This window comes from Shewanella denitrificans OS217 (assembly GCF_000013765.1).
In the GTDB taxonomy this organism is placed as follows: domain Bacteria; phylum Pseudomonadota; class Gammaproteobacteria; order Enterobacterales; family Shewanellaceae; genus Shewanella; species Shewanella denitrificans.
This window is the reverse complement of sequence record NC_007954.1, coordinates 1,440,856-1,498,526: the sequence shown is the minus strand read 5'-3', so window position 1 is coordinate 1,498,526 and position 57,671 is coordinate 1,440,856. Positions and strand designations below refer to the sequence as shown.

The window sequence follows — 57,671 nt, the reverse complement described above, 5'->3', positions numbered from 1 at the left end:
AAACGCATCTGGTTATTGTGCACGCAGTGCCGATATTTTATAGGAAACCTACATCATGGACACCCTTAGATTTAATCTAACAATGGTTTTTGGCTTAGCGACGATGGGATTATTGAGCGCCTGCGGCTCTGAAGTTAAACAGCATAGCGATACCGTAAGCTACCAAACAGTGATCACAGATACCCTGAAGCAGACCGACAGCTATCAGCACAATCAAACCTACAGTGGCACCATACGCTCGGCCAATACCACAGGCATAGGGTTTGAATTAGCAGGTAAACTTAATCAGATTAATGTCGACAGTGGCGACACTGTGACTCAAGGCCAACAACTTGCCAGCCTAGATACTGTCCTACTCCAAGCCGAACAGGCACAACTTAGCGCCAGTTTGAAACAGGTTGAGGCTGACATCACACTGGCCCAAAGTAACCTTAAGCGCACCATTAAACTCAAACAAAAAAATTATGTTTCAGAGCAGCAGCTCGATGAAACTGAGCAACAGGTGGCGAGCCTTCTCGCTAATCAGCAGCGCTTGCAAGCCTCACTGCATGCCACTAATTTAAAACTTGATAAGTCAGTACTGCTAGCACCTTTTTCAGGAGAGATAAGCCAAAGACATCACAATCTCGGTGAAGTTATTGCGCTCGGCAGCCCAGTTTTCACCTTAATAGGCCATGAACAAAAATTAGCTTATATCGGCGTGCCTGTTGATGTAGCCCAAAAACTTGTCAATGGTCAACAAGTTGATATCACAGTCGCCCAGCAGCACTACCAAGGGGTAATCGCTGGCATCAGCGCCGAGGTGAATCCCGTTAGCCGCACAGTACAGCTAAGGATAAGTTTGCCAAAGGGGGCTTATGCCATCAATGGTGAAATCGCCTACCTAACATTAGAACAACAGATCATGGCTCAAGGTTATTGGATCCCCATCGATGCACTAACCGATGGCATCCGTGGGCTTTGGAATGTCTATACCTTAGTCAGTGATACTCAAGATCACAGCGAAGTCCAGCGCCGTGATGTAGAAATAATCTACACCAACGAACAGCAAGCCTATATCAAGGGCGCGATAAAAGAGGGGGATATCATCATCACTCAAGGCCTGCATAAACTGGTTGTTGGTCAGCGGGTTATCCCAGCCAACACTGAGATTGCGAGGTCATTATGATTAAAGCTTTTGTGGAAAATGGCCGTTTAGCCAGCCTTTTCATCGCCTTATTGATCGTCGCAGGCCTTGGGGCCATTTCTAGCTTACCTAGAACTGAAGATCCTCACCTTACCAATCGATTCTCATCTGTGGTGACCTTGTACCCTGGCGCATCCTCTGAACGTGTGGAGGCCTTGGTCACTGAAGTATTAGAAAACCAACTGCGCCGACTGGAAGAAGTGAAGCTAGTACAGTCGACCTCAAGAGCGGGCATTTCAGTTATCCAGCTTGAGTTAAAAGATGCCGTCACTGAAACCGCGCCTGTCTGGTCAAGGGCCAGAGATCTCATCAATGATGCTAAAAACGCCCTGCCAGCCCAAGCGCAAAACAGCATATTGGACGACCAATCGGGTTTTGCCAACACAGCTATTCTAGGGCTGGTGTGGAAAGATGACAGCGAAATACGCCCAGATATACTCAACCGTTACGCTAAAGAGTTACAAAGCCGGTTACGTGTGCTCGATGGCACGGATTTCGTCAAGCTCTATGGCGCGCCAGAAGAAGAAATCTTAGTCGAGCTTGATGGCAATAAAGTTAGCCAGCTTAAGTTAACCCCCGCTGGTATCGCGCAAATTCTGACCCAAGCCGACAGTAAAATTTCAGCCGGCGAGCTGCATAACAGCCAATTTAAAGCCTTCGTGGAAGTGTCAGGCGAGCTTGACTCACAGACCCGCATTCGCCAAGTGCCATTAAAAGTGGATGAACTCGGGCAAATCATCCGCCTTGGGGATGTGGCCAGCATCAGCCGTCAGAGTAAAACCCCAGCCAACACCATTGCCCTTATCGACAGCCAGCAAGGCGTGCTGTTGGCTGCACGTATGCTCAATAACAACCGCGTCGATAAATGGCAACTTGAAGTGAGCCACAGTATCGAGGAATTTGAAGTTAACTTGCCTGCCAACATTGAAATTAAATGGCTATTCGATCAACAAAGCTACACCAGCCAACGCCTGGGCGATTTAGTCATTAACTTGTTGCAGGGCTTTGTGATCATTCTCTTGGTGTTAATGCTCACCCTAGGGATGCGAAATGCACTGATAGTGGCACTTTCTTTGCCCTTAACGGCACTGTTTACTTTAGCCTGCATGAAATACACTGGTTTGCCTATTCATCAAATGTCGGTTACCGGTCTGGTGGTGGCCCTTGGGATCATGGTGGATAATGCCATCGTCATCGTCGATGCTATCGCTCAACGCCGCCAAGAAGGCATGAGTAAATTAGAGGCGGTAACGAAAACCTTAAAACACCTGTGGCTGCCTTTGGGTGGCTCGACCATTACCACTATGCTGGCCTTCGCCCCCATAGTATTGATGCCGGGCGCTGCCGGTGAGTTTGTTGGCGGCATCGCGATATCGGTAATGTTTGCCCTATTAGGCTCTTACATTATTTCTCATACCTTGATAGCGGGCCTTGCCGGTCGCTTTAGTCCTGAAGGTAAATCCTCAGTCTGGTATCAGCAAGGCATGGCATTCCCAAAACTTAGCCAAGCCTTTAAGGCTAGCCTTGCCATTGCACTTAAGCGACCTATCATGGCCGCTGTGGTGATTGGCATTATGCCTGTGCTTGGCTTTATGGCCGCCGGCAAAATGACCGAGCAGTTCTTCCCGCCCTCGGACAGGGATATGTTTCAAATAGAAATGTACCTTGCTTCCCAAGCAAGCCTAGAGAACACCTTAAATCAAGTGAAGCTTGTGGATGCACAGCTGCAAGCCATTGAAGATATTACAGCTGTGACTTGGGTTGTCGGCGGTAACACCCCCTCTTTTTATTACAATTTGATCCAGCGCCAACAAGGGGCCAGCAACTATGCTCAGGCCATGGTGAAAGTCAGCGATTTTCATGCCGCGAACCGGTTAATTTTATCGTTGCAGCAAACCTTAGATAAGGACTATCCGCAAGCGCAAATATTGGTCAGAAAACTCGAGCAAGGACCACCGTTCAATGCCCCTGTCGAGTTAAGGGTTTACGGTCCATCCCTAGATACCTTAAAAGAAATTGGCGATGAAATACGTGGCCTACTCAATGTCACCCCGGACGTATTGCATACCCGCGCGACTTTGAGTACTGGGGTGCCCAAAGTCTTACTGCAAGTCAATGAGGATGCGAGCCTTATCAGTGGCTTAAGTCTGACTGATATCGCCAATCAAGTGCAAATGGCCACCACAGGCATTATTGGCGGTAGCATACTGGAACAGACAGAATCTCTGCCTATTCGGGTGCGGTTAGGGGATAGCAGTCGCGAGCAAGCCGCGCGTTTAAGTGAGATAAACCTAGTGTCGCCTTCGGGCTCTGGCATCCCGCTCTCAGCCCTGTCTTATAATGAAATCAATGTCAGTCGCGGTGATATCCCCAGACGAAACGGCCAGCGGGTTAACACCATAGAAGCCTATATCACTAGTGGCGTACTGCCAGCCCAAGTGCTGAGTGACGTTAAAGACCAGATAGATAAAATTGCGATCCCGGCGGGCTATCATATTGAAGTGGGCGGTGAGAGTGCCAAACGCAACGAAGCCGTAGGCAGTTTGCTGTCAAATGTGGTGGTGGTCATCACCTTATTACTGGCGACAGTGGTGCTATCATTCAACTCATTTAGACTTACGGCCATTATATTATTGAGTGCCTTACAGTCGGCAGGACTTGGATTGCTGGCCGTCTATGTGTTTGGTTATCCGTTTGGCTTTACCGTGATTATTGGTTTGCTCGGCCTTATGGGGCTTGCTATCAATGCCGCCATTGTTATCTTGGCAGAACTTGAAGACTTGCCTGCAGCAAGGGGGGGAAACCTCGAACTCATTATCGACACAGTCAACAGCTGTGGCCGTCATATAGGCTCAACCACTATCACCACCATTGGTGGTTTCCTGCCGTTAATTATTGCTGGCGGCGGCTTCTGGCCTCCGTTTGCGATAGCCATTGCAGGCGGCACCTTGTTAACCACCTTGTTGTCACTTATTTGGGTGCCCACCATGTATTTATTAATCATGAAAAATAAACAAGCCCCCCAACCGCTGCAACAAAAACTTGCCTAAGTTAGCTGTGTAAAGCCCAATAAAAAGCCCCGCTCAATGAGCGGGGCTTTTCGTTAAGCTTCAGGCTATTGCCAACTTAATCTTCACTGTCGTCAGACAGTCTGTCTAGATTCTCAGTATTCTCAAGCCAGAGGGCATTAATGATCCCAAATGAGCAGGCGAGCAAGACCCCTAAGATCCACGCAAAATACCACATAGTCTCTCCTTATTTAATCGCTTAACTCAATAGAGTGAAGTGCTGTTGTTCTCAATAAAATCACGGCTTAAACGGCCACGCATCTTAAAATAGGTCCATAAGGTGTAGCTCAATATCAAGGGGATAAATATCATAGCAACCACAGTCATCACGGTTAATGACATCTCACTAGCGGTGGCATCCCACATAGTTAAGCTCATATTTGGCGCAAGTGATGAGGGCATAATAAAGGGAAACAATGCCGCGCCAAAGGTTAATATCACCCCGGCTTGTGTCAGAGAGCTTGCAAAAAATACCCAGCCACAACGGCTAAAGTGACTGGCTAACATCACCACCAAGGGCATAGTGAGTCCAATGACTGGCAAGGCTATGGTCCATGGATATAACTGATAATTCCCAAGCCAAGCACCGGTTACCAACACCACTTCTTTAGTGGTGGGGTTTGAAGGCCCAGAATGGGACAAGGTGCTCACCACTTGATAGCCTTCTAAACCAAAAGCAACCCACAAACCTGCAGCGCCAAACAAGATGAGTAACGTCGATGCGCTCCACATTGCTGTGCGACTCGCTCTCACTCTTAGCTCACCTTGGGTTTTCATTTGTAACCAAGCACTGCCCTGCATCACGACCATGGACACAGCTAATAAGCCTGACAATATGCCTAAAGGATTAAGCAAACCGAAAAAGCCGCCATGATAGGTGGCACGCAGGTACTGATCGAAATCAAAGGGGACCCCTTGCAGCAAATTACCAAAGGCGACACCTATGACAAACGGCGGCACTGTGCTACCAACAAAAATGGCTCTATCCCAACTCTTACGCCATCTTGGTTCTGCGATTTTAGAGCGATAATCAAAACCCACTGGACGCAGGAACAAGGCAAACAGCACTAGCATCATGGCCACATAAAAACCGGAAAACGCCACCGCATAAACCATGGGCCAAGCGGCAAATAATGCCCCCGCCGCCGTCACTAACCACACCTGATTACCATCCCAATGGGGCGCGATGGAATTGATCATGATACGGCGCTCTGTGTCATCCTTACCGATAATCGGCAATAAAGCGCCAACCCCCATGTCGAACCCATCAGTGATGGCAAAGCCAATCAGCAATACCCCAATCAAGGCCCACCAGATAAACCTTACGGTTTCATAATCAAACATTAGCTAACTCCTTTTGTTCAAAATGATAACGTCCCGTCTTTAGGCTACTGGGCCCTTGGCGGACAAATTTGAACATTAAAAACAGCTCAATCACCAGTAAGATAGCGTAGAAAATAGTAATTGAGATGATGCTAAACCAGAGATCCGCCGCCGTTAGGCTCGATGCCGACATATAAGTAGGCAAGACCTCAGAAATGGTCCAAGGTTGGCGGCCAAATTCTGACACGAACCAGCCACATTCAATGGCAACCCAAGGCAGAGGCAAGCTATAGAGTGCGGCTCGTAATACCCATTTTTTCTCAGCAATTTTATGGCGAGTGCTCTGCCAAAACGCAGCGGCAAACACCAATAACATAATCATTCCTGAGCCCACCATGAATCTAAAGCTCCAGAACATAGGCGCTACGCTTGGAATTGAATCTAACGCCGCGGCATGAATTTGCGCTTCACTGGCATCCACTACTTTGTCGGTATAAGGCTTAAGCAATAAACCATAGCCAAGATCCACTTTTAACGCATCAAACTCAGCGTCAAGCTCGGGACTCTTGTCACCGGATTTTAGCCGCTCTAATAAAGCATAAGCATGAATGCCTTGGCGAATACGCACTTTATGCTCCGCGATCAACTCGTTTATGCCCGTCACTTGTCCATCTAATGAGCGGGTGGCGATAATGCCCATCATATAAGGAATTTTAATGGCGTAATCTGTTTCCATAGTGTCTTGATTGGGCAGGCCCACTAAGGTGAAAGAGGCAGGCGCAGGCTCTGTGTGCCACTCAGCTTCGATGGCAGCAAGCTTAACCCTCTGCACTTCGCCCACTTCATAACCTGACTCATCCCCAAGCACGATAACCGACAAGATGGATGCCATACCAAAACTTGCAGCTATGGCAAAGGAGCGTCTGGCGAACGCCAAATCACGTTTTTTGAGTATGTAATAGGCACTGATGGACAAGACAAACATGGCCCCAGCCACATAGCCTGATGCCACAGTGTGGACAAACTTCACCTGTGCCACAGGGTTAAACACCACCTCGGCAAAGCTGGTCATTTCCATGCGCATGGTTTCATAGTTAAACACGGCGCCAACCGGGTTTTGCATCCAACCATTGGCGATTAAAATCCACAGCGCCGACATGTTTGAGCCTAAGGCCACCAGCCAAGTAATGGCCAAATGCTGGCCCTTACTGAATCTGTCCCAGCCGAAGAAGAACATACCCACCAAGGTGGACTCTAAGAAGAAGGCCATCAAGGCTTCGATGGCCAGCGGCGCGCCAAAAATATCGCCGACGTAATGAGAATAATATGACCAGTTGGTGCCAAATTGAAACTCCATCGCAAGGCCTGTGGCTATTCCCATGGCGAAGTTAATGCCAAATAACTTGCCCCAAAACTTAGTCATGTCCTTATAAATTTGATTACTGGTCATCACATAGAGTGATTCCATGATGGCGAGGATAAACGCCAAGCCTAAGGTGAGTGGCACAAATAGAAAGTGGTACATGGCGGTGAGTGCGAACTGTAGTCGTGACAGTTCTACCACCTCTTGGATAATCATAACTTGCTCCTAACGCAATACAACCAGATGCCATGAAACTATGAGCATAGCAAATGCGAATGGGGTGACGAGTAAAAGCCATGATCCTCAATGGAAATGAAAAATCAGGCTATTTCAGCGGCTTCATTATCCTCTTAAATTGATTTAGATCAATTTAAGTCTAATTAATTGCTCATTTTTATAGACTTAGATCACCTTTTCCCTTGCATATAAACACGCAAAAAAAAGAGGAGACCTAAGTCTCCTCTCTAATCATGCTCTTTACCACTGATTAGCCTAACTTGACCCGCGCATTGCGGAACATGCGCATCCAAGGGCTGTCTTCGCCCCAGTTATCTGGATGCCAAGAGTTGGCGACTGTGCGGAACACTCGCTCAGGATGCGGCATCATAATAGTCACTTTGCCATCTGTGCTGCAGATGCCGGACAAACCGTTCGGTGAACCGTTAGGGTTTTGTGGGTATTGAGTCGCAATTTCGCCAGTGCCCGTCACGTAGCGCAGTGCCACAGTGCCTGTGCTTTCAGCAGCTGTCATCGCCTGCATTGAGGCGAACTCGGCTAAGCCTTCACCATGAGACACGGCGATGGGCATTCTTGACCCCGCCATTCCCTCAAAAAACAGCGATGGGCTTTGCTGCACTTCCACTAAGCTCACCCTAGCTTCGAAGCGCTCAGAGCGGTTACGCACGAATCGCGGCCAATGCTCACTGCCTGGAATAATTTCCTTAAGGTTAGATAACATCTGACAACCATTACAGACCCCTAAGGCGAAGCTTAAATCTCGCTCAAAGAAGCGTGAAAACTCATCCCTGGCTCTTTGGTTAAACAAAATGGATTTCGCCCAACCTTCCCCTGCGCCCAATACGTCACCGTAGGAGAAGCCGCCACAGGCAACCAATCCTTGGAATTCATCGAGACTGATGCGGCCCGATAAAATATCTGACATGTGCACATCGCGACTTTCAAAGCCAGCTCTGTCAAAGGCCGCTGCCATTTCAACGTGAGAGTTAACCCCTTGTTCACGTAGAATGGCCATCTTAGGCGCTATGCCTTTAAGAATATAAGGCGCTGCCACATCTTGGCTTGGGTCAAAATTCAGTTTAACGGTTAAGCCCGGGTCAGTTTCACTTTGCTTAAGGCTAAATTCTTCCAAGGCGCAATCTGGGTTATCCCTTAATGCCTGCATCTTATAGCTGGTTTGCGACCAAAGGCGGCGAAGCTCGCTTCGCTGCTGCTGGAACACCACCCGTGAGCCATCTTTAACAACCAGTTTATTGTGCTCAGTTAAGCCGCCAATAGCATGACAAGCAACGCCTGCGGCAATAAATTGCGCCGTGATAGCTTCAGCTTGCGCTTGACTCACTTGGATAACGGCGCCGAGTTCCTCATTAAAGAGTCTGGCAAGATCTGAGCCTTGAAGCGCGCTCAAATCAATTTCAGCCCCAGTGTTACCGGCAAACGCCATCTCAGTCACAGTAGTGAATAAGCCGCCATCACTTCTGTCGTGATAAGCCAATATCGACTGATCAGCCACTAAGGTCTGCATCACCTCGAAGAAGCCTTTAAGGGTCGTACTGTCATCAAGATCTGGCGCCACATCCCCTAAGCTTGAAAACACTTGGGCGAGGCAAGAGCCACCTAAACGGGTTTTGCCATGGCTTAAATCAAGCAACAAGAGGGCGGTGTCGCCTTTATCACTACGAAGCTCAGGGGTAACAGTATTGCGAATGTCTTGCACCACACCAAAGGCAGTGATAACCAACGACATAGGCGAAGTCACAGACTTATGCACCCCATTGTCTTCCCAGGCCGTTTTCATCGACATTGAGTCTTTACCCACCGGGATGGTGATTTCAAGCTGTGGGCATAATTCTTCACCCACGGCTTTTACTGCTTCATAGAGGCCCGCATCTTCACCAGGGTGCCCTGCTGCTGACATCCAGTTCGCAGAAAGTTTAATGCGCTTAAATGAGCCAATATCCGTGCCGGCAATATTCATGATGGATTCGGCCACCGCCATACGGGCCGAAGCGCCAAAGTCCAGTAACGCCAGCGGCGTACGCTCACCAATAGACATGGCTTCACCGGCATAGGTATCAAAACTTGCAGCTGTAACGGCGCAATCTGCCACAGGTACCTGCCAAGGGCCGACCATTTGGTCGCGATTCACAAGGCCTGTGACGCTGCGATCGCCAATGGTGATAAGAAACGACTTATCGGCAACCGTCGGCAAACTTAATATGCGAGTGACCGCTTCATCCACAGTGATTTGTGATTCATCAAGCGCAGGAGACAGCGCTTTTTTCGACACCACATCACGGCTCATCTTAGGGGCTTTACCCAATAAGACTTCAAGAGGTAAATCGATAGGCTTGTTGTTAAAGTGACTGTCCGCCAAGGTTAAATGCTGCTCACTGGTGGCTTCACCCACCACCGCAAATGGCGCCCGTTCACGCAGACAAATTTGCTCGAATCGGGCCAGGTTCTCTGGGGCAACCGAAAGCACGTAACGCTCTTGAGATTCGTTACACCAAATTTCAAGTGGGCTCATGCCAGGCTCATCTGAAGGGACATTGCGCAAATTAAAACGCCCGCCCCTGTCTGCATCATTAACCAGTTCAGGGAAGGCGTTGGATAACCCGCCAGCGCCCACGTCATGAATAAACTGAATGGGGTTGTCGTCACCGAGCTGCCAACATCTGTCGATAACTTCCTGACAGCGACGCTCCATCTCTGGGTTTTCACGCTGCACTGAAGCAAAATCTAAATCTTCACTGGATTGACCCGACGCCATCGAAGATGCCGCGCCGCCGCCTAAACCTATGTTCATCGCAGGGCCACCAAGCACGATTAGCTTAGCGCCAACGGTGATCTCACCCTTTTGCACATGATCTTCACGTATGTTACCAAGACCGCCGGCCAGCATGATGGGCTTATGATAGCCGCGTACTTCGACACCATTGTGACTGCTGACTTCCTGCTCATAGGTACGGAAATAACCCACTAACGCAGGACGGCCGAACTCGTTATTAAACGCCGCGCCGCCAAGTGGACCTTCTAACATGATTTCAAGTGGCGTGACTATGCGTTCAGGCTTACCGTATTGTGCTTCCCATGGCTGTATAAACCCTGGGATATTTAAGTTTGATACGCTAAACCCCACTAAGCCCGCTTTGGGCTTAGAGCCGCGCCCGGTTGCGCCTTCATCGCGAATTTCACCGCCCGAACCTGTAGCGGCGCCCGCATAAGGGCTAATGGCGGTTGGGTGATTGTGGGTTTCCACCTTCATTAAAATATGGCATGGCTCAACATGATAAGCATATACCCCGGTTTCATCGGGGAAGAAACGCCCAGCCACAGAGCCTGTCATGACCGCAGCGTTATCTTTATAAGCGGATAACACGTTGTCAGGCGTGACGGCATAGGTGTTTTTAATCATCTTAAATAATGATTTATCTTGCACCACACCATCGATAGTCCAGTCGGCATTAAATATTTTATGACGGCAATGTTCAGAGTTTGCCTGAGCAAACATCATCAATTCGATGTCATTGGGATTACGTTTGAGGCGCACAAAATTGTCCACTAGGTAGTCAATTTCATCTTCTGCCAAGGCGAGGCCTAGGCGGCTGTTAGCCACTTCCAGTGCCCGTCGTCCTTCACCCAGCACATTAACGCTTGCTAACGCTTTGGGTTCAGTGCGATCAAATAAGGTTTCGGCGGCTGCCATATCATCGAAAATCACCTCCACCATGCGATCATAAAGCAGGGCCTGCAACGCCTTTTGCTGGCTGGCATCCAGAGTATCGGCCTCGACATAATAGGCGATGCCGCGTTCGAGACGCTTAATCTGGCTTAGGCCACAATTATGGGCAATATCGGTCGCTTTCGATGACCAAGGAGAAATGGTACCCGGACGAGGTGTGACTAAATAAAGCTGGCCTTTTGGCGTATGGGCCTCGATGGCGGGGCCGTAGGTGAGAATGCTTGCTAGTTGAAGGGTTTGTGTATCATTAAGTGCGTTGGTTAAATGGGCAAAATGCATGAATTCAGCATATATGTGCCTTACAGGTATCGCCGCGGCATCGCAGGCTTTCATGAGTTGTTGTACACGAAAAGCTGAGAGTGCAGGGGCTCCGCGAATGATCTCCATCACGTCAATTCACCTTATGATTTTTTAATTGAAGGGTCAGAATTGGCGCTATTATAAGGAATCGACTAGGACAAATCACCCGCTGTCACGCACCAAAACAGTGTTTCCCGAATATCAAATCAATCCACTGGAAGATGACCCCTGATGGCCCTCGAGGGAGTAATTAAATTACACAAATCGCTCACTTTTCAATCAGAACTAGGCGTTTGCGCAAACTCCTGCTAAAGTGAGCAGCAATTATACCTATATCCCCTACAAATTTGACTCAAGCGGGCATGATATTTCGGCCTTTTCGTGACACAGAGATTTACTAACTTATTAAACAATATGATTAAATACTTATATGTCATTTTATTGGGCCTCTTATTGTCTGGCTGCCAGCCAGCAGAGGTCGTTGAGATAGAGGCAAGCCCTAAAGCCCAAAAACGTACCGTGCTAAAAGTCGGTACCTTGTATGGGCCGCAGATCTACGTCAACAACTCCCAAGGTGAAACAGGGTTTGACTACGAGATGGCCAATCGCTTTGCCGACTACTTAGGTGTGTCGTTAGAGATGATCCCCTTTACCGACCGTAAACAACTGTTCAAAGCCCTTAAAGACAATGATATTGATATCATTGCCGCGGGTATTGCCAAAACCCCTGGCAGAGGCGAGCAATTTAAAATGGGGCCGACCCTTTATAAGGTAAACCAAGTCTTGGTCTACCGTGAAGGCACCCCAGAGCCTAAAGACATTGGCACCTTAAGTGGTGAGATCACTGTGATGTCCAATTCATCTTCGGTTAATACTTTGACTCAGCTGCAAAAGGACTACCCAGAGCTGCTGTGGAACCAAGTGAACGATAAAGACAATGAAGAGCTATTCGCCTTGATTGCCAAGGGTGAGCTTAACTACACCATTTCTGATTCCAACAGTTTATTGATCAATCAAAGATTCTTGCCTGAGCTACGTGCTGGGATGATTTTGGAAGAAAAAATTGAAGTGGTCTGGTTACTGCCGCCTAAAAACAGCGACAAGCTCATGAGCCAATTGCTGGCATTTTGGCACAATGAGCAAAGAGCAGGTACCTTAGAGCACTTAAATGAAAAGTATTTTGGCCATGTTAAACGCTTCGATTACGTGGACACCCGTGCCTTTATTCGCGCCATAGACAATGTACTTCCGGCCTATCGCAGTTTATTTGAAACCTACTCAGGTGAGCTGGATTGGCGCAAGCTAGCCGCGGCCAGCTATCAGGAGTCCCATTGGAACCCCAACGCGCGCTCAAAAACTGGGGTCAGAGGCATGATGATGCTGACCCAACCCACCGCAAGCTATGTGGGCGTCAGTGACAGAACAGATGCAGAGCAAAGCATACGTGGCGGCGCCATCTATCTGAAAGATATGATAGAAAGGCTTCCTGAGTCCATCAGTGATAGCCAACGAATTTGGTTTGCCTTAGCGGCTTATAATATCGGCATGGGTCATGTAGAAGATGCACGTCGTCTTGCGGTCTCCATGGACATGGATCCCGATGCATGGCGTGATGTTAAAAAGGTGCTGCCACTGTTGCAGCAGAGAAAATACTATAAACAGACTCGCTATGGTTACGCCAGAGGCAGCCAAGCCGTACATTATGTGGATAGCATACGCCGTTATTATGACACCTTAGTTTGGGTCGATAATCAGACTAAAAAGATGGAAGTCATAGAAGCACCGGTTGAAATATTGGCGGATAAAGTTGATGCTAATGATAACATTAAACAGTCACTGGCAAGCGACAGTAAAACCAATAACACCCTTAAGCCTAAGTTGGGTGCAGGCCAGCCCTAGGGATATGTTTAACCCTAGGGTTTGAGTCACAGGGTTTGATGAGGGTGCTGATGAGAGTACTTATTAAGAGTACTCATTTAGGAGTACTTATTAAGAGCACTTAGTGAGAGTGAGACCGGTTTCTGAGCGTACTAAGTGAGCCTGTATTAGCGCTGTGTCACCCTTATTGCACCTAGGTCTTTCGCCTAGATTTAAACGCTGGTAACTTAGCTTAAACCCTGTATGCTTTGCTTAATAAGCGCCATTGAGATAATCACTGGCGCGAAATTAAGCAGAATAATCATCAATGGAGTGCCACTGTGAGAAGAAAAATACTCAATGCCAACTTAGCGCGCCGCCGTAGCCTGATGAAAGTGCGTAAACGCCGTTTGCTCAATAGACAAAAAACCTTTTATTCATTCAATTTCGCAGAACAGACAAGTTAGTCCTAAGTACCTTGCCGCTTTTGCGCTTTTTTCTCAGCACGCCTTCGTTTAAAAAACGCACTCAACTGAGCCGCACATGGCTCAGCCAGAACCCCGCTTGTGATCTCAAGCTGATGATTTAACCCAGGATGTTGCAGCAAATTCATCACACTGCCCGCCGCCCCCGTTTTAAGATCTGTGGCGCCAAACACTAACCTGGCTATCCGAGCATGCACCATGGCGCCGGCGCACATAGGGCAAGGCTCTAGCGTGACATACAAGGTGGTATCCAGCAGTCGATAGTTTTCTATCAATGTCCCAGCGGCGCGAATACAGGCCATTTCCGCATGGGCGCTGCAATCATGCTCGCTGATACTTAAATTAAACCCAGTGGCAAGCAGTTGGTTATCTTTAACTAACACGGCGCCAACCGGCACTTCCCCTTTTGCCTCAGCCTCTTCGGCCATGCTCATGGCGACCCGCATCCAATGCTCATCTTTTAGTTGCTGTTCGCTTTCAGTCGAAGATTCTCTGTCAGCTGAAGACTCTCTGTCCATTAATGCCTCAGAACCCTTAGCCATTAAGTTTGTTTCTATACTCATAACGTTTGTTTTAATCTCAATAAAAAAGGCGCCTAAGCGCCTCTTGTTATACTCACAACCTTGTTAGGGCTAAGCCAACGGGCTTATTCCCACTCGATAGTCGCAGGTGGCTTACCGGAGATATCATACACTACCCGGGAAATACCATCGACTTCGTTAATGATACGATTAGACACTCGGCCTAAGAAGTCATAAGGCAAATGCGCCCAATGCGCTGTCATAAAGTCTATGGTTTCTACTGCACGAAGTGACACCACCCAATCGTACTTACGGCCATCACCCATAACACCAACAGAACGTACCGGTAAGAATACCGTGAAGGCTTGGCTGACTTTATTATATAAATCAGCTTTATGCAGCTCTTCGATGAAAATTGCATCGGCGCGGCGCAGTAAGTCACAATACTCTTTCTTTACTTCACCTAATACCCGAACACCAAGGCCAGGACCTGGGAATGGGTGGCGGTAAAGCATATTGTATGGCAAGCCTAGCTCTAGACCTATTTTACGCACTTCATCTTTAAACAGCTCACGCAGTGGCTCAACTAAACCCATTTCCATGTCATCGGGTAAGCCGCCCACATTGTGGTGGGATTTAATCACATGAGCTTTGCCAGTCGCGCTGCCCGCAGATTCAATCACGTCTGGATAAATAGTGCCTTGTGCCAGCCATTTAGCGTTAGCGCATTTCTTGGATTCTTCGTCGAAGATTTCCACAAATACTCGGCCAATGATTTTACGCTTAGCTTCAGGATCGGCAACACCGGCCATGGCATCGAGGAAGCGATTTTCCGCATCCACGTGGACAATGTTGAGCCCGAAATGATCGCCAAACATTTCTAGCACTTGCTCGGCTTCGTTCAAGCGCAGTAACCCGTTATCAACGAACACACAGGTGAGTTTTTTGCCAATGGCGCGGTGCAATAGCATGGCCACGACAGAAGAGTCCACGCCGCCAGACAAACCTAAGATCACTTCGTCATCACCCACTTGGGCTTTAATGCGCTCGATGGCATCTTCTATGATTGAACTTGGCTTCCAATTAGTACCGCAACCACAGATGGCCACAGCAAAATGTTCAAGCATACGCAGACCTTGGCGAGTGTGAGTCACCTCAGGGTGGAACTGCACCCCATAGAAGCGCTTTTCTTCATTAGCCATAGCAGCAAACGGACAGGTATCTGTCTTAGCCACAGCCTTAAAACCTTCAGGTATGGCTGAAACCTTATCACCGTGGCTCATCCACACATCGAGTAAGGGTCGGCCCGCAGGGCTTATGGCATCTTCTATGCCTTTAAATAGCGCAGATTCGAGTAACATCTCAACCTGGGCATAACCAAACTCGCCCTCGCCTACACCTTGGATCACTTTGCCGCCAAGTTGCTCAGACATGGTTTGCATGCCATAACAAATACCTAGCACAGGCACACCGGCATTAAACACATATTCTGGTGCTCGCGGTGAATTCTCTGCGGTTACGCTTTCAGGACCGCCCGCAAGAATGATCCCTTGAGGATTAAATTCACGAATTTGCGCTTCACTCACATCCCAAGCCCAAAGCTCACAGTAGACGCCAATTTCACGAATACGGCGGGCGATTAATTGGGTATATTGCGATCCAAAATCTAAGATCAGTATCTTATGCTCATGAATATTGCTCATGTTTCACCTTTAATAAACTAACCACTAAAAAGCAGTAAATAATTAACAAATAACAAAAATCAGCTAAGAAAAGGGCGACCCCAAGATCGCCCTCAAACACCTATGAACCCGAACGGTAATTCGGTGCTTCTTTGGTGATGGTCACGTCGTGCACGTGTGACTCCCCCATGCCAGCCGATGTCACCCGAACAAACTGAGCTTTCTCATTTAACTCAGCAATGGTGGCACAACCTGTGAGCCCCATGCATGAGCGCAGACCGCCCATGTGCTGGTGAATGATTTCTTTAATAAAGCCTTTGTAAGGTACGCGGCCTTCAATGCCTTCAGGCACTAACTTGTCGGCGGCGTTATCAGTTTGGAAGTATCGGTCAGATGAGCCTTGGCTCATGGCGCCTAAAGAACCCATGCCGCGATAAGACTTGTAAGCACGGCCCTTATACAGCTCAGTTTCCCCTGGCGCCTCATCGGTACCGGCAAACATTGAGCCCGCCATGATGCACGAAGCACCTGCAGCAATGGCTTTCGCCAAATCGCCAGAGAAGCGGATGCCGCCATCGGCGATCACAGGAATGCCTAGGGCTTTAACCGCAGCAGCGGCATCTGATACGGCAGTAATTTGCGGCACACCAACACCAGTAACGATACGAGTAGTACAAATAGAGCCTGGACCTATGCCCACTTTAACCGCATTAACGCCCGCTTCCACTAAGGCAATCGCGCCTTCAGCCGTGGCTACGTTACCGCCAACAATTTGTAAATCTGGGTATCTTGCACGGGTATCACGAATGCGCTGAAGCACGCCTTCAGAATGGCCATGGGAAGAGTCTATCAGCAGTACGTCTACGCCCGCCTTGACTAAGGCATCGACGCGCTCTTCATTGCCAGCACCTGCGCCAACCGCAGCGCCAACACGTAAGCGGCCTAGCTCATCTTTACACGCATTGGGTTTGCGTTCGGCTTTTTCGAAATCTTTAACCGTGATTAAGCCTTTAAGCTTGAAGTTTGCATCCACCACCAAGACTTTTTCAATGCGGTTAAGGTGCATAAGTTTTTGCACTTCATCAAGCTTAGTGCCTTCGGCAACCGTCACCAGACGTGATTTTGGCGTCATCATGTCATCGACTGTTTTGCTCCAATCGGTAACGAAGCGCACATCGCGGCCAGTAATAATGCCCACAAGTTCGTGTGCATCATTCACCACGGGATAACCGGCAAAGCCGTTTTTCTCAGTGAGTACTCTTAAATCTGCAAGGGTGGTGGAAGGGGTAACAGTAACAGGCTGTTGAACTATGCCAGCTTCGTAGCTTTTTACTTTACGCACTTCTTCGGCTTGCTGTTCTATGCTCATATTTTTATGAATAAAACCTAAACCACCTTCCTGAGCGATAGCGATAGCTAAACGGGATTCAGTAACGGTATCCATAGCAGCAGACACTAAGGGAATGTTTAATTCGATAGTATTCGTTAGACGAGTTTTAAGGACAGCAGTATTTGGGAGGACAGTCGAGTGAGCTGGAACCAGCAACACATCATCAAACGTGAGCGCATCTTTTAGTAAACGTAGCATTGCAACATCTCCCCAGTTGAGTAGGATTTAGAGGTGAAATATTGCGGCGAGATTATACCTTGCAATCTGCACTTGGTAAATGGAAAATAACAAAAAAGCCGATTTAAGTAGGAAATAACCATGAAAGCCGCTAAAAACAATGTTTATACCGTATCACGGCTCAATGGCGAAGTTCGGCAAATTCTCGAGGGTCAGATTGGTAAAATCTGGCTCAATGGCGAAATCTCAAATTTTTCATCCCCAAGTTCCGGCCACTGGTATTTGACCCTAAAAGACACCCATTCACAAATTCGCTGCGCCATGTTTAAAGGCAGAAATCAAAGTGTCAATTTCAGGCCAGTTAACGGCCAACAAGTATTAGTCAAAGGGGCCATTAGCGTCTATGAGCCTAGAGGCGATTATCAGCTGCTGCTGGAATCCATGTTGCCTGCCGGAGACGGTCTACTGGCCCAAGAATATGAAGCGTTGAAAATGAAGCTGGCAGCAGAAGGCTTATTTGCCAGTGAGACCAAACGGGCCTTGCCCAGTAATATTCAGCGCATCGGCATTATCACCTCTGCAACAGGGGCCGCATTACGAGACGTGCTGCATGTACTGCAGCGCCGGGATGCCTCCATCGAAGTGGTGGTCTACCCCACCCAAGTGCAAGGCACCAGCGCCAGTGACAACATCTGCCGCGCCATCGAGCTTGCCAATAAGCGTTTAGAAGTCGATGTGTTATTACTGACCCGAGGCGGCGGTTCACTGGAAGATCTATGGTGTTTTAACAATGAAATGCTGGCCCACAGCATTTATAACTCAGCCCTGCCTGTGGTGAGCGCCGTTGGTCATGAAGTGGATACCACCATCAGTGATTATGTTGCCGATGTACGCGCCCCTACCCCCTCTGCTGGCGCTGAGTTGTTATCTCAGGATAAGGGCAATAAAGCGCAGAAGTTAGCCTTGATGTTATCTCGTTTAGCCCAAGGCATGCGCCATTATCAATTAAGCCAAGACAAGCATTTTGTCAACTTGCAACACAGACTCAATCAGCAAGATCCCAAACGCCGTCTGCAACAACTTGAGCAGCAATTCGATGAGTTTCAATTGCGCCTAGACAATGCCTTCAAACATAGACTGAGTCGCCTCACACTGCGCCATGAACGCTTGAGCGCCCAATTGCAGCGCCAATCCCCTGAACATAAATTACGATTGGCTCATCAAGCGTTAACTCATGTCAGTGGCCGCTTTGATGACGCCATCAAAGACACCCTAGGCAGCGCTGAGCAGCGGCTAAAGCAAGCCGTTCACCAATTGGAAGCCATGAGTCCGCTTGCGACCTTAAGCCGCGGCTATTCAATCAGCAGTAACGCCAACGGCAAAGTGATAACAGATGCCAGTAAGGTGAAAGTCGGTGACAGCCTGCACACCCGTCTAGCCAAAGGGCAACTGGTGTCAACCGTGATAGACGTTGAGATGTAAGCAGACTCATGCTTTAACGCTTGTTATCCGCTTTATCCTGATAAAAAAAGAACCCTGAGGTTCTTTTTTGTTGTCTTGGTTTAGGCTGCATTTATCCCTGCGCGATAGCGCAGGGATAAATGCCTAACTTATGACATTAGGTTTATGACATTGGGCTTAGCACAATTTCAACGCGGCGGTTTTGCGCGCGACCTGCCGGAGTGCCATTATCGGCAATAGGTGATGACTCACCGCGACCAGAAGACACGACACGATTTGCCGCCACTTTCTGCTGCATCAAGTACTGGCCCACTTCATTGGCACGCACCTGAGACAAGCGCAGGTTATAAGAATCGCTGCCGCTGCTGTCTGTGTATCCTGTGATATGTAAGCGAGTGTCATCGAACTCTTTAGCCACTAATGCCACACTCGCTAGCACCTCTTTCGCCCGTGAACTCAGTACCGTTTCATCGACACCAAAGGTGACATCATTAGGCATGTTTAAGATGATGTTGTCGCCACTACGAGTCACACTCACGCCAGTAGACTTGAGCTGCTTACGTAATTTAGCTTCTTGCACGTCCATGTAATAGCCTATGCCAGTACCCACTGCGGCGCCCGATGCAGCGCCAATTAACGCACCTTTGGCTCTGTCTTTCTTACTTGCCGAGGCCACGCCAATGGCGGCGCCGGCGATGGCACCTATCATGGCACCATTGGTGGCCTTGGCATTTTGCTCTTCACCTGTGTAGGGGTTGGGTAATTGGCAACCTGTGATGAACACAGTGGCAGCAACGAATCCAGTTAAAACAAGAGATGATTTAGATTGCAACAATTTAACTACTCCTTCTGAGCCCGCAATAAGCAGGCCCTTAATAAAAATCTTGCCTGATACTATGGCGATTATCGGCTGCTGTATATGCCCATCACGGCTCAATTGCCGATTATTCGGGCTAAAGAGTGCAGATAAGCCATTAAATTACACTTTTTACCCTGTTAGCCAACAAATTCCACTTGTCCGCAACAATTAGCACTGCGGACTTTTCCGGATTGCCAGTAAGCCAAGACTGACCAACACTAGCAGTTCCCACCAAGATAAAGCCCCTCCCGCTTCCACTTCAATGTAAGTATCCACATGGGGTTCAACATAAATAGGGTCTCTGTCTCTACTTTCAAGTGGCAATGCATAAAGTGCATTGGTGTCATTTGAGCTTAAGGTGGCCACAGGGTTGCTAACGCCCACTTCGTACAAGTCGATAAGCACATCATAATGGGCAGTCTGATAACCTGACTGCAGTGTTGTTAGCACTCGATAATCATCATAACTTGAGTTACCCGCAATGCTAAATACTTCGGTGGAGTAGTAATGCAGCCAAGGCCCGCCCTCTTGGCTGACATAGAGCTCGGCATACACATCGGCGTATTCGTTGTAGCCAATCCCATCGACATCGGCATCAAAGGTCACACTAAAGGTCGAATAAAAACTGTCACCGTCGAAATCTTCCAGCAAATGCGTGTTGGCATCATAGATGTTAAAGCTGTGAAACAGACCACTTGACTGTAATGCCTGAACACTGGCGGAGTTTTCAGCGCTTTTAATTGCCATTTTTTGCTCGCGGGTCATGCCAAGCAGCCCTTGATCTAGGGTGTTAACAGTTCTTAGGTTTGCTGGTGAGGCTTTCACTGCAGGATCGCTCAAGACTGAAGCCTTTGTGGCAAGATTACTGCCCGCAGCATCGCCCTTATTCATCGAAGCGACTGAATTCACCGAATCCACTGATGCCGGTTTTTTTTGACTCCAGAGGCGGCTAAGGCTCGCACCTTGATGCAATTGTTTAAGCTCAGAAGCTAACTCGTTATATTGCAATCCTGTGGTCAACGCTGTGCTTTCGGCACCGCTTGGTGTGGCCGTACCCTTTGTCGTGCTAGAACTTTCAAGGCTCACACTAAATTGGCTTCTTTCAAGGCTAAGCCCCTCTTCATCTTTTAATTCTTGGGTTAATGCAGCCTGGGTTTCAGCTTGAGCGGCCACACAGGTAAACAAGCCTAGTGCCACGGCAACGTAAAGCAAACTGCGGCTAGACATGTTTTTACCCGCCGTCACTTGGTTATTATCATGATGATTTTCGCTATGTTCAGCGCTGGTGGTTAGATTATCGGTAATTTTATTAATTGACATAAAGCCTCCAATTGTCGATTCACTAGCACCAGTTAGCCTTAACGCTTGCCAAGGATGCTAGGTGCTGTTTGCAGGCATTAAAGCGCAACTAAACTGAACGCTAGCTGAACATAAGTCCAAGTCAGGTAAATTCATTTATCCGCAAGCTTAGATTATTTGGCGTTCAGCTTATGTTCACACTCAAACATTAAACTGAATGCTATCAGCACTTGTTTATAGTGCATGTTTATAGTGCTTGTTTCTAATTGGTGGCGATTCTTTTACACTGGTTATCGAAGATGCAAAACGATTAATTATTGGAGTGTTAAATGAAACTTGGTTGTAGATGGACCATCGCATTTTATGCCGCCTCTGTGTGCCTATTATGCACAAGCTCTGTCATGGCTCAAACCTATGGCATGGCGACATATGCATACTCACAAGTCAATATTGCTCAGCAACCCGGTCCCAACAACCAATCAGATCTTGCCATCAGAACACCGCAACAAGCGATGCAAAGGGTGCGCAGCCAATACCAAGCCAAGGTATTGACCATACAAGCAAGCCAAGTCAATGGTAATCCAGGTTACAGGGTTAAATTACTCACAGAACAAGGTGAAGTCTTCTATGTGCTAGTGGATGCCAAAACCGGTGCCATTTACCGCAACTAGCCTTTAGCACTTAGCAAATAGGCCAAAAGTGAATTCGAAAGCTTGAGTTCCAACGTTAAACCCAAGGCTAAGTTCTAGTACAAAGATAATTCCCTTTTGATCGAAACAGCCACTTGCTCTGCAAAAAAGGATGTAACATGCGCTTATTACTGGTTGAAGATGACATAGCCCTGCAGCAAAACCTTAAGCAGCATCTGCAAAATGCCAACTATTCCTTGGATATCGCCTCAGACGGAGAACTTGGCTTGTATCAAGGGTTAGAGTTTCCCTATGACGCCGCCATTATAGACATTGGTCTGCCAAAGCTTGATGGGATAAGCCTTATCAAAACCTTAAGGGAGCGCCAGGTGAGCTACCCTATCTTGGTGCTTACCGCCAGAGACAGTTGGCAAGATAAAGTCAGCGGTCTTGACGCTGGCGCCGATGATTATCTGACTAAACCCTTTCACCCAGAAGAGTTATTGGCCAGAATGAAAGCCCTTATTCGCCGCGCGGCGGGCAAAGCTAGCTCCTTGGTGAGTAATGGCCCCTTTAGCGTGAACCTTACCAGCTTGGAGGTTAAACGCCATGAGGTGCTTGTCAACCTCAGCAGCTCTGAATACAAGCTGTTTGAGTTTTTAATGCTCCACCCAGGGGAGGTTCAATCAAAATCCGTATTGACGGAACATATTTACGATCAAGACTTTGATTTAGACTCCAACGTCATCGAAGTATTTATCCGCCGTTTAAGAAAAAAACTCGACCCTGATAACCAATATCAGCTGATTGAGACACTGCGCGGCCAAGGTTATCGGTTAAATCCATTCTTACAAGCCGCTCCCTCGTTAGAGCAGACTTCTGGATCTCAGGTCAAAGCAGATGACGAATAACACCATTCAACTATGGTTAGCTGAGTCAATTTTTAGCCGTTCACTCAAGGCGCGCCTTATCGTCAGCGGACTACTTTTTGTATTGTTATTGCTGCCGATCATCGGTTTTGCTCTCAACGATGCCTTTAAAGAGCAAATGTATGCCAGTGCCAAAGAAGAGCTCAGCGCCTACATGTATTCAGTATTGGCAATCACAGAAGTCGAACAAGGCCAAGTTCTCTTGCCCGAGGTGTTATTAGAAAACCGCTTCAACCTAATAAACTCAGGGATTTACGCTCTGGTTTCAGCCCCGTCCAACAATGATAAACTCGATCAATTACTCCTGCGCCATAAGCAGCACTTAGTCTGGTCTTCGGCATCTTTTCAAGGCAAAGAAAAACCCTATCGACTGCCAAAACCGGCCATGGGCCAAGGGTATTTTTCTGAGCTGCTTATTGGTGATAAGCCTCATTTAATATTTAGTTTTAGCGCAAATTTTGCCAGTAATCTCAGCCTAGATGGCGCCGAGGTTAACTCATCATCAAGCTTTCCTGTGACCATACATATCATTAAGGACAAGCGATCCTTACAGCTGCAAATTAACGCGTTCAGCGCTAAATTATGGAATTGGCTGTGGGTCATCTTATTCGTGCTCTTGACTGTGCAGTTAAGCTGGCTACTTTGGACCCTAAAACCCTTAGCCCGATTTACCCAAGAGCTTAATCAGGTGGAACAAGGCCAAGGCACCCAACTGAGTCAAGATTACCCCCTAGAACTTAAGGTTGTAGCGAAACAACTCAATGGTTTATTACGCAATGAGCAAAATCAGCGCCAGCGCTATCGCAATGCGCTAGCTGATTTGGCTCACAGTTTAAAAACCCCTCTGGCTATTATCCAAAGCCAACAAGACCTCAGTGCTAGCTCTCAAGAGCAAGTGGCGAATATTAATCGCATTATCAGTTATCAATTACGCCGTGCCCAAAGCGCGGCGGGTTCTGCCTGGCATCTTGGGGTTAACATTAGCCAAGTGACGGACAAACTGCGGCGCACACTGAATAAAATTTATCCTCATATAGCTATCCATTGCCATATTGATCCAGAGGTAATTTTTAGGGGGGATGAAGGCGATCTCACAGAAATGCTGGGTAATGTGCTCGATAACGCCTGTAAAGCCGCTAAACAACAGCTGCGCCTTACCGTGCTCAGTACCGGTAACCAAGTGATCATTCATGTAGAAGATGACGGCGAGGGTATAAGCCCAGAAAAGCAGCAGCACATATTCGAGCGCGGCGTCAGGGCCGATACTTATGCCCAAGGCCACGGGATAGGTCTAGCGATTAGTCTGGATTTAGTCACCAGTTATCAAGGCCAGTTAAGCGTCTCTCAATCAGCCTATTTAGGTGGCGCTAAATTTAGCTTCAGCTTCCCGAGTTAATCTGCGCCATCGTTTTCCGCCCTTCAGCTTACGTTCAGCTTGGGTAACCTACTATCTTCCCATACCCGAACAGGTTTTGGAGAAGATATGAACTTATTGAACAGAAATGCCCTACTCCTTGTTGGGCTGTGTTGCACAGCTTTTAGCAACTTAAGCGCTGCCGCATCACCCAGTTTAGCCTTGGCTGCAACTGGGCTTAATCAAGCATCACCAATGTTAAGCTCAAGCAGTGCATCGCTCTCTCAAGGGCAGTTGGCACAGCTACTGGCGCCTATCGCCTTGTATCCAGATACAGTGCTAACTCATGTGCTTATTAGCGCCACTTATCCTTTAGATGTGGTGCAAGCCGAACGCTGGCACAGCCAACGTCAAGGCATGGATCAGAACGCATTAATGAGCAGCGCAGAAGCTGAGCCTTGGGATCCTAGCATTAAGGCATTATTGGCTTTTCCCTCCTTGCTACAGAAAATGAGTCAAGACTTGGCCTGGACCCAAGCTTTAGGGGATGCGTTTATTCAAGATGAGGCGAGAGTGCTGGATGCGATTCAAGTGCTAAGGCAGCAGGCTTATGACGCTGATAACCTTAATGAACTGCAAAATATGCGCGTAAGGCGGGTAGAGAAGCATATCATCATAGAGCCAGTGCAAACTCAGGTGATATACCTGCCCTACTATGACAGCCGCTACATCTATGGAAATTGGCATTGGCAGCAACACCCGCCTCATTACTGGCATAGACCTGCCTATATCAGCTCAAGCCGTTATATAGCAGGCCCGAGTCATAGGGCACATATTTATTGGGACACTGGGGTGCATATCGGCGTGAATTTTTTCTTCAGTGCATTTCATTGGCATAAACGCCATGTGGTGGTGACCTCCCACCACAATAGTCATTATTATCAAAGGCCCCAGCAAATTTTTATCAGCCAAGGCGCCAAGCATTGGCACCACAATAGCAATCACAGGGCTAACCACAGAAGCAGTGTGAGCCATGGTGATGGTGGCTTATCTCGCAGACACAGCACCAGTGTGGGCGCCCATGGTAGTCAGTACCAAAACAGTAACAGTCAGGGCCGACAAAATCACACTATGGCCGCGCCTCGCAGTGTAAGCAAGGAAAGGTTCGAGCGGACCCATTCCGACTTGCAACAAAATCACCACCAAAAAGCGCCAAGCAGGCAGCAAATTACCCATGACAAATCGAGCTTCAAACAGCCAGCCTCATCAAAGCATGAGTCCCGAAGCCAAGCATCACAGTATGATAAAGGGTCGCCATATGAAAAAAGAACGCAGCATGCATTAAGGCAAGCTGATCGCTCGCAGCAAAGTCATTCCAATGACAAGCTTGGTCGCGATAACCGCGCTCAAGTCACTCATAAGCCTGTACAGGCTATCAAAACGAGAGACCATGCTGAGCCCGTAAGAAAACAGCAAGACAGGGGATCTAATCAGATGCAGCGCAGCAATAGAGAACACACTAGCAATGAAAGACGCAGTGATAGAGAACACAGTGGCAATGAAAGGCGCAGCGATAGAGAAAGGCGTTAATGGTAGATGGACTAAAAATATATGGGTGAGGGGCTAAGTGTTTACAGTTCCCATCCCTTTATTCCATATATTTAACGTCTTTCAACGCTCCAGAATCGCATTTTTTGCAGTTAAGCTCATGCCCTAGCATGCTATCTCTGCCCGCTTGGGTGATTACCCAAGGCCTTAGGGTCCAAGGTGGGTTATGCCTAACGTGCTGAAAATGCCCGCATTTTAATACCGACACCCAATGCTGCTCATCATCTTGATGGTAACCCACTATGGCTTGTTGCACGCATATTCTCCTAGGCACTGATTCTTCTAGACAAAAGTTTTTAGACATAAAAAAGCCTGAACGAGTCAGGCTTTAAGGTTAAGCATTCGCACACCCTGCAAGGCTGATGTGGTTATTCGCCTTTGGTCTTTCTGTCATTAATATGGCTTAAGGCACGCTTACGACGACGCTCTTGACCCATAGTTAATTTATCCACCTTACCTTCGAAGGGGTTATCACCTTCTTGGAAACGGATCTGAATTGGGGTACCAACGACTTTCAATGAACGGCGGAAGTAATTCATCATATAACGCTTGTATGAATCAGGCAGCTTGCTCACCTGATTACCATGAACCACGATAATAGGTGGGTTATAACCACCGGCGTGGGCATATTTAAGCTTAACACGGCGACCATTAACCAGAGGTGGCTGATGATCGTCCTGTGACATTTGCATCACACGAGTCAACATAGAAGTACTGACGCGGCGTGTCGCACTGTCATAAGCTTCTTCGATTGACTCATATAAATGACCAACACCCGTGCCGTGCAGCGCAGAAATAAAGTGAATTTTGGCAAAGTCGATAAAGCCTAAGCGTCTATCAAGCTCGCTCTTCACTCTGTCCTTAACCGTTTGATCTATGCCATCCCACTTGTTAACCGCGATGACTAATGCACGGCCCGCATTCAAGGTGAAACCCAATAAACCTAAGTCTTGCTCGGCAATACCTTCGCGGGCATCGACAACCAGCAGTACCACGTTGGCATCTTCAACGGCTTTAAGTGTCTTGATGACTGAGAATTTTTCAATCACTTCATGCACTTTGCTGCGACGACGTACACCGGCTGTGTCAATAAGCACGTATTCACGGCCTTCACGTTCCATTGGAATGTAAATACTGTCACGGGTTGTGCCCGGTGCGTCATACACCACCACCCGCTCTTCACCTAGAATACGGTTGATTAAGGTCGATTTGCCCACGTTTGGCTTACCAATAATGGCAAGCTTGATAGGCAAGTCTTGTAGACGCTTCTGCTCGGCTTCAGCTTCTTCTTCGGTGTATTCACGTTCTTCTTCAATGGCTTGTTCGTCATCATCACGATTCAAACCCATGGCTTCAGCGTAAGGCGCCAATGCATACTCGATCATATTGGTCACGCCGCGACCTTGGGCCGCTGCCATCTGGTACACTTCACCTAAACCCAGTGCCCAAAATTCACCGCAGACAGAGTCAGCATCGATACCATCGACTTTATTGGCAACCACGAAAGTCGTCTTATCACGGCTACGTAAATGCTGTGCAATCGCAAGATCTGCAGAGGTTAATCCGGCGCGAGCGTCAGTTAAGAACAACACCACATCCGCTTCTTCGATGGCAGCCAAGGACTGCTCAGCCATCTTGGTTTCGATCCCTTCTTCTGAGCCATCGATACCGCCGGTATCAACCACAATAAATTCATAGCCAGATAAAAACGCTCTGCCATACTTGCGGTCACGAGTTAAACCTGGAAAATCGGCAACCAGCGCATCACGTGTGCGAGTCAGACGATTAAACAATGTCGATTTGCCGACGTTAGGTCGCCCTACAAGGGCCACTACAGGGATCATTTTTTTGCCTCTAAAAACATATCAATAAAAAGCCCCCGGAATTCAAATCCAGGGGCTATCAACAAGGGGTAACCCTTTAATTTATGGAAGGATTACCTGAGCGATCATGCCGCTACGGCCTTGAACATAAATTTTACCATCAACCACTTCAGGCTGACTAAATAATCCATCACTGTCGACTTGAACACGGCCTACTACCTCACCCGTGTCACGACTAATAAAGTGTAAATAGCCTTCCAAGTCGCCTACTATTACGTATTCACCGACAACCGCTGGAGAAGTCAGCTCGCGGTTTTTAAGTGTCGAATTACTCCATAGCTCTAAGCCATTGCGCTTATCGACGGCATAGACACGGCTACGATCATCAACCAAGTATAAACTTAAGCCTGCTGAGGCTAACTCATTGAAGCTCGAATACTTACGGGTCCAAATGGTGCGTCCACTGCGCATTTCCATCGATACCAAGTTACCATTGTAACTGACTGCGTATAAATTATCGCCAGAAATTAACGGTGTCATGTCCACATCGGCCATGCGAGTAAATTCATTACCCCCCGTTGGCGCATAAATTGGCTGCTCCCACGCTGCTTGACCATTCTTTTTAACGACCACAGCAATTTTGCCGTCCGCGGTACCTAAGAAGAAACCGCCCGCTTCATAGCTTGCAGAGCTTGTGCCTCTGAGCGTCAACTTAGGCAACTGCATTTCATAGCTCCAAAGCCGAGTGCCGTCATCGATATTGTACGCTTCGAAAGTGCCTTTACTTGTGTTAACCACAACAACGTCTTCGGCAACCGTAGGTGCAGACAGCAATTCACCGCCAGCAACAACGGACCAAATGGTAGCGCCATCATCGGCATTTAATGCCACTAACAGGCCGCTCTCACCGCCAACAAAGACTTTATTGCGCGCAGCCACAACACCTGCCGCTAAACGTACGCCTTTAGACTTTGACAGTAAACTATCACCAAATTCATCGGCAAAGTCTTTAGTCCACACAGTCTCGCCACTGGCTTCATCGAAAGCAGCAACTTCACCACTGCGGTCTGCGGCGAATATCTTGCCATAGCGCACCACAGGCTTGAGGCGAGAATAGTAATCTTCAACCCCATCACCTAGGCTTTCACTCCAGCTAACTTCAGGGAATATTTTAGCGTCAATTTCGACTAACTCACTGACGAGCTCTTCTTCAACATCATTTGATGAACAAGCCGTAACCAGCGCAATACTGAGCCCTGCGGCCAGTAAATTCTTATACAAGGATTGCATAACCACTTCCTTATGCTTTGTTAAGGCTGTCTAATTTCATTTGCAGCGCGGGGCTTGCTAAGGTGCCACCTAAGGTGACTGCGGCTTGATAGGCATTTTTTGCTTTATCAAACTCACCTTGGCGGGCGTAGAAATCGCCTTTCAATTCATCACGTTGAGCAGCATAAGCGCTGTCTGTTACGTGTTCAAGCGTGGCCAGTGCCATGCCCAAGTTACCTTGTTCTGCTTGCACTCGTGATAAACGCAGTGCCGCTATCATATCAAGGCCTGCTGCAGGTTTTGCGGCTATCACTTTCGTATAAGCTTGTTCGGCTTTTTCCAAATCACCCGCTTCAACAGCGGATTTTGCCAACATAAACTGCAACAAAGCTTGGTAGCCCTGTTGATCGTGATTTTTTTCAAACTCGACGGCAGCCATCATCACATTGGGGCTATTTTCCGCATCCAGCGCGATAGATTGAAAGGATTCTGAGGCAAGCTCAGCACTGGCAACCTTGTGCTCTGAATAGGTATTCCACCCATATAAACCGCCTAGGCCCACTACGGCGCCCAGCGCAATCGACACGCCATAATCTTTCCAAAACTGCTTGATAGCATCTACTTGTTGTTCTTCTGTGCTATAAATTTCCACTGCACTTCCCCTATTAAATCAATGCTGAAATGGTTTCAGCCAGAGCGTCTCTGGCAACTAATTCTTGTTGGTTATTATTTCGTAACGGTTTGATGGCCACTTGATTATTGGCAAGCTCATTTTCACCGATTATGATGGCATAAGCGGCGCCGCTCTTATCCGCACGCTTCATCTGCTTCTTAACGTTACCACCACCACAATGACTCATGACTTTAAGTCCAGGCAAAGCCTGACGTAATTCTTGGGCAACTTTAAAGGCTTCAACTAAGCATGAATCCCCCATGGCGGTCACATACACATCCACTTCAGGAGCGATATCTTGGTTAAGCCCTAAGGTTTCAAGCAATAATACGATTCGCTCAAGCCCCATGGCAAAACCCACAGCAGGCGTGTCTTTCCCGCCCAACTGCCCCACTAGACCATCATAACGACCACCGGCAAGCACAGTCCCCTGAGAGCCCAGGCTCGTCGTGACCCATTCAAACACGGTGCGATTATAATAATCTAAGCCGCGCACTAAACGCGGATTAACTCGGTATTGGATGCCAACGGCGTCCAAGAGTTCACATAAGGTTGAAAAATGTGTTTTCGACTCTTCGCCTAAGTAATCCATCAAAGCCGGTGCATCGGCAAGCAGAGCTTGCACTTGGCTGTCTTTAGTGTCTAGGACACGCAGTGGATTAGAATACATTCTGCGCTGACTGTCTTCATCCAGCTTGTCCTTGTGTTGCTCAAGGAAAGCAATTAACGCATCACGATAGGCCGCGCGTTCGCTAGGATCCCCAAGGGTGTTAAGCTCGAGACTCACATGCTCATCAATGCCAAGCTGTTGCCATAAACGCGCCGACAGCATCAAGACTTCAGCGTCAATATCCGCAGTGCCTATACCATAGACTTCAACACCAAACTGATGAAATTGACGGTAGCGGCCTTTTTGAGGGCGTTCATGACGAAACATAGGACCCATGTACCACAAACGCTGCTCTTGGTTATAGAGTAAGCCATGTTCGTTACCTGCTCGCACTGTCGAAGCCGTGCCTTCAGGCCGCAAGGTTAAACTGTCGCTGTTTCTGTCTTCGAAAGTGTACATTTCTTTTTCAACAATATCAGTAACTTCACCAATAGAGCGTTTAAAAAGATCGGTACTTTCTACGATTGGAGTGCGAATTTCGCTGTAACCATAAGCACTCACAGATGAACGCAAAACGGCTTCTACTTTTTGCCATAGAGGGCTTTGGGTGGGCAGAATGTCATTCATTCCGCGAATTGCTTGGATCTGCTTAGCCACTGTAATTATCCGATTCTTCGATGTAAAAATAAACTGCCTTAGGCCACTACTGCGTCCCTAAGGCATCAAATATGATTTGTTAATCTGTCTTGTCTGAAATCGCAATGCGATTAGCCATCAAGCTTGCCTTAGCGCGAATTTTGGCTTCCAGTGAGTCAACCAAGTTCAGGTTGTCAAAACGCTCTTTCTGGCGCACGCCATCGTCATAATAGCCACTTTTGTTGGCGCCACCGGTCAAGCCTATATGGGACACTAATGCTTCACCTGGTCCGTTGACCACGCAACCTATAATGGATACATCCATAGGGGTCACAAGATCTTCAAGGCGACGTTCGAGCTCATTCACCGTATTGATCACATCAAATTCTTGGCGAGAGCAAGATGGACAAGCAATAAAGTTAATCCCACGGCTACGAATACGCAGTGATTTAAGAATATCAAAACCCACTTTAATTTCTTCAATAGGATCGGCGGCCAGTGAAATACGGATAGTATCGCCTATTCCCTCAGCCAATAACATCCCAAGGCCGACAGCGGATTTCACCGAACCTGCACGCAATCCACCGGCTTCAGTTATGCCAAGATGTAATGGTTGACGAATTTGTTTAGCCAACAAACGATAAGACTCTACCGCCAAAAATACGTCTGAGGCTTTCACGCTGACCTTAAATTGATCAAAATTCAGCCTATCTAAAATATCCACATGACGCATGGCCGACTCTAACAGGGCTTGCGGTGTCGGTTCACGGTATTTGTCCATCAAATCTTTTTCGAGGGAGCCACCGTTAACCCCAATACGAATGGGAATGTTGTTATCACGAGCACATTCTACTACGCTGCGTATGCGTTGTTCGTTACCGATATTGCCAGGATTAATTCTTAAGCAATCTACGCCGTACTCAGCCACTTTTAAGGCGATACGGTAATCGAAATGAATGTCAGCCACTAGGGGCACATTGACTGATTGCTTGATGATTTTAAAGGCTTCGGCGGCGTCCATGGTAGGCACAGAAACACGCACTATGTCAGCACCGACTTTTTCTAAGGCACGAATTTGGGCAATGGTTGCCTCAACATCGGTAGTCTTAGTGTTAGTCATCGACTGGACGGCAATAGGTGCACCATCACCGATAGGCACTTTGCCCACGTAAATGCGGCTGGAAGGACGACGTTTAATTGGTGTTTCGCTATACATGCTGGTTCTCTACTACTGGCAAGCCGGCGGCCATTATACCTAAGTCTGGCTAGATAACGCCACTCTACGCTTCAGGGATAGTGAATCTGGCAACACGGCCATCTAAATACTGGCTCAAGTCGACCTGTTCACCATTAAATGACAAGCTGACAAATTTAGGTGCACCTAAGATTAAACTAAAGGGAGCTTTGCCGGACACCGCAATAGTGCGGCCTGGCGTTTTCACACCATCGATCAGCACTTTACCAGTGCTATCAACCACTTTCATCCAGCTGTCACCGGTAAGTTCGACACTCAATCTATCGCCTTCAGCAAGGCTTGCCACACTTGACTGCTCGACGTCTGAAATCAGCGGTTTAGCTTGAGCCTCATTATTTGACACTGAATTTGACACTGAATTTTCGACTAACGCCGTATTCCCTGTGGCTGGTAAAGATGCAATCCCAGCTTCAGGCATAACACTTTCTAGGCTTTGGCCTTGAATTAGGGGGTTTTCTGTTGTCACCGTTCCCCCAGAAAGTGCTGTGGTATTCGTGTCTAGGTCACTTTCCGCGCCTTTATTAACTTCGGTTCCTGACTCAGTGACAGAGTCTGCATCAGAAGTCACTAAAGGCAAATCAGGCAGAGGCAGGGCACGCTGGCTGATTTCAAAGGCTTCAAGCGCGTGTTCTTGCTCGGTTGCAGCCACTTCTTCCATGCTTGGCTGGGACACGTCGACATCACTTAATAAAGTAGATTTTTGTACCCACCAAAGCACTAATAAGGCCAGTAAAGTAGACACAATAATATAGGTGAAGATCAACAAACGCTTATCACGGGCTTGTTTTGTGGTTTTACGGGAAAAACTTTGCATGCTCGGCGGCGCTTCTTGAGGCAACTGCTGAGTGAGGCAGGTTTTAATCAACTCTATATCGGCAGCGACAAAACGTGCATAGTTTTTTACATAGCCGCGCACATAGGTTGCCGAGGACATAGCATCAAACTTGTCATTTTCTATATCGACAATAACACTGGGCCTAAGGTGAAGCTGAAGCGCCACCTCTTGAATGCTTAAGCCTTTGCTTTCTCGCGCTTTACGTAACACAGCACCGACCGTAGTGATATCCGAAGATGGGTCTACTTGCTCTGTGGTATTTAAATCTAATTCATTATTTGTCATTACTGCAAATTAGCTCTGTATTCTTGTGCTTGGGTGGATGCGGGGAATTTGGCCAGTAACACTATACCAAATCGTTTAGCAGCGTCGAAGTCACTGACGGCCTGCTCAATTTTAATCCCCAAAGCTAAGCTTTGAGGCGACTCATTGACCCTATTATGATAATGCGCTAATTGCTCTCGCGCCATAGAATAATTGCCGTCAAGTATGGCTAATTCAGTTAATTCTAATAAGGCGACTTCTCGTCTTGGGTCATACTGTAACGCTATCTCAAAATACTGTCGCGCTTTTTCTAATTTTCCGGCCGCACGGCTGCATAAACCTAAGTTTTCATAGCTTGATGCAGTGCGGGTGTACTTAGGGGTATTAATCGCAGCCAGAATCATGGTTTCTGATTCAGGGTACTTCTTTTGCTGACACAAAAACACCCCAAAGTTGTTCTTGGCATCGCCAGTGGCATCAGAGGCATTGATGGCGGTTTGATAAGCTTCTTCGGTACGAATAAGATCGCCAACCGTCTGATAATAATAGGCGAGCGCCACATACACATCGCTGTGCTCTGGTGCGTATTCGACGGCTTTATCAAGGTTGTATTTCGCTTGTTCAGGATTACCCCGATTCAGGTAAGTGAGTCCTAACTGCATCCGCTCACGGGCGGCGGCGAGTTTATCTAACTTACGTTCAGAGACCTGAACATCAGTGCCGCGGTAAGTGCTTTCAGTGATACACCCTGTCGTTAACGACAGGGTGGCAATGATAAGGCAAACTTTCTGTAATCCGTACATAATGTGTCAGCCTATTAGTTCGATCAAACAAAGAGTTAATCCATTGTGACCGATATTTGGTTCTCTTGCATGCGTTTTTTTGCTAAACGCTTAGTTCTGTCACGAATGTCGCCAGCAAGCTGCCCACAAGCGGCATCGATATCATCACCACGAGTCTTACGCACTATGACAGTGAAGCCGTATTCCATCAGCACTTTTGAAAATCTGTCGATGCGAGAATTAGACGAGCGACCATAAGGCGAACCTGGGTATGGGTTAAACGGGATTAAATTAACCTTACAAGGAGTGTCTTTCATTAATTTAGCCAGTTCATGGGCTTGCTCTGTACTGTCGTTGATGTGATCAAGCATCACATATTCCACAGTTACACGGCCGCGATTGGCATTAGACTTAGCAATATAACGACGAATACCCCCTAAGAATTCCGCCAAAGGGTACTTCTTATTCACTGGCACAAGTATGTCACGCAGCTCATCATTGGGCGCATGAATGCTCACAGCTAAGGCCACATCGATAGAATCACCTAAAATATCCAATGCAGGTACTACACCCGAAGTCGATAGGGTCACTCGGCGCTTAGACAAGCTAAAGCCGAAATCATCTAACATGATATCCATCGCAGGGATCACGTTTTTCAGGTTAAGCAAGGGTTCACCCATGCCCATCATCACCACGTTAGTGATAGGACGCTCGCCTGTGGTTTTAACAAAGCCTAAGAATTGAGCCACTCGCCAAATTTGACCGACGATTTCCGACACGGTTAAGTTACGGTTAAAGCCTTGCTGGCCGGTTGAACAGAAAGTACACTCCAAGGCACAGCCAACCTGAGAAGACACACATAAGGTGGCTCTGTCATCTTCTGGAATATACACGGTTTCGACTTCTTGGCCTTGGCCCACATTGATGGCAAATTTAATGGTGCCATCGGCAGATTTTTGGAAGCTTGCGATCTCCGGCGCCACAATAACGCAGCGCTCGGCCAGTTTTGAGCGTAATACTTTATTGATGTTGGTCATTTCCTCGAAATCACTGACACCAAAATGATAAATCCATTTCATTAGCTGATCTGCACGAAAGGGTTTTTCCCCCATTTCGGTAAATAAAGCCCGTAAACCTTTACGATCAAGATCTAATAAATTGATTTTTTTCTCGCTCATCTGCCTAACCTCTAACGCCAAAACCTGTAACAGGGCGGCGAATTATACAGATGCTAGCCTAGATTAGCTAGCAAACAACCTAAAGTATGGGTCAAAAAATCACCATCAATGCCTTAGTCTTCACTTCTTAATGACAAACAATGTTAGGATCATAGTTTCAATAGCTAACTGCCATAGCACTAGATAGGACACCAGATTGAACACTCGTTATACACTCAGCCTTGCCCATATCAATGACACCCACTCAAACTTTGAAGCCAGTGCCGTGCAATTCTCATTAGCGCATCAAGGGTGTCAATATAAAATCAACGCTAAATCAGGTGGATACGCTAGATTATCATTTCAAATCAATCAGGCTAGGCAAGCGGCTAAAGCAAAAAGTAATGCCTTCTTGTTTCTCCATGCCGGTGACAGTTTCCAAGGCACATTGTATTTCAGAGAATTTCAAGGTTCGGCCAACGCCCATTTATTGAATTTACTCGCGCCTGACGCCATGGTGCTTGGCAATCATGAAATCGATGCGGGTAATGGCCCAGTGCAGGCCTTTTTAAATCGCATTGAGTTTCCTTTGCTTGCTGGCAATATGGATTTAAGCCAAGAAGACTTAACCAAACCGGGCCGGCTCAATGGTCACCCTATGCTCTATGATTATGATGCCGAACTTAAGCTTGCTAAGGTCATTGTTAAACCTTTCCATGATACCCAGCTTGCTATCGTGGGGATAACCTTAGATCAGATGGCGTTAATCGCCCGCCCCGATCCCGATACCCATTTTATCGATGCCATCGCCACCACTGAGCGCACTGTAAAACACCTTAAAGCTCAGGGAATACATCACATTATAGTGCTGAGTCATTTAGGCCTTGACCAAGACAGGGAACTTGCCAATCTTGTCCCCGATATCAGCTTAATTGTGGGCGGCCATTCACATACGCTGCAAGGAGACTTTAATGTCCTTGGGCTGAGTCAATTGGCCTATGGTGAACGCCAAGGTGGCACAGCCATAGTGCATGCAGGTAAATACGCTGAAACATTAGGTCTTGCAGAAATTGAATTTGATCAAAGTGGTAAGCTTACATCCCTTAGTGGCAACAACTTCTTTATGTTAGATGATGAGCTTGAGATCACGACCCTAGCAGATGAAGCTGTGCCTAATCATATCCAGCACCAACTTGAAACTTTACTGCGAAACCACCCCGGCATACTGGGTAATGAGCAAGATGATAATTTAGATAGCGTTATTCAGACTCAATATAGACCGGCATTGGATGCCCTTGAATCACAAGTGCTGGGCCATGTGCCCAGAGACTTTATCCATACTCGCCTGCCGAGCCGTCATCATCCCCATGGCAGTGAAATCGCGCCTTGGGTCAGTCGCAGCATGTATAAGATGGCCAAAAAGCAGATCCCAGAGCTTGATTTCGCGCTGCATAATGCCGGCGGTGTTCGCCAGTCTTTGACCAGAGGACAACTCACCATGGCCGACGTATTAGGGCGAATTTTGCCCTTCGAACTGCCTTTAGTGGCCTACCAGCTTAAAGGTGCCCATCTTTTTGATATATTAGAAAGCTGCATCAATGGCGCCACCAATAACGATGCCACGGGCACAGGTGCAGGTAGCTTCCCCTACCCCTATGGCATTCGCTATTTTTATGATGGCACTCAAGCTCAAGGACAGCGCATCACTAAGATAGAGCTGCATAAGCAAGGTCAGTGGCGAGCCATTTGCCCAGACAGCCTTTATATTGGGGTTTCGACGGCTTACACGGCATCGGGCAAGGAAGGTTATCATGGACTACTGAATGCGTTGTGGTTCAAAAACTTACCTAAAACCACCCTACCTGAAGCCTTTGTAGACTTTATCGGTGAGAAAGGACATTTATTAACTGAAAACTTCCCCCCCAACGTGCATTACATCAGACATGCCGTCAAAGGTTAACCAAATGCAAGCATCTCAGTATCGACTCGTTGCCTATAAAAAAAATGAAGCGAGTCAATACGCTGCGCAGATAAGTACCTTGTTCCATCACGCCGTGAGCAGTATTCGCCACCCTAGGTATAATCAGGCTCAATTACAGGCTTGGTCAAAGGCGCCCCGTTCGGCGAGGCATTGGCTCAATCAGTTAAAGTACGGCAAAACTTGGCTGATACTCGAACTTGCGGCGCCAATCACAGCAGAAAGCGAAAACGAAACGGCTTACAATAGTGGTAAATTGGTGGGTTTTATCAGTTTAGAGACTCAATTTAAGCGCCAAGGTTATATCAGCCATTTATATGTCCATCCACTGGCACAAGGGCTGCACCTTGGGAGCAAGTTGATATTGTGCGCGCAGAATTGGGCCTCAGCAGAAGGCTATAAGCAGCTCAGCACGGATGCGTCTTATCTGTCCAAAGGGTTATTCGAACGCCATGGCTTTATTCACCAAGGTAAGAGTTTTCAAAATAAGTTAGCCCAAGTCATCACAGGCTTTGAGATGACAAAGTCCCTCTGCCAGCCTTGACAAACTCAGTGAACTCATGCTGTGTTGATGCTTTTTTTCTATTGTTATTTCTTTAATAACGGCATCAGCATGGCCTCTAAACCATTCAGCTTGACTTCATACATCAAGGCTAACTGCTCGCCTAGCTTACCTTGGGGGAAGCCATTGCCATGAAACCACACCAGATAAGGCTCAGGTAACATGAGCAATTTACGCCCGGCGTATTTACCAAATGGCATGGTTTGATTGATGGCCTCAATTAATTGCTCTTGCTGCACTTTATTTAGCTCTCTGCTTGAAATTGCCCCAATTGTACCCAATAACCTTATCTAAGACACAGTTTCTAGGATAATAATGCTGGCCATCATACTATTGGTTATCTCAGCAATCGGGGCCATATTTTGGATAACGAGCCACAACTGGCGTGCAAGCCTTAGGCGGCGCAGCATCAAGGCTCAGGCTTTTCCAAAGGCATGGCGACACATTTTAAAGTCGCGCTTTCCTTATTTCAAAGCTATGCCTGCAGACCTTCAGCTGCAATTAAAAAAACACATCCAAGTGTTTATCGCCGAGAAAGAGTTTGTGGGCTGCGATGGCTTTATGATTACCGATGAAGTCAAAGTGACTATTGCCGCTCAAGCTTGCCTGTTGCTGCTAAATCGCAATACTGATTACTACCCTAAGCTCAAACAAATTTTAGTCTACCCCAACGCCTTTATTATGGAGCAAAATCAGACCGACTTCGCCGGCGTCGAATCGAGGCAAAGACAAGTATTACTGGGTCAGTCTTGGGAGCTTGGCAAGGTGGTGTTATCTTGGAATAGCACCTTAGCAGGCGCAGCAAATCCTTTCGATGGTACCAATGTGGTTATTCATGAATTTGCCCATCAGCTAGATCAAGAAAATGGCACAGCTAACGGCGCCCCCATTTTGGGGGATATCAGTGCTTATCCAAAATGGTCAGAGGTGTTAAGTCATGAATTCAATCAACTGCAATATGCCGCCCAACATCAACAGCCTTCATTGTTTGACTATTATGGCGCCACTAATCCTGGTGAATTCTTTGCCGTCATCAGTGAGGTGTTTTTTGAGCGACCAATCGATTTCTCACGCGCGCACCCCAAGCTCTATCAAGAGTTGAGCCAATTTTATCGACTCGATCCCATTCACTGGCAATAACAGTGATTTAGATTTTAAAAATGATCTTTAAACATTAAAAACACGACTATTTACGCGTCACCTTTCAAGGAGAAATCATGCAATCCATTATTCATAAATTAGGATTCATTGCGGTACTTGTCACGACTGTCACTGCATTTGAGCTCTATGCAAATACGGAACAACAACTTGACTCAGAGGTTTCTGAACCTACAAAAACAATGAGAAGCCAACAGCACAGTGATGGGGCTGCAGCTATTACACACTTAACCCCGTTAGATCTCCCCCTTGATAGCCAAGGGTTAACCGATGAAGACAGCCAACAAATTAATAGTCTTTTAAATCAACTTCATGAAAGTGCGATGTCTGCTGATTGGGATACCTATTTTGACTTGTACCATCCTGATGCCGCTTTTATAGGGACTGATGCCACAGAACGTTGGAATATGGTGCACTTTAGGCGATATGCATCGCCAACCCAAGGCTGGCGTTATGACTTACAAGCCCGCCATCTATTGCAAATTGAAGATGTGGTGGTGTTTGACGAACAATTATACAGCCCCGAATATGGGATTAGCCGAGGTACTGGCGCTTTAGTTAACACCACAAAAGGCTGGAAAATTGCTCAATATCATCTGAGTTTTCCTATCCCCAATGCTAAAGCTAAACGCATTACGACGCTAATTAAACAGTGACACCATCAATAAAAAGCCAGTTAACATGAATGTTAACTGGCTTTTTATTGGCTTATTATCAGCCTTATTTCACTGAGACGCCAAAGCAAATATTGGCTAATTGAGTGAAATGAGTGAAATTATCATAATCTTGAGGCTCAAACGAGCGACCACTATGGCTCCTGTCGGCGAAAAACACCCCGATCACCCGCGTATCTATTGAGACCGGTGCTAAGAAAAAACCTGTCTTTGACAACTTGGTTTTCAGTGCAGGGTTAATACTTTTTTGCCACTCTTTTGCATTAGGATCTGCTACCCAAAAGGGGGTTTTTCGCTCCACGCATTGCGAAAAAATACTCATGGTTTCATCTAAGCTGATAATAAATTCACGCTTCATCGCCTCAGCCTCGTCCCCTAGCATGATCCTAGGTTGTAATAGCTGGCGATTAGGAGAGAGCAATAGCACTCCACATCTGTCCACACCGACACCCGAGAGTATGCCCTCAAGGGCGGTTAACATCACCTGATTGAAATCTGTTTTAGTGAGTGCATAGCCAGTTAACTCTCTTAATTTTTTAAGCTGGATTGCCGCATCGCTTGCTCGCACCACTAACGGCTTAGCTTCTTGATCGACACTGGCCTTAACATCGGCACTTTTCGGCAAGAAATCAAGTAACACCTTAGCCCCATAATCGATAGCCAATTTCTGAGTTGCCTTAGTGCAATCCACCACCTTTTGCCTAAATTCGCTGACCTCGATATTAAGCATATCAGCGGTTTGTTTAAGCCTCTCGGCAAACTCATTGGGATCCTCTGCAGGCTCAATTAACAACTGAGCTAATTTATCGGCAAGGGCAATACAGCGAATTTCTGGAGTACGTTCATCGGGATGAGAAAGCGACTTTAGCAGCACTTCTCCAAGTCCCCAACTACGAGCAATATTTTGCGTTAGCTGGCTAAAGGAGGTACCCAGAATATCACGCACTATGGCTTGTGGATCTTGCTCGCTATCACTGTCCCGTAATTTTTGGTCTAAAGCATCACTAAAACTCCCCCCCGTGCTCCAAAATGCACTTTCACCTATGCGGTATAACAAGGAGGCAATAAAGACTTCTTCTCTGAGTTTTTCATCGTGGCCTGTCATCATCATTCTGGCAAGCATAGCCGCTTGAAAGGACTGCGCCATCAACTTAAGCAGCCTTTGATACACATTGGGGCTTAGATTTTTATTTTCCAGCAAACTGCTGAGTAAACGGGCGGTAATGCAAATATTTCTTAAGGTATCAAAACCTAACATCACAGCGGCTCGGCTAACGGTCGATACGTGATTAATGCCTTTGTTATAAGTCGCACTATTGGCAACGCGGAGGATCCTAGAAGTTAACGCATTATCATGCATCACGCTACGGCCTAAAATAGCCAGTGAAGACACATCATCCTTTGCAAGTTTTTCCAATTCGCGCACTGTGGAGCATAAGGCAGGCATTTCTTGATCGCTAATGCGTTTTGTCCAATAGTCTGCGCCCTTATGAACGGTGGAGGACGATTTCAACAATAGGTAACCTTAAGCAGGAATGGGTTTTATCAGTATAGGGGGCTAATACTAAAGTGTTGGGATTTTTATGCTGGTTAGTAAAAAAACGGCTCTAGAATTCAAATCCATTGAATATCACCGCAGAGCCGCAGACTTATTGCCTTGTGTGGGTGGACTTGGGCGGGAAGAAATTACCAAGGTCACAAAGCTTAGTCTGAAAGTAAAAATCCCACCTAGCCCGTAGGAAAACTAGGTGGGAAAGGCAATCAGATTACGCCTTAATTAAAACTGTTCTTCTTCAGTTGAACCCGTTAGTGCCGTTACTGAAGACTTACCACCTTGGATACAGGTCGTCACTTGGTCGAAGTAGCCTGTGCCCACTTCTTGCTGGTGAGACACAAAGGTATAACCTTTCTCTGCAGCAGCAAATTCAACTTCCTGAACTTTCTCAACATAGTGCTTCATGCCTTCACCGCGAGCATAGTCATAGGCTAAATCGAACATGTTGTACCACATGTTATGAATGCCAGCTAAGGTGATGAATTGGTACTTGTAACCCATGTTTGATAGCTCTTGTTGGAATTTTGCAATTGTTGCGTCATCCAAGTTCTTCTTCCAGTTAAACGAAGGTGAACAGTTATAAGCCAGCAATTGATCTGGGTACTGTGCGTGAATCGCTTCAGCAAATTTCTTCGCTTCTTCAAGGCAAGGCTTAGCGGTTTCACACCAGATTAAATCTGCGTATGGCGCATAGGCAAGACCGCGAGAAATCGCTTGGTCAAGCCCCGCTTTAACGCGGTAGAAACCTTCACTGGTACGCTCGCCTGTAACAAAGTCACGGTCATATGCATCACAATCTGAAGTCATCAAATCAGCAGCATTAGCATCGGTACGAGCGATAACTAGCGTATCAACGCCGCTTACATCGGCCGCTAGACGCGCCGCTACTAGCTTTTGCACCGCTTCTTGAGTCGGTACTAGTACCTTGCCGCCCATGTGGCCACATTTCTTCACTGATGCTAATTGGTCTTCAAAGTGAACCCCAGCAGCGCCCGCATCGATCATAGACTTCATCAGTTCGAAGGCATTGAGTACGCCGCCAAAACCCGCTTCTGCATCGGCAACGATTGGTAGGAAGTAGTCGGTATAATTTTTATCACCAGGATTAATTTCTTTGCCCCATTGAATTTGGTCAGCACGGCGGAATGAGTTGTTAATACGGCTCACCACGGCTGGAACTGAGTTTGCAGGATACAAAGATTGGTCTGGATACATGGTGCCCGCTAAGTTAGCGTCAGCGGCAACCTGCCAACCTGAAAGGTAAATCGCTTCGATACCGGCTTTGGCTTGCTGCACGGCTTGGCCGCCAGTCAATGCACCTAGTGAGTTCACATAGCCTTTTTTAGCTCCGCCATTCACCAGCTCCCATAATTTAGCCGCGCCACGTTTAGCTATGGTGTTTTCTGGCACGATAGATCCACGTAGTGCAACCACTTCTTCAGCCGTAAATGGACGCTTCACATGCTTCCAACGTGGATTCTCAGCCCAATCTTTTTTAATCGCATCGATCTGCTGCTGACGAGTTAACCCTGCTTCTACCTTAGACATATCCTACTCCTTCATTTTGATAATAAGCTGCGTGTTGAAACAGCTAAATTTGTAACGCTCGATTAATTTGCCAACATTAAGCTGTTAACAGCTCGTAACCCGGTAAGGTTAAGAAATCAACTAGCTCATCGGCCGTGGTAATACTGGTGAATAGCTCAGCGGCTTTGGCAAATTGGCCACTATTAAACCGTTCACTGCCCAATTCTTGTTTTACTGTGACTAATTCTTCTTTAAGCATGCTGTTGAACAATTCTTTGGTCACTAACTTGCCGTTGGAAAGGCTTTTACCGTGCTTAATCCATTGCCAGATGGACGTTCGAGAAATTTCAGCTGTTGCAGCATCTTCCATCAAGCCGTAGATAGGCACGCAGCCGTTTCCTTGGATCCAAGCTTCGATATATTGCACTGCGATACGAATATTAAGTCGCATACCCGTTTCAGTACGTTCGCCATCGCAAGGGCTGAGTAATTCACTGGCCGATATTGGCGCATCGACATCACGGGTGATATGCAGCTGATTGGTCTCACCTGGACCTATGTATCGATTGAAGATTTCCATCGCAGTATCCGCAAGTCCCGGATGGGCAACCCAAGTGCCATCATGGCCATTACGCGCTTCAAGCTCTTTATCGCCGCGCACTTTTTGTAACACTTGTGCATTGGTCGCTTCATCTTTTGCAGGAATAAAGGCAGCCATACCGCCCATGGCTAAGGCGTCGCGTTTATGGCAGGTCTTGATCAGTAAGCGTGAGTAAGCACTTAGGAATTTGGTATCCATGGTTACGGCTTGACGGTCTGGTAAGACCTTGTCAGCATGGTTTTTTAACGTTTTGATATAACTGAAAATATAATCCCAGCGGCCGCAATTTAGCGCCACTATGTTTGAACGTAATTCATAAAGAATTTCATCCATTTCAAACACGGCAGGTAAAGTTTCAATCAAGCAAGTGCATTTAATGGTGCCAGGCTTTAGACAGAATCTGTCTTCGACAAACGCGAAGACTTTTGCCCACCAGCGCGCTTCTAAATGGCTTTCAAGTTTTGGAAGATAAAAATACGGGCCTGAACCTTTAGCCAATAATTGATGGTAGTTATGATAAAAGTACAGCGCGAAATCGAATAAAGCACCGGGGATTGCGTTGCTTTGATATTCAACGTGTTTCTCTTTTAAGTGCAGGCCTCGAACTCGGCAAATAAGCACGGCTGGATCAGGATCTAAGCTGTATTGCTTGCCCGTATCAGGGGCGGTAAAACTGATATCCCCCCGCACAGCATCACGCAGGTTAATTTGACCTTCGATAACTTTCTGCCAACTCGGTGCCAATGAGTCTTCAAAATCAGCCATGAATACTTTGACCTTGGCATTGAGGGCATTGATGATCATCTTACGGTCAACAGGACCTGTGATTTCTACCCTACGATCGGTGAGATCTGCCGGAATACCTCTAATTGACCATTGTCCATCTCTAATGGCACGGGTTTCTGGTAAAAAATCAGGCAATTCGCCTTTATCTATTCGTGCCTGTTTCTGAGATCGCTTAGCCAGCAGCTCAGTCACCTCGCCAGCAAAGTTCTCGCTTAAGGCGGTTAATAAGGCTAACGCACCCGGTGTAAAGAGTTCTTCTTGACCTTGAACATCTGGCCCTATAATCGCCAAAGGCGAAGGGTCTGTTTCAGCTTGCTGAGACGATAAGCTCTTAGCCTCGCCCTGAGTGTATTTTGCAACCAGTTGTTCTGCAGTCATGTCTAAACTCCCAATCCCTTAACTATGCTATCTGCACGGCAAAAACTTTCAAATGTTTGTTTCGGACTAAAATCTAACCATAAACCTGTGTGATTGCAACAGTTAGAAAAAGCCTTAAAACCAAAATAGCAACATTAAAACAGGTCGGAAATTGGTAAGACCAAGCAAGCGTAACCTCCATAAGGTACTGATAAAAAACACATTAGAGCTTTAATTCTAATTTAAACATTTTAAACACTAAAATTGGTATGACCAAGGAGCCAAGAAATGATAAAGGAATGTAAAACCGTACTAAAATTACAAGCAGTAAATAATAACTTACAAAAAAAGATAAACTTGACAGAAGGATGCGCCGCAGTGAAAGTTAACCCTGCGTTTGCTGGGGAAGCAAAGGTAAAGCTTATTAAACCATTATAAACAATGACTTAAACTTAGTATTGACAAACTCAACATCAAACGACCGTTTTAATCTTACGTTTACGTAAACGAGAGAAAAATAAAACTCTAATGCCTGCCGATTTAAGCTTTTGTTTTCAGATCAACAAGTGGTTTTTATGTGGATTAATAGTGAGAAATTTATAAATATTTTAAATTTTTTACAAAATAAGCTAAAAAGCCGCCAAGTCGTGGTGAAAAGTAAATTAATCTCATGGTGATAGCCATTGACTCCATCTAACCATAGCGATGGTAAGGAGATAACAGACTAAATTGGCATTAACCTGACACAGGTATAAAAGGAAATTAGCGGCACCTTTGCGTAAACAAAGATGAAAAGCTGGAGTTTAGGGTTTAATAGCAGAGAAAATGCTAGGGCAGAATACCAGAGCCAGTGCTCAGACTTTCTATGGGAATATCACATCAGGCATAAAGCCAAGCGAAGCCGCTTAGTGTCTCTAAAACTCTCCAGACTGAGCCACTTCGACTCGATTACCGCCGTTCGCCTTAGCTTGTTGCAGGGCAAGCACGGCTCTGTGCATGAGTGGATCTATGCTTAAATCATCTTCTTCCATGGCACTGACGCCAAAGCTTGCCTTAATTTGAAACCCATGACCAGTATGACGAGTATCTATGTTTTGGATCAATTGCAACAGTAACTTAGCGAGCTTAACCCCATCGTCCAAGTTAATCCTTGGCGAAAATATGGCAAACTCTTCTCCCCCCATGCGAGCAAACACAGCCTCAGTACTGACATTTTCACTCATTATTTGACTAAGGCGCTTAAGCACCCAATCACCGGTCGCATCGCCGTATTTCTCATTAACGATTTTGAAGCGATCTAAATCGAGCACAATAAGGCAATAATCCTCTCGTCTGGCTAGGCATTGAACAAAATCGATTTCCGCTCGTTCTTGCCCCGTAGAGCGGTTATATGCCCCCGTTAGCACATCACGCTGTACTTGTTTTTTATAACGATTACGCTGTAACCAAGCGGCAAACAGTAACAAACTAAGGCAAGCAACCGCACCAATCAATAAGGTGGTAAACATCAAAGAGGAACTGGCATCACGATTATTTAAATCTCGCTGCTTGCTTAACAACTCATGCTCTTGCTTTAAATTTGTCAGTTCTCGATTTTTTTCAGCACTATCAAACTTTGCCATCTGATAGGCATTTTCTTTCAAAATTTGATCGTTCAATAATTGCAATTCCAGATCATGAGAAAGCAGCTGGAACTGATAAGCTTGCTTAAAATCTTCGTTTTGAAAAGCGATCGAGGCTTGTACGTCATAGGCTTGCTTCTTAGGTTCAAGATTACTGGGCTCATCGGCACTGTCGCTCACTTGCTGTGCTAAGACCAAGGCTTGGCCTAACCTTTCTAAATGATAATAGGCTTGAGCGAGTAGCGCCTGAGTACGCACTATTTCAAAGTTGAACTTAAACGTTTGGTATCGCTGTAAGGCATCTTCAAACATCTTGGCGGCTAACCGATAATCTTGATGCTCGAGTGCCAACATGCCCTTACCTTTTATCGCCATGGCAACAATCAATGGCGCTTCATGTTGCTCACAATAAGCCTGAGTTTCAGCAAAACCTTGTTTTGCCTTATCAAGCATGGCCAATTTAAGTTCGGCATAAGAAAGTAAAACTAACGCATAGCATTGCTCTCGCATCATCTTGCCTTGGTTCAAATCAAGCACAGTTTCAGCATATTGCTTGGCTTCTTGATAAGCGCCCATATCAAGGTAAGCATTAACCAACCTCAAGTAACTACTAATTTTAATGGTTTGCTCACCGTAGCCACCGATCCTTGCAAGGTTTTCTTCTAATAAGGTAAAGGCTTTAGTGTATTGCTTCATGCCTATATTAGCGGTCACTTTATAGAGGTAGACGGTATTTTCAGTGGCCTCATCGAGTGGGTAAGTTAAGACTTTATCAAGTTGGGAATCGGCGCCATGATAATCGCCTTTGATGAGTTTTTGAGCGCTGGAAATAACATGAAGACGAGTCAACTGTCCGGTAGTTAACTCGTCTTGAATGCTAAACAGTTTGTTCAACAACTTGTCCGCCGTTGCTGTATCAGACTGCAACACTTGTTCAAGCTGAATAAAATCTTGTTCTATCTGATGTTCATCTGCAAGCAGGCACACACTGTAAAACAATATTAGAACGACACTGAATAGCCTTACCATCAACTAAAACTTCCTATGCAAAACTGTGGATGATTAAAATCGGCAACATTGCCTTACCACCCATCTTATCTCTAAGCATATTGACATCTTTGCTCATGACGAGCTGGATATCTTCTTGGCTTAAGCCATTATCAAGCATCACCTGTCTAGGTTGCCGCTTCATTGCCAATAATAATTTGGCATCACTGCCCAGCCTCACAAGGAACGGGTTTAACATGGACATATACTTCTCCTTAAGTGTTAATAACGCTTTGGGACGATAACAAGTAAATACTAACCTAACTCCAGCGCCGAAATACCCAGCTTGGCAAGCACAATTTCATTTAGCTTCAAGGCTTGGGACGGCGGAATTAACAGGGTACTAATCACTGTTAATCTTGCTTGTGGCAATGCTTTAAGGGCTAACCTCTCTATCCTAGGTTGCTGAAGTGGCAAATTCGCCGCCTCGTAAATCACTACCTCATGATCTAAAGGATACCACTGTGACAACAAGTCCACTAATACCTGCAATCTATCTGAAGTGGTAGAAAATTGGGTCAAGGTATGATCGCCCGCCAATGCAATTTGCCATAAGAGTAAATGGGTTGAGGGATCGGGTCTATGTTGATACAAGAGAAACTGGGTCGCTTCAAAACTTTGATGCCCACATTGTCCAGGGTCTATGCCTAAATCAGCCCAAAGACATGCCTCTGCAGAAATACCAGGTTCCATATAAGAATCAAAGCCTTCAGTTCTAGCTTGAGCGATGGCAAGGTGAGATACACAAGCAAAAACCCCAGGGTGACCATAAAGCGCGCACACCACTTGTTCCCCTTTTCTTACCGCCACTAACATAGCTTCCACCATTTGTTTATAGGTGTGTCGGCGATTTTTAACTTCATCCGCTTGGGCATAATAAGATTGTAACGAAGTGTGATTGGGATTGAGACTAATGAGCCACTCTTCGGCAAAAGCATCGGGCACGATAGAAAATACTCTGTCAGCATTTTCAATATAACTTCGGCTTAACACACTGATCTGACCTGCCAATTGAAGGCCTGTCCCCACAAAAACTAAGCTGCCTTTGCTTGACTCATGCATACTTTGTATCTTGGTCGACGTATTTGACTGTCCCTGAATAGTCATGACAAATCCCTAATTGACAGCTGTAACCTTGGTTTGATGATACTAAATATCAATCAAAGTCAGTTAAAAAGCCACCTCATCTGAAGGATTAATGATGTAAATTAAACAATTTAGCTCAGCTCTCCCCCATATGCGTAAAATTCCAGTTCATTTAGCCTAGGCTCAGTTTGCCTACTAATCCAATTATTGTGTCATTAATCTAGCGGGAACAGCATTTTCAGCACGGTTAGTTGCTAGTTAGTTGCTAATAGTGACGGAAAATGACTGAACTATCGCTCAATTTGCGGGTCGAAAGCAGCACACATCTGTAAATAGCCCCTTGTCAGCATAGGCAAGGCTTGGGTATGATGACGTCAGATTTTTAGGAACCAGTGCAGACAATGATTAACAAAAAACAAAGTCTTACCCTTCTTAGTGCCGTGGCACTTTCCGTATCGCTAAGCGCTTGTAGCGTATTTGACTACCTTATTTATAAGCCTGACGTGCCTCAAGGCAACTATATGGAGCCAATACAGGTCGAGAAGCTGCGTATTAATATGACCAAGGAGCAGGCTGAATTCATCTTAGGCAGACCCGTTCTACGTGACAGCTTTGCTGATAATGTTTGGTATTATGTCTATCACTTCAAGAGTGGCCGCGATGCTAGCATCATACATAAAGAGTTGATCTTACGTTTCGAAGGTGACTTATTGATAAGTGCCAGCGGCGATTATGATATTAGCCCCGATTTCGATACACCGTTAGAGTTAAGTGAACTGCCGTCGACCAACAAGGCAGAGCTTGTTCCTCAAGTGCCTGCTGGACGTGGTGAAGCTAAGCCATTAGTGGAAGAAGACAAACCATTAAGCCTAAAAGACGAAACGTAATAAACAATTTGGTTAACATTTGATAACCATAAGCTAATCAGGTTGAAAGCTAAACACTAGCACTGATACAAAAAATGGCGCCCTGAGCGCCATTTTTATTGTCTATTATTCAGTAAACCGTTTCCTAAGAAATCAAATTAACTCACCTTAGCACCGGTAATTTTATTTATCCTACCTTCATCTTTGGCTTTTTCCGCGCGCTTGCGGCGCACATCTTTTGGATCGGCAATCAAGGGGCGATAAATTTCCACCCGTTGCCCAGGCTCTATCACATCATCGTGCTTAACTTGCCGGCTAAAAGTGCCAAGTTTTACTGTGTCTAAGTCAATTTCCGGGAAAAAACTCACCATCTGGCTTAAATGTACCGCCTCGATAAAGCGGGTACCTGGCTCAACCGCCACGCTGATGATTTTTTGCTGATGCGGCAGTGCATACACCACATCTACCTCAAACTTATCTGTTTCACTTGTCACAATAGACCACCTTAGCTCGGTTAGTAAACGCCGTTACCATGGAATTCATCAGCTCTTTAAATACTCGCCCAAATGTCATGTCGACTAACGGGTTGGCAAACTCAAAATCCAAATCAAACTCTACCTTGCAAGCATCTTCACTTAACTCGGTAAATTTCCACAAACCATGCAAATATTTAAACGGGCCATTTTCTAATTCAAGGGCAATGCGCTGCCCCGAGACGAGTTGATTGCGGGTGGTAAAGGTTTTACTGATCCCCGCCTTACTCACATCCACAGATGCCACCATGGTTTGTTCAGTTTGCTCTAATACTCGCCCACCGACACAACCGGGTAAAAATGCCTGGTAGGACTCAACATCATTAACTAATTCATACATTTGCAGGGCACTAAAACGCACCAGTACACTTTTAGAAATTTTCGGCATCGGGGATCACTTCATCTCAAACATGGACAGGATTTTATCATGTAATCGCCAAAAGACACCCCTTAGGAGTACTTAATGCCTCAATACTGGAAAACATTGGTTGAAAACTGCCATTTAGACCGTCAAATTTGTGCATCAAATTGCCAACATGCCTCACTTGCAGTAACACTTGATGCAATAAACTGGGTATAATCCTTGAAATATTAACACTCTCCCCCCATATCTGTTATTAACTGCGGGCATGACAACGCTGCCTTTCGATAGAAAGTGGTTACAACGAATACACATAAAGACGGTAAAAAGAATGGTAAAAAAGAATTCGAAATCAGCAAAAAATGCCTCTGCGACCATAGCGCGTAATAAACGCGCCACGTTTGAGTACCGCATCGAAGATAAAATTGAAGCGGGCTTGCAGTTAATGGGCTGGGAAGTCAAATCCATCCGTATGGGCAAGGTCAACCTGTCTGACTGTTACGTGTATATCAAGGAAGGTGAAGCCTTCATGCACGGCTGTACGATTCAGCCACTGAACACGGCATCGACCCATGTTGTCTGCGATCCTATTCGCACCAAAAAGCTGCTACTAAAGCGCAGTGAAATCGACAAGCTCGCAGGCCTTATCGAACGCCAAGGCTACACCTTAATTCCTTTGTCTATGTATTGGCGCAAAGGGGCTTGGGTCAAAGTGGAAATCGGCCTAGGTAAAGGTAAAAAAGATCACGACAAACGTGAAGACACCAAAGAGCGCGAGTGGAAAATTGAAAAAGCCCGTGTGATGAAAAAAGACAAAGTCGGCGCCTAGCTTCGGCTCGTGTTGGATACTGTTAGCTTGAACAAGATTCCGTAAGGATGAGCTAGAATGAGCTAAAATGCGCTAATAGCTTGAAAAACCTGCGTTAACGTACAGATAGTGAACAAACGATAATAATTTGTTGTAAGCTGCTAGGTATTAGGCTAACAACGGGTTACAATCAACGCAATTGGGGGCGATTCTGGATTCGACAGGATTCACGAAACCCAAGGAGCATGTCGAGGGGCGGTTGGCCTCGTAAAAAGCCGCACCGTTATAGTTGCAAACGACTCTAACTACTCTCTAGCAGCTTAGGCTAGCTAGCCATCTGACCCAGGTTTCTCAAATGGGCGGGGTATACAGATGGTCATATAACATTTGATAGCGAGGGAACTCCGTCCGGGGGTGAACCGCGAAACAGTACCGGACTCGCCATGTAGCATCCTGTCTTTCGGAGACTGCCTGGTTAACTAAAAGAGAGACTAAACATGTAGCGCCGAGGATGTAGGCTTTCTGGACGCGGGTTCAAGTCCCGCCGCCTCCACCAATTAAAACAAGGGCTTAGCAGCAATGCTAAGCCCTTTTTCTTTGGAGTGTCCACAAATTGCCCACACAATGGCGGCAGAATGGCGGCAGCAAACTTTCATTTCAGCCATTTTCAACTAGAGAACCAAGGCGCCGTCTTTACTACATTGATATAATTTATCTACTCGTGAATTCAAAAAAGCAGTTTGAGTATTAATTTCTTTTCTCAAATCACCTGAGTAAATCATTGAAGTTTCCATGTTGGCATATATTCCAGATCGAGAAGCACTAAACCAATTGAAAGAACCCACACTCATATGATGATTATCTGCCATCACTAACTTGCTATGAACGCCACGGATCACAGCCACATCAACACCTTCATCGGCTAGTTTTTCACAACATTGAATAAACATTTTTTCTTTTTCTGCATCAAAATGATTATTTATCGTGGTATTGAAATGCCTATCCGTAAACAGCTTTATCTTTACCCCTCTTGAAGATGCCTCACAAATCGAACTGAGAATGCCAGTCTCCATCAATTTTAGATAACTGACCCATGGAGACACGATATAAATCGTCTCTTTAACCTGCTCAAGAAGCTCAATTAAATATTGGTCGTGTTCCAGCGCATCATTTATCAACCTTGGCTCTGCACAAAAAGTTAACAGATCTCTGCGTTTGTTGATTTTAAATACCAGTTCATTTTCAGGCTTTGAAAATAAATATTTTGCCAGAATACCTCGCGGCAATGTTGATGAGGCTGCAGATATCACATCCAGATCACCAAAAACTAAAAAGCTATCTTTAGCTCTTGATATAGCAACATTCAACATGCTTGTTGAACGGTCAATAAATTCACCGTTACTATGTCTTGTATACACAGGGGAAAAAATCACAATAATTCTTTCCGCGCCTTGTAATGCATGCACAGTACCTATGGTCAGTTGCCCTTGCTGCTTTCCGCTTTCAATCCCTTTATTTTTGCAAGCTTGCTGCAACTCATTCACCTGAGCAGAAAACGGCGTAACTATGCCAACAATATCCTCAAGCGGTTTGTTATATCTTGATTCAAGCTTAGTTTTATTTTGTGCCAGCCAATCTGCAATCGTCTCAGCTTCCAGACGATTAAAACGGCTGCCACCCATTTGTTGTTCAGCTCTGCCATCAATGTGAAGATGGCCAAAAGCAGGAAATAAAGCATCCGCTGCATCTCCCCTTTTAGGTTCCAAAACCCCCTTATAACAAAGCTCATTACAAAATTTGATAATGTCATCAAAGCAACGTCTGTGCTCTCGTAAATACATCCCAGGCTCCATTTCAGCCTGATAACAGTACTGACTTGCAGCCTGTGCTATGTGCATAACACTACCATTGACAACACTTCGGCCATTCGCTTGCACAGCTTCATAGTCCTGTCGCTTTTCAAGCAAATTTGCATTGAATAAATTGCCTATATCAATACTGCCAGAAACCGAGCGCACAGGTTCAATCTGATGAATATCGCCAATAACTAATGACTTCTTAGCCAAAGAAAACGAGGCTCCAGCCACATCTGGTGACACCTGCCCGCCCTCATCAACAACCAACAAGTCAATAAAATCAAAAAGATATTCAGGGTCAAATTTACCATCATTAAATGCAGAACAAGTCATATGAGCAGGCAAAGCATGGAAGGTAGAAACAATACAGGGGGTAAGCATCATGCGGCGATGCCACCTTGGTACCACGGTTTTTCTGCCCGTTTTACCCTTTATTTTATTGAGTTCATCGCCAAGTTTACGGCCCTCGATCAACCAACAGGCTTCCCAATAATGTACCGCTAAGCGAAACATCACAAAACGAATGGCGGTATCTGCTTTTTTATCGACAGCATTAAGATCATACAATGCGTCTTTTTCTAAGCCTATGGAACAAGCTAACGCTTGCCAATGCGCCTGGACTTCGTTTCGTTTTTCAAGCAGTTGCTTTTTATCTTGATACTCTTGAAGCAGTCGTTGATGAGTTTGATCCTGTTGCTGAATCGCCTTTTTAAATTCACTTTCTGCTAGTTCAAAATCTGGACTAGCAAGAGCGACTAACGAGCGAATGTCATCACTAAATGTAGCGATATAGAGTTCACGCTGGCGATTTTTTTTGTCTCTAACAGGTTTAAGCCAACTGAAGAGTGACAACCAAATTGATTCATTGGCCAAAAAGTATTGCCATTGTTTTAGCGCACTTTTTATATCCGTTGACTGTTGTTTATGTTGATGACTCGCTGCTTTTAATTCGGCTAACTGACTTTCTGGTTCAGTACCTATCATCGCAAGAATTAACGCATTCGCCTTACACAGTTCAGACCAAAGTGATTCGATACGCTTCAAGCTTGACTGACATTGCAATAATTCTTTATGAAGGCGGGCTTTAATGTCGACAAGTACCAACACAGCGTCAGAGTTAAAATACAGTATCGCTTGTTGCAAGAAATAGTGCTCTGCACGCTCAAGATAATCTAAATCTTCTATTTCAGCGAAAAAGCTTTGAGTTTGAAAGCTTTTCTGTGCTTCTGCTAAGCGGCTTGGTGAGGGGAAATATGCGCCATAGCTAGTAATATCAGGCAACCAGCGCCCACTCAAGGTACCTTCCCCTTCAGAAAAGTCTTTTCCGAAAGCATCGATAATATTAGTGACGGTTTGATTATTGGTTGATGCCGCCACAATAACTGGAGGCTTACTTTGCTCTAACGCCGCTTTTACCCATAGAGAAGCCACCACTGAGAGTAAATAGGTGGTTTTGCCTGTGCCTGGTGGGCCATTAACCGCAAGTATGTCACCATTATTCATCGCTAAAGAATGAGACAAGGCATCGCGCTGCGCATCAGCCAAGCAATACTTATCACTCGAATGACCTAACCTCAGGCTCACTGACTCAGAAAAATCCATACAGGGCTTATGATTGACGTTGGAAACAGTTGAATAACTATAAAAAAGGGCTAGTTCAGGTTTGATACTGGTAATTGAGTCATAAAGTTTAAGTATATTTACTGACATACCTGACACTGTATCAACAGCTTGTATCCACGAGTAATTGGCTATCGAATAAAAGTCTTGAATATCTGTCAAGCCCAATGCTTTACACACATTTTGATAAAGTAAGCTGCAATGTTCGATAAATGCCAGCCAGTCTTTTTTAAAATCGGCCAACTTGTCATCATCAACCTGATCGTGAACTTGATCTTTAGTAAAGGTTTTTAGTTGATGCGTCGTAAGGTGAGCATCAAGATCAGCCACGCAACCGACGGTAAACTTAATATCATCTTGGGGATGCAATAAATCTCTGGGCACAACGGCTGGGCCTGAGGGGAAAAGGTAGCCTTGCCTATTGACCCACATAGGGCAAGCTAAAGCCGTGAGTATTTCAGGCAAGCTGCCTTGATGACTTTTTCCATGTTGTAATGTCAGCACTAATACATTTGGCCGATATATTACATTTACCGCATTGATTTCTTTTGCTACGCCTTTAAACAGCTGCTCTACCGATGTTTTAGGTAACACACCCGTTTGCCTGACGTCACGGTCGACCTTTAAAAAAGATTCACATTCACTTGCCCTTAATGCCCCTTTGCCTGATTCTGCATCAGCCAGCGAGTTACGCCAATAACTCGCCCATTGTATGTAACTCATTGAAGTCATGTAATTATTAAATCCCTTTTAGCATCTTGGTTTATTCCGTCACCCAAAAGTCAACGTAGTAAAGATAAACGGGTTACACAGCCTGTTCGACGATGGCGTCGGTGAGGTGGAGTTGAGTTGTTTGGGCGTCACTTAAACGGGCTTTAAGTTTGTCGCAGAGTGCCATTAGCTCTTCGACTTTGGCTACGATGCGATGTTGTTCTTCTAGTGGGGGTATAGGTATAATCAACTCGTTAATATTTTGAAGATTAAGTCCTGGCTTTGCGCCATAGCTACATTCTAATAATAATCCTCGACCTCCAAATGCTCCGGTTAACCAAAGATGAATATACTTATTCATAACACTGTTAATCAGTTTTATTAGTGCTACATGCTGACTAACATAAGCCTCATCAAGTTCAATCTCTACTATTGCAGTTTTGGCAACATTTGCACCAGTGATAGTCATCAGTAGATTACCAACATCAACTTTAGTTCTTTTACCTTCAGTAGTTTCAGGTAGCTTTACATATGCCTTATCGTCAAATTCTACCCTATCGTATTTGATATCTTGAGAACGAATAAATGTAGCGCCACTTTCAGCGTAATATGTTTTCCAACCTCTAGACCCGCTTGTTACAAGCGTACATAAATCACCAAGTCTCACCCACTCACCAGATTCAGGCAGTTCAAACGGTTTTTCTTCATCTGTGATGTCGGGCAGTGGTTTCTGTTTTTTTATTTTACCGTCTTTAATCAGTTGAGCTTTTTCAGCTTTGATCCGCTTCAGTAGCTTGGCGGCGGGTTCATAATCTGGACTGTTTCTTTCAGCTAAGCTGGCTTGTGGCACCAACTTACCCATGACGGCGAGTTGGAGGATGGTTTGTTTTAGGGTGTCGATGCTGGCTGCGGTGGTGAATAGCGTGTCGAAGTGTTCGGCGACACGCTCCCAGTTGTCTATTAAACTATCATTAAGTGCAGGCTCGAGGCTGGCTGATTGGCTATCTGCTGGCTGAGAAGTGTTAGGCAGTAACAGTGCATTCAGCAAGGTTTCTACTAAGGTTTGATGTGCCGCAATGCTCGCTTCGGTTTGCGCTTCGAGGGCATCACACAAGCTCATTAACTCATCAACTTTAGCGACGATACGGTGTTGTTCTTCGAGTGGAGGTACAGCAATAACTAGAGGATTTAACTTTTCTAAGGAAATATTAGCAATATTTGTAGTTTGACTTGCACTGCCAATTAATTCATTTTTTGTCAAAGGAGCTCTCAGGACTGACATTAAAAAGCTAGCGTCAAATTGATATGGCCTAATTACACTTAAGAAGCCACCAAATGATGATTCACCGACAGGAATATGTGTTATAAAAGATACTTTTCCGACTAACTCTCTACTGTTTGCCATAGACATAACAATATCCCCTAACTTTAGATATTGTTCTTCACGCTTAACATAACTCCTATCAACATACAGTAAATCATCCCATTCAAGACTATCTTGAACATTTGTAGTCCTAATGCAAGCTACTCTAGATGGCGCTAACTCTCTGTGCTTTTCACTTGAAGGGAATGTTATTCCTCTTATGATTGAAACAAAATCACCGAGTCGACTCCACTTCCATCCATTTGGTAATTCAAACGGCTTTTCATTGTCACCAATCTCAGGCAAAGGCTTTTGTTTTTTAAGCTTGCCCTCTTTCACCAACTGGGCTTTTACAGCGGCAATACGCTCGAGTAATACTGACGCTGGCTCATAATCTGGACTATTTATCTCATCAAAGCTGGCCTGCGGTACTAACTTACCGCGCACGGCGAGCTCTAAAATCAGCTCACGCAGTTTTTTAATGCCATACAAGGAAAACTTATTTGATGACCCGCGCCCTGCAGAGGATTTTCGCTCAATGGCGGTCGTCCAAATATCAATATGGTTGGTGATTAAGCTTTCTGCTGCTTGCTCTGATTGACCGTCGTTGGTAGGTGTTGATAAATCAGCCATTACTTTTCCTCTGCGTCTGATGCTATGCCGGCATCTTTGTCTAGTGCATTTACAGCAAGGAAGCGCTGTTGATTTTGGCTAATTGCCTGATGCAGTTTTTGTTGTAACACTTCTTTGGGCGGCAACGCGGTGAGGTATTCGGCGACATGAATGCCAGATTTATCGAGCTCCAGTAGCTCTACTTGCTCTTGATCCTTACTGGCACATAATATAATGCCAAGGGGGGGCCGCTCATCGGCTTCTTGTTCGTATTTGGCTAAGTAGCGCAAATATAATTCCATTTGGCCTTTGTATGCGGCTTTGAAATTACCCAGTTTTAAGTCGATGGCGACTAAGCGTTTGAGTTTACGGTTGTAAAACAACAGATCGATGTAAAAATCTTCTTGGCCGATTTGCACTCTATGCTGGCGACCGATAAAGCTAAAGCCTGAGCCTAGCTCTAATAAAAACTGCTGTAAATCTCGTAAAATGGCGTCTTCTAGATCTTTTTCGAAGTAGTGATCTTGCACCCCTAAAAAGTCGAGCATGTAGGGATCTTTTAATATCATGTTAGCGCTAAGTTGCTTGTTTTCTAGCTGAGCTAATTCAAGCTTAATTAATTCGTCAGGCTTTTTCGACACTGCAGTGCGTTCAAATAACATGGAGTCGATGCGGTTACGCAAGGTGCGCACACTCCAGCGATCGTTAATGGCCATTTGCAAATAAAACTCACGTGCTACGGGCGCTTTGATGGGCAATAACTCAACAAAATGTGACCAACTTAATTGTCGCGACAGTGTCGAGACAATCTCCTGCTGCGGAAATGCTTGATAAAATTGCATCATTTTCCGCAGGCTTTTTTCATTAAAGCCTTTGCCATATTCATAGGTAAGTTGCTGTGCCACTTGTTTTACAATTTGCTTGGCGTAGTCGGCCCTTTGATTACTGAGCAGATGTTCTTGTAACCTGTGGCCAAGCTGCCAATACAGTAATGTCATCTGTGCATTGACTTGTACCTGCGCTTGTTGCTTGGCTGATGCAATTAGGGTTTTTAGCTCATTAATCAGGTTATTATCCTGTGTGGCTATTTGGCTGTTATTCATAACATCACTCATCAACAGCCCCTTGTAATGCGTTACTTAACATCCCTTTTAGCTGATCCCGCAGTGCTTGAATATCCGCTTGTTGCTTGGCGTAATCGCTCAGTAACG

47 protein-coding genes and 1 other RNA gene (1 of these 48 running past the window's edge) are annotated in these 57,671 nt (G+C 46.0%); 17 read left to right on the top strand and 31 right to left on the bottom strand.

The window, feature by feature from the left end; genetic code table 11:
• Nucleotides 1-55 precede the first annotated feature (55 nt).
• Together SDEN_RS06660 and SDEN_RS06655 are read left to right on the top strand one after the other, a co-directional pair.
• Nucleotides 56-1,168, top strand: a complete 1,113-nt coding sequence (locus SDEN_RS06660; protein ID WP_011495723.1) for an efflux RND transporter periplasmic adaptor subunit — start codon at nucleotides 56-58, stop codon at nucleotides 1,166-1,168.
• The gene (locus SDEN_RS06655) at nucleotides 1,165-4,236 is read left to right on the top strand and encodes an efflux RND transporter permease subunit (RefSeq protein ID WP_011495722.1); all 3,072 of its coding nucleotides are present in this window, start codon (nucleotides 1,165-1,167) and stop codon (nucleotides 4,234-4,236) included. The genes SDEN_RS06660 and SDEN_RS06655 overlap by 4 nt, the downstream gene beginning before the upstream one ends.
• Before the next feature lie 76 nt (nucleotides 4,237-4,312).
• On the opposite strand, the gene cydX is transcribed toward SDEN_RS06655, so the two are convergent.
• The 4 genes from cydX to purL form a co-directional block, all read right to left on the bottom strand.
• Nucleotides 4,313-4,432 carry a cytochrome bd-I oxidase subunit CydX gene (gene cydX, locus SDEN_RS20190; protein WP_011495721.1) on the bottom strand — a complete coding sequence of 40 codons (120 nt, stop codon included), beginning with the start codon at nucleotides 4,430-4,432 and terminating at the stop codon, nucleotides 4,313-4,315.
• Nucleotides 4,433-4,458: 26 nt separating this feature from the next.
• Nucleotides 4,459-5,598 (bottom strand): cytochrome d ubiquinol oxidase subunit II, encoded by a 1,140-nt coding sequence (gene cydB / locus SDEN_RS06645; RefSeq protein WP_011495720.1) that lies wholly within the window; start codon nucleotides 5,596-5,598, stop codon nucleotides 4,459-4,461.
• On the bottom strand, nucleotides 5,591-7,156 hold the full coding sequence (locus tag SDEN_RS06640; RefSeq protein ID WP_011495719.1) for a cytochrome ubiquinol oxidase subunit I: 1,566 nt from the start codon (nucleotides 7,154-7,156) through the stop codon (nucleotides 5,591-5,593). The genes cydB and SDEN_RS06640 overlap by 8 nt, the downstream gene beginning before the upstream one ends.
• A 271-nt stretch (nucleotides 7,157-7,427) precedes the next feature.
• Nucleotides 7,428-11,309, bottom strand: a complete 3,882-nt coding sequence (purL, locus tag SDEN_RS06635) for a phosphoribosylformylglycinamidine synthase (RefSeq protein ID WP_011495718.1) — start codon at nucleotides 11,307-11,309, stop codon at nucleotides 7,428-7,430.
• Nucleotides 11,310-11,636: 327 nt separating this feature from the next.
• Here purL and mltF point away from each other — a divergent pair, with 327 nt between their 5' ends.
• Both mltF and SDEN_RS20935 read left to right on the top strand, forming a co-directional pair.
• The gene (gene mltF, locus SDEN_RS06630) at nucleotides 11,637-13,121 is read left to right on the top strand and encodes a membrane-bound lytic murein transglycosylase MltF (protein WP_011495717.1); all 1,485 of its coding nucleotides are present in this window, start codon (nucleotides 11,637-11,639) and stop codon (nucleotides 13,119-13,121) included.
• Between the two features lie 299 nt (nucleotides 13,122-13,420).
• Nucleotides 13,421-13,546, top strand: coding sequence for a hypothetical protein (locus SDEN_RS20935; RefSeq protein WP_269571450.1), 126 nt, complete (start codon nucleotides 13,421-13,423; stop codon nucleotides 13,544-13,546).
• Between the two features lie 2 nt (nucleotides 13,547-13,548).
• Here SDEN_RS20935 and tadA read toward each other — a convergent pair whose 3' ends face one another.
• The 3 genes from tadA to guaB form a co-directional block, all read right to left on the bottom strand.
• Nucleotides 13,549-14,082 (bottom strand): tRNA adenosine(34) deaminase TadA, encoded by a 534-nt coding sequence (tadA, locus tag SDEN_RS06625; protein ID WP_011495716.1) that lies wholly within the window; start codon nucleotides 14,080-14,082, stop codon nucleotides 13,549-13,551.
• A gap of 128 nt (nucleotides 14,083-14,210) precedes the next feature.
• Complete coding sequence (guaA, locus tag SDEN_RS06620) at nucleotides 14,211-15,788, bottom strand: glutamine-hydrolyzing GMP synthase (protein ID WP_011495715.1); 1,578 nt, start codon at nucleotides 15,786-15,788, stop codon at nucleotides 14,211-14,213.
• A 100-nt stretch (nucleotides 15,789-15,888) separates the two neighbouring features.
• Entirely contained in the window at nucleotides 15,889-17,355 is a 1,467-nt protein-coding gene (gene guaB, locus SDEN_RS06615; protein WP_011495714.1) for an IMP dehydrogenase, read from the bottom strand.
• Nucleotides 17,356-17,475: 120 nt separating this feature from the next.
• Between guaB and xseA the strand changes: the two genes are divergently transcribed.
• Complete coding sequence (gene xseA, locus SDEN_RS06610; RefSeq protein WP_011495713.1) at nucleotides 17,476-18,816, top strand: exodeoxyribonuclease VII large subunit; 1,341 nt, start codon at nucleotides 17,476-17,478, stop codon at nucleotides 18,814-18,816.
• Between the two features lie 142 nt (nucleotides 18,817-18,958).
• Here xseA and SDEN_RS06605 read toward each other — a convergent pair whose 3' ends face one another.
• Both SDEN_RS06605 and SDEN_RS20815 read right to left on the bottom strand, forming a co-directional pair.
• The gene (locus tag SDEN_RS06605; protein ID WP_157599920.1) at nucleotides 18,959-19,627 is read right to left on the bottom strand and encodes an OmpA family protein; all 669 of its coding nucleotides are present in this window, start codon (nucleotides 19,625-19,627) and stop codon (nucleotides 18,959-18,961) included.
• 195 nt (nucleotides 19,628-19,822) lie between these two features.
• The gene (locus SDEN_RS20815) at nucleotides 19,823-20,974 is read right to left on the bottom strand and encodes a choice-of-anchor H family protein (protein ID WP_011495711.1); all 1,152 of its coding nucleotides are present in this window, start codon (nucleotides 20,972-20,974) and stop codon (nucleotides 19,823-19,825) included.
• A 308-nt stretch (nucleotides 20,975-21,282) separates the two neighbouring features.
• Here SDEN_RS20815 and SDEN_RS20185 point away from each other — a divergent pair, with 308 nt between their 5' ends.
• From SDEN_RS20185 to SDEN_RS19750, 4 genes are all read left to right on the top strand, one after another.
• A complete protein-coding gene (locus tag SDEN_RS20185) occupies nucleotides 21,283-21,624 on the top strand; it encodes a PepSY domain-containing protein (protein ID WP_011495710.1) in 342 nt (113 codons plus the stop codon).
• A gap of 137 nt (nucleotides 21,625-21,761) precedes the next feature.
• Nucleotides 21,762-22,493 carry a response regulator transcription factor gene (locus SDEN_RS06590; protein ID WP_011495709.1) on the top strand — a complete coding sequence of 244 codons (732 nt, stop codon included), beginning with the start codon at nucleotides 21,762-21,764 and terminating at the stop codon, nucleotides 22,491-22,493.
• Nucleotides 22,483-23,907 carry an ATP-binding protein gene (locus tag SDEN_RS06585; protein ID WP_011495708.1) on the top strand — a complete coding sequence of 475 codons (1,425 nt, stop codon included), beginning with the start codon at nucleotides 22,483-22,485 and terminating at the stop codon, nucleotides 23,905-23,907. Before SDEN_RS06590 ends, SDEN_RS06585 begins: the two co-directional genes overlap by 11 nt.
• An 87-nt stretch (nucleotides 23,908-23,994) precedes the next feature.
• Entirely contained in the window at nucleotides 23,995-25,455 is a 1,461-nt protein-coding gene (locus SDEN_RS19750; protein ID WP_011495707.1) for a DUF3300 domain-containing protein, read from the top strand.
• Nucleotides 25,456-25,513: 58 nt separating this feature from the next.
• Here SDEN_RS19750 and SDEN_RS06575 read toward each other — a convergent pair whose 3' ends face one another.
• The 9 genes from SDEN_RS06575 to SDEN_RS06535 form a co-directional block, all read right to left on the bottom strand.
• On the bottom strand, nucleotides 25,514-25,729 hold the full coding sequence (locus tag SDEN_RS06575; protein WP_011495706.1) for a DUF3565 domain-containing protein: 216 nt from the start codon (nucleotides 25,727-25,729) through the stop codon (nucleotides 25,514-25,516).
• 112 nt (nucleotides 25,730-25,841) lie between these two features.
• Nucleotides 25,842-27,317 (bottom strand): ribosome biogenesis GTPase Der, encoded by a 1,476-nt coding sequence (gene der, locus SDEN_RS06570; RefSeq protein ID WP_011495705.1) that lies wholly within the window; start codon nucleotides 27,315-27,317, stop codon nucleotides 25,842-25,844.
• A gap of 81 nt (nucleotides 27,318-27,398) precedes the next feature.
• Nucleotides 27,399-28,586, bottom strand: a complete 1,188-nt coding sequence (gene bamB / locus SDEN_RS06565; RefSeq protein WP_011495704.1) for an outer membrane protein assembly factor BamB — start codon at nucleotides 28,584-28,586, stop codon at nucleotides 27,399-27,401.
• Between the two features lie 10 nt (nucleotides 28,587-28,596).
• Nucleotides 28,597-29,217: a tetratricopeptide repeat protein gene (locus tag SDEN_RS06560; protein WP_011495703.1), complete on the bottom strand. Its 621-nt coding sequence runs from the start codon at nucleotides 29,215-29,217 to the stop codon at nucleotides 28,597-28,599.
• Between the two features lie 13 nt (nucleotides 29,218-29,230).
• Complete coding sequence (hisS, locus tag SDEN_RS06555) at nucleotides 29,231-30,505, bottom strand: histidine--tRNA ligase (protein WP_011495702.1); 1,275 nt, start codon at nucleotides 30,503-30,505, stop codon at nucleotides 29,231-29,233.
• Nucleotides 30,506-30,584: 79 nt separating this feature from the next.
• Nucleotides 30,585-31,700, bottom strand: a complete 1,116-nt coding sequence (gene ispG, locus SDEN_RS06550; RefSeq protein ID WP_011495701.1) for a flavodoxin-dependent (E)-4-hydroxy-3-methylbut-2-enyl-diphosphate synthase — start codon at nucleotides 31,698-31,700, stop codon at nucleotides 30,585-30,587.
• Between the two features lie 64 nt (nucleotides 31,701-31,764).
• Nucleotides 31,765-32,859: a RodZ domain-containing protein gene (locus SDEN_RS06545; RefSeq protein WP_011495700.1), complete on the bottom strand. Its 1,095-nt coding sequence runs from the start codon at nucleotides 32,857-32,859 to the stop codon at nucleotides 31,765-31,767.
• Nucleotides 32,859-33,641 (bottom strand): type IV pilus biogenesis/stability protein PilW, encoded by a 783-nt coding sequence (gene pilW / locus SDEN_RS06540; RefSeq protein ID WP_011495699.1) that lies wholly within the window; start codon nucleotides 33,639-33,641, stop codon nucleotides 32,859-32,861. Before pilW ends, SDEN_RS06545 begins: the two co-directional genes overlap by 1 nt.
• A gap of 35 nt (nucleotides 33,642-33,676) precedes the next feature.
• Entirely contained in the window at nucleotides 33,677-34,798 is a 1,122-nt protein-coding gene (locus SDEN_RS06535) for a bifunctional tRNA (adenosine(37)-C2)-methyltransferase TrmG/ribosomal RNA large subunit methyltransferase RlmN (RefSeq protein ID WP_011495698.1), read from the bottom strand.
• A gap of 196 nt (nucleotides 34,799-34,994) precedes the next feature.
• Here SDEN_RS06535 and SDEN_RS06530 point away from each other — a divergent pair, with 196 nt between their 5' ends.
• On the top strand, nucleotides 34,995-36,737 hold the full coding sequence (locus SDEN_RS06530; RefSeq protein WP_011495697.1) for a bifunctional metallophosphatase/5'-nucleotidase: 1,743 nt from the start codon (nucleotides 34,995-34,997) through the stop codon (nucleotides 36,735-36,737).
• A 4-nt stretch (nucleotides 36,738-36,741) separates the two neighbouring features.
• On the top strand, nucleotides 36,742-37,299 hold the full coding sequence (locus SDEN_RS06525) for a GNAT family N-acetyltransferase (RefSeq protein ID WP_011495696.1): 558 nt from the start codon (nucleotides 36,742-36,744) through the stop codon (nucleotides 37,297-37,299).
• A 44-nt stretch (nucleotides 37,300-37,343) separates the two neighbouring features.
• On the opposite strand, the gene SDEN_RS06520 is transcribed toward SDEN_RS06525, so the two are convergent.
• The gene (locus tag SDEN_RS06520) at nucleotides 37,344-37,556 is read right to left on the bottom strand and encodes a DUF3820 family protein (RefSeq protein ID WP_041406110.1); all 213 of its coding nucleotides are present in this window, start codon (nucleotides 37,554-37,556) and stop codon (nucleotides 37,344-37,346) included.
• Between the two features lie 76 nt (nucleotides 37,557-37,632).
• On the opposite strand from SDEN_RS06520, the gene SDEN_RS06515 reads away from it, so the two are divergent.
• Both SDEN_RS06515 and SDEN_RS06510 read left to right on the top strand, forming a co-directional pair.
• Nucleotides 37,633-38,457: a M90 family metallopeptidase gene (locus SDEN_RS06515; protein ID WP_011495694.1), complete on the top strand. Its 825-nt coding sequence runs from the start codon at nucleotides 37,633-37,635 to the stop codon at nucleotides 38,455-38,457.
• 77 nt (nucleotides 38,458-38,534) lie between these two features.
• The gene (locus tag SDEN_RS06510; protein ID WP_011495693.1) at nucleotides 38,535-39,131 is read left to right on the top strand and encodes a nuclear transport factor 2 family protein; all 597 of its coding nucleotides are present in this window, start codon (nucleotides 38,535-38,537) and stop codon (nucleotides 39,129-39,131) included.
• A 64-nt stretch (nucleotides 39,132-39,195) separates the two neighbouring features.
• Here the strand turns inward: SDEN_RS06510 and SDEN_RS06505 are convergent, their stop codons facing one another.
• The 3 genes from SDEN_RS06505 to aceB all read right to left on the bottom strand — a co-directional run bounded on the left by SDEN_RS06505 (nucleotide 39,196) and on the right by aceB (nucleotide 43,996).
• The gene (locus SDEN_RS06505; protein ID WP_041406109.1) at nucleotides 39,196-40,662 is read right to left on the bottom strand and encodes an HDOD domain-containing protein; all 1,467 of its coding nucleotides are present in this window, start codon (nucleotides 40,660-40,662) and stop codon (nucleotides 39,196-39,198) included.
• Between the two features lie 264 nt (nucleotides 40,663-40,926).
• Nucleotides 40,927-42,252, bottom strand: a complete 1,326-nt coding sequence (gene aceA, locus SDEN_RS06500) for an isocitrate lyase (RefSeq protein ID WP_011495691.1) — start codon at nucleotides 42,250-42,252, stop codon at nucleotides 40,927-40,929.
• Nucleotides 42,253-42,328: 76 nt separating this feature from the next.
• A complete protein-coding gene (aceB, locus tag SDEN_RS06495) occupies nucleotides 42,329-43,996 on the bottom strand; it encodes a malate synthase A (RefSeq protein ID WP_011495690.1) in 1,668 nt (555 codons plus the stop codon).
• 267 nt (nucleotides 43,997-44,263) lie between these two features.
• Between aceB and SDEN_RS20505 the strand changes: the two genes are divergently transcribed.
• Entirely contained in the window at nucleotides 44,264-44,413 is a 150-nt protein-coding gene (locus SDEN_RS20505) for a hypothetical protein (RefSeq protein WP_157599842.1), read from the top strand.
• A 476-nt stretch (nucleotides 44,414-44,889) separates the two neighbouring features.
• Here the strand turns inward: SDEN_RS20505 and SDEN_RS06490 are convergent, their stop codons facing one another.
• The 3 genes from SDEN_RS06490 to SDEN_RS06480 are packed head-to-tail and all read right to left on the bottom strand — an operon-like array spanning nucleotide 44,890 to nucleotide 47,706.
• Nucleotides 44,890-46,626 (bottom strand): GGDEF domain-containing protein, encoded by a 1,737-nt coding sequence (locus SDEN_RS06490; protein ID WP_011495689.1) that lies wholly within the window; start codon nucleotides 46,624-46,626, stop codon nucleotides 44,890-44,892.
• Between the two features lie 13 nt (nucleotides 46,627-46,639).
• Entirely contained in the window at nucleotides 46,640-46,849 is a 210-nt protein-coding gene (locus SDEN_RS06485) for a hypothetical protein (RefSeq protein WP_041405717.1), read from the bottom strand.
• A gap of 50 nt (nucleotides 46,850-46,899) precedes the next feature.
• Nucleotides 46,900-47,706: an SAM-dependent methyltransferase gene (locus tag SDEN_RS06480; RefSeq protein ID WP_041405716.1), complete on the bottom strand. Its 807-nt coding sequence runs from the start codon at nucleotides 47,704-47,706 to the stop codon at nucleotides 46,900-46,902.
• A gap of 425 nt (nucleotides 47,707-48,131) precedes the next feature.
• Between SDEN_RS06480 and SDEN_RS06475 the strand changes: the two genes are divergently transcribed.
• The gene (locus SDEN_RS06475) at nucleotides 48,132-48,617 is read left to right on the top strand and encodes an outer membrane protein assembly factor BamE (protein WP_041405715.1); all 486 of its coding nucleotides are present in this window, start codon (nucleotides 48,132-48,134) and stop codon (nucleotides 48,615-48,617) included.
• 137 nt (nucleotides 48,618-48,754) lie between these two features.
• On the opposite strand, the gene SDEN_RS06470 is transcribed toward SDEN_RS06475, so the two are convergent.
• Both SDEN_RS06470 and SDEN_RS06465 read right to left on the bottom strand, forming a co-directional pair.
• Complete coding sequence (locus SDEN_RS06470; protein ID WP_011495686.1) at nucleotides 48,755-49,090, bottom strand: RnfH family protein; 336 nt, start codon at nucleotides 49,088-49,090, stop codon at nucleotides 48,755-48,757.
• Nucleotides 49,080-49,517, bottom strand: coding sequence for an SRPBCC family protein (locus tag SDEN_RS06465; protein ID WP_011495685.1), 438 nt, complete (start codon nucleotides 49,515-49,517; stop codon nucleotides 49,080-49,082). Before SDEN_RS06465 ends, SDEN_RS06470 begins: the two co-directional genes overlap by 11 nt.
• A 304-nt stretch (nucleotides 49,518-49,821) precedes the next feature.
• On the opposite strand from SDEN_RS06465, the gene smpB reads away from it, so the two are divergent.
• Complete coding sequence (gene smpB, locus SDEN_RS06460; RefSeq protein ID WP_041405714.1) at nucleotides 49,822-50,319, top strand: SsrA-binding protein SmpB; 498 nt, start codon at nucleotides 49,822-49,824, stop codon at nucleotides 50,317-50,319.
• Between the two features lie 180 nt (nucleotides 50,320-50,499).
• Nucleotides 50,500-50,854, top strand: a transfer-messenger RNA (tmRNA) gene (gene ssrA / locus SDEN_RS20180).
• 115 nt (nucleotides 50,855-50,969) lie between these two features.
• On the opposite strand, the gene SDEN_RS06455 is transcribed toward ssrA, so the two are convergent.
• The 4 genes from SDEN_RS06455 to SDEN_RS06440 form a co-directional block, all read right to left on the bottom strand.
• The gene (locus SDEN_RS06455; RefSeq protein ID WP_232279933.1) at nucleotides 50,970-54,143 is read right to left on the bottom strand and encodes an AAA domain-containing protein; all 3,174 of its coding nucleotides are present in this window, start codon (nucleotides 54,141-54,143) and stop codon (nucleotides 50,970-50,972) included.
• A 436-nt stretch (nucleotides 54,144-54,579) separates the two neighbouring features.
• Nucleotides 54,580-56,481, bottom strand: coding sequence for a restriction endonuclease subunit S (locus tag SDEN_RS06450; RefSeq protein WP_011495682.1), 1,902 nt, complete (start codon nucleotides 56,479-56,481; stop codon nucleotides 54,580-54,582).
• Nucleotides 56,481-57,575, bottom strand: a complete 1,095-nt coding sequence (locus tag SDEN_RS06445; RefSeq protein ID WP_011495681.1) for a PDDEXK nuclease domain-containing protein — start codon at nucleotides 57,573-57,575, stop codon at nucleotides 56,481-56,483. The genes SDEN_RS06450 and SDEN_RS06445 overlap by 1 nt, the downstream gene beginning before the upstream one ends.
• Nucleotides 57,568-57,671, bottom strand: the final stretch of a protein-coding gene (locus SDEN_RS06440) for a type I restriction-modification system subunit M (RefSeq protein ID WP_011495680.1). It continues 1,402 nt past the right edge of the window; only the last 104 of its 1,506 coding nucleotides appear in the window; the start codon falls outside the window, past its right edge — the gene reads right to left on this strand; its stop codon occupies nucleotides 57,568-57,570. Before SDEN_RS06440 ends, SDEN_RS06445 begins: the two co-directional genes overlap by 8 nt.

Bases quoted from the DNA above. Each gene is read 5' to 3' on its own strand.
- SDEN_RS06660 (WP_011495723.1), top strand. From the start codon at position 56: ATGGACACCCTTAGATTTAATCTAACAATGGTTTTTGGCTTAGCGACG.
- SDEN_RS06655 (WP_011495722.1), top strand. From the start codon at position 1,165: ATGATTAAAGCTTTTGTGGAAAATGGCCGTTTAGCCAGCCTTTTCATC.
- cydX (WP_011495721.1), bottom strand. From the start codon at position 4,432: ATGTGGTATTTTGCGTGGATCTTAGGGGTCTTGCTCGCCTGCTCATTT.
- cydB (WP_011495720.1), bottom strand. From the start codon at position 5,598: ATGTTTGATTATGAAACCGTAAGGTTTATCTGGTGGGCCTTGATTGGG.
- SDEN_RS06640 (WP_011495719.1), bottom strand. From the start codon at position 7,156: ATGATTATCCAAGAGGTGGTAGAACTGTCACGACTACAGTTCGCACTC.
- purL (WP_011495718.1), bottom strand. From the start codon at position 11,309: ATGGAGATCATTCGCGGAGCCCCTGCACTCTCAGCTTTTCGTGTACAA.
- mltF (WP_011495717.1), top strand. From the start codon at position 11,637: ATGATTAAATACTTATATGTCATTTTATTGGGCCTCTTATTGTCTGGC.
- tadA (WP_011495716.1), bottom strand. From the start codon at position 14,082: ATGGACAGAGAGTCTTCAGCTGACAGAGAATCTTCGACTGAAAGCGAA.
- guaA (WP_011495715.1), bottom strand. From the start codon at position 15,788: ATGAGCAATATTCATGAGCATAAGATACTGATCTTAGATTTTGGATCG.
- guaB (WP_011495714.1), bottom strand. From the start codon at position 17,355: ATGCTACGTTTACTAAAAGATGCGCTCACGTTTGATGATGTGTTGCTG.
- xseA (WP_011495713.1), top strand. From the start codon at position 17,476: ATGAAAGCCGCTAAAAACAATGTTTATACCGTATCACGGCTCAATGGC.
- SDEN_RS20815 (WP_011495711.1), bottom strand. From the start codon at position 20,974: ATGTCAATTAATAAAATTACCGATAATCTAACCACCAGCGCTGAACAT.
- SDEN_RS20185 (WP_011495710.1), top strand. From the start codon at position 21,283: ATGAAACTTGGTTGTAGATGGACCATCGCATTTTATGCCGCCTCTGTG.
- SDEN_RS06590 (WP_011495709.1), top strand. From the start codon at position 21,762: ATGCGCTTATTACTGGTTGAAGATGACATAGCCCTGCAGCAAAACCTT.
- SDEN_RS06585 (WP_011495708.1), top strand. From the start codon at position 22,483: ATGACGAATAACACCATTCAACTATGGTTAGCTGAGTCAATTTTTAGC.
- SDEN_RS19750 (WP_011495707.1), top strand. From the start codon at position 23,995: ATGAACTTATTGAACAGAAATGCCCTACTCCTTGTTGGGCTGTGTTGC.
- der (WP_011495705.1), bottom strand. From the start codon at position 27,317: ATGATCCCTGTAGTGGCCCTTGTAGGGCGACCTAACGTCGGCAAATCG.
- bamB (WP_011495704.1), bottom strand. From the start codon at position 28,586: ATGCAATCCTTGTATAAGAATTTACTGGCCGCAGGGCTCAGTATTGCG.
- ispG (WP_011495701.1), bottom strand. From the start codon at position 31,700: ATGTATAGCGAAACACCAATTAAACGTCGTCCTTCCAGCCGCATTTAC.
- SDEN_RS06545 (WP_011495700.1), bottom strand. From the start codon at position 32,859: ATGACAAATAATGAATTAGATTTAAATACCACAGAGCAAGTAGACCCA.
- pilW (WP_011495699.1), bottom strand. From the start codon at position 33,641: ATGTACGGATTACAGAAAGTTTGCCTTATCATTGCCACCCTGTCGTTA.
- SDEN_RS06535 (WP_011495698.1), bottom strand. From the start codon at position 34,798: ATGAGCGAGAAAAAAATCAATTTATTAGATCTTGATCGTAAAGGTTTA.
- SDEN_RS06525 (WP_011495696.1), top strand. From the start codon at position 36,742: ATGCAAGCATCTCAGTATCGACTCGTTGCCTATAAAAAAAATGAAGCG.
- SDEN_RS06515 (WP_011495694.1), top strand. From the start codon at position 37,633: ATGCTGGCCATCATACTATTGGTTATCTCAGCAATCGGGGCCATATTT.
- SDEN_RS06510 (WP_011495693.1), top strand. From the start codon at position 38,535: ATGCAATCCATTATTCATAAATTAGGATTCATTGCGGTACTTGTCACG.
- aceA (WP_011495691.1), bottom strand. From the start codon at position 42,252: ATGTCTAAGGTAGAAGCAGGGTTAACTCGTCAGCAGCAGATCGATGCG.
- aceB (WP_011495690.1), bottom strand. From the start codon at position 43,996: ATGACTGCAGAACAACTGGTTGCAAAATACACTCAGGGCGAGGCTAAG.
- SDEN_RS20505 (WP_157599842.1), top strand. From the start codon at position 44,264: ATGATAAAGGAATGTAAAACCGTACTAAAATTACAAGCAGTAAATAAT.
- SDEN_RS06490 (WP_011495689.1), bottom strand. From the start codon at position 46,626: ATGGTAAGGCTATTCAGTGTCGTTCTAATATTGTTTTACAGTGTGTGC.
- SDEN_RS06485 (WP_041405717.1), bottom strand. From the start codon at position 46,849: ATGTCCATGTTAAACCCGTTCCTTGTGAGGCTGGGCAGTGATGCCAAA.
- SDEN_RS06480 (WP_041405716.1), bottom strand. From the start codon at position 47,706: ATGCATGAGTCAAGCAAAGGCAGCTTAGTTTTTGTGGGGACAGGCCTT.
- SDEN_RS06475 (WP_041405715.1), top strand. From the start codon at position 48,132: ATGATTAACAAAAAACAAAGTCTTACCCTTCTTAGTGCCGTGGCACTT.
- SDEN_RS06465 (WP_011495685.1), bottom strand. From the start codon at position 49,517: ATGCCGAAAATTTCTAAAAGTGTACTGGTGCGTTTTAGTGCCCTGCAA.
- smpB (WP_041405714.1), top strand. From the start codon at position 49,822: ATGGTAAAAAAGAATTCGAAATCAGCAAAAAATGCCTCTGCGACCATA.
- SDEN_RS06450 (WP_011495682.1), bottom strand. From the start codon at position 56,481: ATGGCTGATTTATCAACACCTACCAACGACGGTCAATCAGAGCAAGCA.
- SDEN_RS06445 (WP_011495681.1), bottom strand. From the start codon at position 57,575: ATGAGTGATGTTATGAATAACAGCCAAATAGCCACACAGGATAATAAC.